The sequence below is a fragment of the Hyphomonas beringensis genome (assembly GCF_000682755.1).
Taxonomy (GTDB): domain Bacteria; phylum Pseudomonadota; class Alphaproteobacteria; order Caulobacterales; family Hyphomonadaceae; genus Hyphomonas; species Hyphomonas beringensis.
Genome location: NZ_AWFF01000041.1, coordinates 1 through 42,609, shown reverse-complemented (window position 1 = coordinate 42,609; position 42,609 = coordinate 1). Strand labels below are relative to the sequence as shown.

Annotated in this window: 46 protein-coding genes, 1 tRNA gene and 1 riboswitch; of the genes, 21 read left to right on the top strand and 26 right to left on the bottom strand. The window is 59.3% G+C overall.

Translation table 11 applies throughout. The annotated features are described in order from the left end of the window. Together thiC and HY29_RS10335 are read right to left on the bottom strand one after the other, a co-directional pair. Nucleotides 1-1,703: phosphomethylpyrimidine synthase ThiC (gene thiC, locus HY29_RS10340; protein WP_034796543.1), on the bottom strand; the 1,703-nt coding region annotated here is incomplete at its 3' end. 65 nt (nt 1,704-1,768) lie between these two features. Beyond that, a riboswitch (TPP riboswitch) is annotated at nt 1,769-1,878 on the bottom strand. Between the two features lie 50 nt (nt 1,879-1,928). Continuing rightward, nucleotides 1,929-2,897: a hypothetical protein gene (locus HY29_RS10335; RefSeq protein WP_034796542.1), complete on the bottom strand. Its 969-nt coding sequence runs from the start codon at nt 2,895-2,897 to the stop codon at nt 1,929-1,931. A 153-nt stretch (nt 2,898-3,050) separates the two neighbouring features. Here HY29_RS10335 and budC point away from each other — a divergent pair, with 153 nt between their 5' ends. From budC to HY29_RS10320, 3 genes are all read left to right on the top strand, one after another. Beyond that, complete coding sequence (gene budC, locus HY29_RS10330) at nt 3,051-3,803, top strand: meso-2,3-butanediol dehydrogenase (RefSeq protein ID WP_034796541.1); 753 nt, start codon at nt 3,051-3,053, stop codon at nt 3,801-3,803. 85 nt (nt 3,804-3,888) lie between these two features. Continuing rightward, nucleotides 3,889-4,857: an acyl-CoA thioester hydrolase/BAAT C-terminal domain-containing protein gene (locus tag HY29_RS10325; protein ID WP_034796540.1), complete on the top strand. Its 969-nt coding sequence runs from the start codon at nt 3,889-3,891 to the stop codon at nt 4,855-4,857. A 102-nt stretch (nt 4,858-4,959) separates the two neighbouring features. Then, nucleotides 4,960-5,766 (top strand): hypothetical protein, encoded by an 807-nt coding sequence (locus tag HY29_RS10320; RefSeq protein WP_034796538.1) that lies wholly within the window; start codon nt 4,960-4,962, stop codon nt 5,764-5,766. An 18-nt stretch (nt 5,767-5,784) separates the two neighbouring features. Here the strand turns inward: HY29_RS10320 and HY29_RS10315 are convergent, their stop codons facing one another. The 5 genes from HY29_RS10315 to HY29_RS10295 form a co-directional block, all read right to left on the bottom strand. Then, nucleotides 5,785-6,543, bottom strand: a complete 759-nt coding sequence (locus HY29_RS10315) for an SDR family oxidoreductase (RefSeq protein WP_034796536.1) — start codon at nt 6,541-6,543, stop codon at nt 5,785-5,787. Nucleotides 6,544-6,621: 78 nt separating this feature from the next. Next, nucleotides 6,622-7,413 (bottom strand): hypothetical protein, encoded by a 792-nt coding sequence (locus HY29_RS10310; protein ID WP_051601408.1) that lies wholly within the window; start codon nt 7,411-7,413, stop codon nt 6,622-6,624. A 14-nt stretch (nt 7,414-7,427) separates the two neighbouring features. Next, nucleotides 7,428-7,790 carry an MmcQ/YjbR family DNA-binding protein gene (locus tag HY29_RS10305; protein ID WP_034796534.1) on the bottom strand — a complete coding sequence of 121 codons (363 nt, stop codon included), beginning with the start codon at nt 7,788-7,790 and terminating at the stop codon, nt 7,428-7,430. Next, entirely contained in the window at nt 7,787-8,143 is a 357-nt protein-coding gene (locus tag HY29_RS10300) for an ArsC/Spx/MgsR family protein (RefSeq protein ID WP_034796532.1), read from the bottom strand. The genes HY29_RS10305 and HY29_RS10300 overlap by 4 nt, the downstream gene beginning before the upstream one ends. 149 nt (nt 8,144-8,292) lie before the next feature. Next, entirely contained in the window at nt 8,293-9,051 is a 759-nt protein-coding gene (locus HY29_RS10295) for a phosphodiester glycosidase family protein (protein WP_034796530.1), read from the bottom strand. Nucleotides 9,052-9,257: 206 nt separating this feature from the next. Between HY29_RS10295 and HY29_RS19590 the strand changes: the two genes are divergently transcribed. Beyond that, nucleotides 9,258-9,401, top strand: coding sequence for a hypothetical protein (locus tag HY29_RS19590; protein ID WP_206741952.1), 144 nt, complete (start codon nt 9,258-9,260; stop codon nt 9,399-9,401). Beyond that, complete coding sequence (locus tag HY29_RS10290; RefSeq protein WP_206741951.1) at nt 9,398-9,829, top strand: PadR family transcriptional regulator; 432 nt, start codon at nt 9,398-9,400, stop codon at nt 9,827-9,829. The genes HY29_RS19590 and HY29_RS10290 overlap by 4 nt, the downstream gene beginning before the upstream one ends. A 59-nt stretch (nt 9,830-9,888) precedes the next feature. On the opposite strand, the gene rlmN is transcribed toward HY29_RS10290, so the two are convergent. Continuing rightward, the gene (rlmN, locus tag HY29_RS10285) at nt 9,889-11,049 is read right to left on the bottom strand and encodes a dual-specificity RNA methyltransferase RlmN (protein WP_034796526.1); all 1,161 of its coding nucleotides are present in this window, start codon (nt 11,047-11,049) and stop codon (nt 9,889-9,891) included. A gap of 174 nt (nt 11,050-11,223) precedes the next feature. Between rlmN and HY29_RS10280 the strand changes: the two genes are divergently transcribed. Next, a complete protein-coding gene (locus HY29_RS10280) occupies nt 11,224-11,874 on the top strand; it encodes a YiaD family glycine zipper/OmpA-like lipoprotein (protein ID WP_034796524.1) in 651 nt (216 codons plus the stop codon). A 157-nt stretch (nt 11,875-12,031) separates the two neighbouring features. Here the strand turns inward: HY29_RS10280 and HY29_RS10275 are convergent, their stop codons facing one another. Beyond that, the gene (locus HY29_RS10275; RefSeq protein WP_051601406.1) at nt 12,032-12,553 is read right to left on the bottom strand and encodes an invasion associated locus B family protein; all 522 of its coding nucleotides are present in this window, start codon (nt 12,551-12,553) and stop codon (nt 12,032-12,034) included. A gap of 166 nt (nt 12,554-12,719) precedes the next feature. On the opposite strand from HY29_RS10275, the gene HY29_RS10270 reads away from it, so the two are divergent. Both HY29_RS10270 and HY29_RS18500 read left to right on the top strand, forming a co-directional pair. Next, nucleotides 12,720-13,310, top strand: a complete 591-nt coding sequence (locus HY29_RS10270; protein WP_241765184.1) for a sigma-70 family RNA polymerase sigma factor — start codon at nt 12,720-12,722, stop codon at nt 13,308-13,310. 24 nt (nt 13,311-13,334) lie between these two features. After that, nucleotides 13,335-14,000 (top strand): cupin domain-containing protein, encoded by a 666-nt coding sequence (locus HY29_RS18500; RefSeq protein WP_051601405.1) that lies wholly within the window; start codon nt 13,335-13,337, stop codon nt 13,998-14,000. Between the two features lie 10 nt (nt 14,001-14,010). On the opposite strand, the gene HY29_RS10260 is transcribed toward HY29_RS18500, so the two are convergent. From HY29_RS10260 to HY29_RS10250, 3 genes are read right to left on the bottom strand one after another with little or no spacing between them, the layout of a single operon-like run. Further along, nucleotides 14,011-14,535, bottom strand: coding sequence for an RNA methyltransferase (locus HY29_RS10260; RefSeq protein WP_034796520.1), 525 nt, complete (start codon nt 14,533-14,535; stop codon nt 14,011-14,013). Continuing rightward, entirely contained in the window at nt 14,535-14,858 is a 324-nt protein-coding gene (locus tag HY29_RS10255) for a hypothetical protein (RefSeq protein WP_034796518.1), read from the bottom strand. Before HY29_RS10255 ends, HY29_RS10260 begins: the two co-directional genes overlap by 1 nt. Next, entirely contained in the window at nt 14,855-15,736 is an 882-nt protein-coding gene (locus HY29_RS10250; RefSeq protein WP_034796516.1) for an isoaspartyl peptidase/L-asparaginase family protein, read from the bottom strand. The genes HY29_RS10255 and HY29_RS10250 overlap by 4 nt, the downstream gene beginning before the upstream one ends. Nucleotides 15,737-15,832: 96 nt before the next feature. Between HY29_RS10250 and HY29_RS10245 the strand changes: the two genes are divergently transcribed. Next, on the top strand, nt 15,833-16,825 hold the full coding sequence (locus HY29_RS10245; RefSeq protein WP_034796514.1) for an NADPH:quinone oxidoreductase family protein: 993 nt from the start codon (nt 15,833-15,835) through the stop codon (nt 16,823-16,825). A 72-nt stretch (nt 16,826-16,897) separates the two neighbouring features. After that, nucleotides 16,898-17,860 (top strand): prolyl aminopeptidase, encoded by a 963-nt coding sequence (gene pip, locus HY29_RS10240; protein WP_034796513.1) that lies wholly within the window; start codon nt 16,898-16,900, stop codon nt 17,858-17,860. A gap of 90 nt (nt 17,861-17,950) precedes the next feature. Here pip and dnaK read toward each other — a convergent pair whose 3' ends face one another. Continuing rightward, entirely contained in the window at nt 17,951-19,858 is a 1,908-nt protein-coding gene (gene dnaK / locus HY29_RS10235) for a molecular chaperone DnaK (protein ID WP_034796512.1), read from the bottom strand. Between the two features lie 311 nt (nt 19,859-20,169). Between dnaK and HY29_RS10230 the strand changes: the two genes are divergently transcribed. Next, nucleotides 20,170-20,379, top strand: a complete 210-nt coding sequence (locus HY29_RS10230; RefSeq protein WP_034796511.1) for a DUF2061 domain-containing protein — start codon at nt 20,170-20,172, stop codon at nt 20,377-20,379. A 131-nt stretch (nt 20,380-20,510) separates the two neighbouring features. Further along, the gene (locus HY29_RS10225; protein ID WP_051601404.1) at nt 20,511-21,371 is read left to right on the top strand and encodes an SMP-30/gluconolactonase/LRE family protein; all 861 of its coding nucleotides are present in this window, start codon (nt 20,511-20,513) and stop codon (nt 21,369-21,371) included. A gap of 6 nt (nt 21,372-21,377) precedes the next feature. Here HY29_RS10225 and HY29_RS10220 read toward each other — a convergent pair whose 3' ends face one another. From HY29_RS10220 to HY29_RS10200, 5 genes are read right to left on the bottom strand one after another with little or no spacing between them, the layout of a single operon-like run. After that, a complete protein-coding gene (locus tag HY29_RS10220) occupies nt 21,378-21,983 on the bottom strand; it encodes a nucleotide exchange factor GrpE (RefSeq protein WP_034796510.1) in 606 nt (201 codons plus the stop codon). After that, nucleotides 21,980-23,074 carry a heat-inducible transcriptional repressor HrcA gene (hrcA, locus tag HY29_RS10215; protein ID WP_034796509.1) on the bottom strand — a complete coding sequence of 365 codons (1,095 nt, stop codon included), beginning with the start codon at nt 23,072-23,074 and terminating at the stop codon, nt 21,980-21,982. The genes HY29_RS10220 and hrcA overlap by 4 nt, the downstream gene beginning before the upstream one ends. 42 nt (nt 23,075-23,116) lie before the next feature. Then, on the bottom strand, nt 23,117-23,830 hold the full coding sequence (locus tag HY29_RS18495) for an SdpI family protein (RefSeq protein WP_051601403.1): 714 nt from the start codon (nt 23,828-23,830) through the stop codon (nt 23,117-23,119). After that, nucleotides 23,827-24,123 (bottom strand): autorepressor SdpR family transcription factor, encoded by a 297-nt coding sequence (locus HY29_RS10205; protein ID WP_034796508.1) that lies wholly within the window; start codon nt 24,121-24,123, stop codon nt 23,827-23,829. Before HY29_RS10205 ends, HY29_RS18495 begins: the two co-directional genes overlap by 4 nt. Before the next feature lie 40 nt (nt 24,124-24,163). Continuing rightward, the gene (locus HY29_RS10200) at nt 24,164-25,834 is read right to left on the bottom strand and encodes a formate--tetrahydrofolate ligase (RefSeq protein WP_034796507.1); all 1,671 of its coding nucleotides are present in this window, start codon (nt 25,832-25,834) and stop codon (nt 24,164-24,166) included. A 90-nt stretch (nt 25,835-25,924) separates the two neighbouring features. On the opposite strand from HY29_RS10200, the gene rph reads away from it, so the two are divergent. After that, nucleotides 25,925-26,650, top strand: a complete 726-nt coding sequence (rph, locus tag HY29_RS10195) for a ribonuclease PH (protein WP_206741950.1) — start codon at nt 25,925-25,927, stop codon at nt 26,648-26,650. A 4-nt stretch (nt 26,651-26,654) separates the two neighbouring features. Here rph and HY29_RS10190 read toward each other — a convergent pair whose 3' ends face one another. From HY29_RS10190 to HY29_RS10165, 6 genes are read right to left on the bottom strand one after another with little or no spacing between them, the layout of a single operon-like run. Beyond that, the gene (locus tag HY29_RS10190; protein WP_034796505.1) at nt 26,655-27,095 is read right to left on the bottom strand and encodes a group III truncated hemoglobin; all 441 of its coding nucleotides are present in this window, start codon (nt 27,093-27,095) and stop codon (nt 26,655-26,657) included. Next, entirely contained in the window at nt 27,092-27,898 is an 807-nt protein-coding gene (locus HY29_RS10185) for a DODA-type extradiol aromatic ring-opening family dioxygenase (protein WP_034796503.1), read from the bottom strand. Before HY29_RS10185 ends, HY29_RS10190 begins: the two co-directional genes overlap by 4 nt. A 56-nt stretch (nt 27,899-27,954) precedes the next feature. Then, a complete protein-coding gene (locus tag HY29_RS10180; protein ID WP_034796502.1) occupies nt 27,955-28,449 on the bottom strand; it encodes a CreA family protein in 495 nt (164 codons plus the stop codon). Between the two features lie 42 nt (nt 28,450-28,491). After that, nucleotides 28,492-28,881: a C40 family peptidase gene (locus HY29_RS10175; RefSeq protein ID WP_034796500.1), complete on the bottom strand. Its 390-nt coding sequence runs from the start codon at nt 28,879-28,881 to the stop codon at nt 28,492-28,494. After that, nucleotides 28,882-29,121, bottom strand: coding sequence for a helix-turn-helix domain-containing protein (locus tag HY29_RS10170; protein ID WP_034796498.1), 240 nt, complete (start codon nt 29,119-29,121; stop codon nt 28,882-28,884). A gap of 11 nt (nt 29,122-29,132) precedes the next feature. Beyond that, the gene (locus HY29_RS10165; RefSeq protein ID WP_051601402.1) at nt 29,133-29,654 is read right to left on the bottom strand and encodes a DUF2975 domain-containing protein; all 522 of its coding nucleotides are present in this window, start codon (nt 29,652-29,654) and stop codon (nt 29,133-29,135) included. 125 nt (nt 29,655-29,779) lie between these two features. Here HY29_RS10165 and rdgB point away from each other — a divergent pair, with 125 nt between their 5' ends. Both rdgB and hemW read left to right on the top strand, forming a co-directional pair. Beyond that, the gene (gene rdgB, locus HY29_RS10160) at nt 29,780-30,397 is read left to right on the top strand and encodes an RdgB/HAM1 family non-canonical purine NTP pyrophosphatase (RefSeq protein WP_034796496.1); all 618 of its coding nucleotides are present in this window, start codon (nt 29,780-29,782) and stop codon (nt 30,395-30,397) included. Beyond that, complete coding sequence (gene hemW, locus HY29_RS10155) at nt 30,394-31,566, top strand: radical SAM family heme chaperone HemW (RefSeq protein ID WP_034796494.1); 1,173 nt, start codon at nt 30,394-30,396, stop codon at nt 31,564-31,566. Before rdgB ends, hemW begins: the two co-directional genes overlap by 4 nt. A gap of 11 nt (nt 31,567-31,577) precedes the next feature. Here the strand turns inward: hemW and HY29_RS10150 are convergent, their stop codons facing one another. Further along, nucleotides 31,578-32,168: a thymidine kinase gene (locus tag HY29_RS10150; protein WP_034796492.1), complete on the bottom strand. Its 591-nt coding sequence runs from the start codon at nt 32,166-32,168 to the stop codon at nt 31,578-31,580. Between the two features lie 6 nt (nt 32,169-32,174). Then, nucleotides 32,175-33,917 carry a gamma-glutamyltransferase gene (ggt, locus tag HY29_RS10145; RefSeq protein ID WP_241765182.1) on the bottom strand — a complete coding sequence of 581 codons (1,743 nt, stop codon included), beginning with the start codon at nt 33,915-33,917 and terminating at the stop codon, nt 32,175-32,177. A gap of 148 nt (nt 33,918-34,065) precedes the next feature. Here ggt and HY29_RS10140 point away from each other — a divergent pair, with 148 nt between their 5' ends. The 6 genes from HY29_RS10140 to HY29_RS10115 all read left to right on the top strand — a co-directional run. Continuing rightward, nucleotides 34,066-35,064: a P1 family peptidase gene (locus HY29_RS10140; RefSeq protein ID WP_034796488.1), complete on the top strand. Its 999-nt coding sequence runs from the start codon at nt 34,066-34,068 to the stop codon at nt 35,062-35,064. Next, nucleotides 35,064-35,999, top strand: coding sequence for a S1 family serine peptidase (locus HY29_RS10135; RefSeq protein ID WP_034796487.1), 936 nt, complete (start codon nt 35,064-35,066; stop codon nt 35,997-35,999). Before HY29_RS10140 ends, HY29_RS10135 begins: the two co-directional genes overlap by 1 nt. A gap of 101 nt (nt 36,000-36,100) precedes the next feature. Then, nucleotides 36,101-36,177, top strand: a tRNA-Arg gene (locus HY29_RS10130). A 176-nt stretch (nt 36,178-36,353) separates the two neighbouring features. Further along, nucleotides 36,354-38,030, top strand: coding sequence for a hypothetical protein (locus tag HY29_RS10125; protein WP_034796485.1), 1,677 nt, complete (start codon nt 36,354-36,356; stop codon nt 38,028-38,030). A 384-nt stretch (nt 38,031-38,414) separates the two neighbouring features. Then, nucleotides 38,415-40,991 (top strand): TonB-dependent receptor, encoded by a 2,577-nt coding sequence (locus HY29_RS10120; RefSeq protein WP_034796483.1) that lies wholly within the window; start codon nt 38,415-38,417, stop codon nt 40,989-40,991. Nucleotides 40,992-41,075: 84 nt separating this feature from the next. After that, nucleotides 41,076-42,609: tetratricopeptide repeat-containing sulfotransferase family protein (locus HY29_RS10115; protein ID WP_051601401.1), on the top strand; the 1,534-nt coding region annotated here is incomplete at its 3' end.

Genomic DNA, 42,609 nt, shown 5'->3' with positions numbered 1-42,609 from the left:
TTGGGGCCGCACATGGAGCAGAAATGGGCGACCTTGTGGGCTTCCTTGGGCAGGGTCTGGTCGTGGAAGTCTCGGGCGGTTTCGGGGTCCAGCGCCAAATTGAACTGGTCTTCCCAGCGGAAATCGAAGCGCGCGCGTGAGACCGCATCGTCGCGCACCTGCGCAGCGGGGTGGCCCTTGGCGAGGTCTGCCGCGTGGGCGGCGAGGCGGTAGGTGACGACGCCGACTTTCACATCGTCCCGGTCCGGCAGGCCCAGATGCTCCTTGGGCGTCACATAGCAGAGCATGGCCGTGCCATACCAGCCGATCATCGCCGCGCCGATGCCGGAGGTTATGTGGTCGTATCCCGGCGCGATATCGGTGGTGAGCGGCCCCAGCGTATAGAAGGGGGCCTCGCCGCATTCGCGCAGTTGTTTCTCCATATTCACCTTGATCTTGTGCATCGGCACATGGCCGGGCCCTTCGATCATCACCTGACAGCCCTTGTCCCAGGCGATCTTCGTCAGTTCCCCGAGGGTTTCCAGCTCAGCGAACTGGGCGGCGTCATTGGCGTCTGCAATCGCGCCGGGACGCAGGCCGTCACCCAGGCTGAAGGAGACGTCATAGGCGCGCATGATGTCACAGATTTCCTCAAAGTGCGTGTAGAGGAAGCTCTCTGTGTGGTGGGCCAGCATCCATTTCGCCATGATCGAGCCGCCGCGGCTGACAATGCCGGTCACACGGTCTGCCGTCAGGTGGATATAGGCGAGGCGCACGCCGGCATGGATGGTGAAATAGTCGACGCCCTGTTCGGCCTGTTCGATCAGCGTGTCGCGGAAGACTTCCCAGGTCAGGTCCTCTGCCACGCCATTCACTTTTTCCAGCGCCTGATAGATCGGCACCGTGCCGATCGGAACCGGGCTGTTGCGGATGATCCATTCGCGCGTGTTGTGAATGTTGCGGCCGGTGGACAGGTCCATCACATTGTCGGCGCCCCAGCGGATCGCCCAGACCATCTTGTCGATTTCCTCTTCAACGGAAGAGGTGACGGCCGAATTGCCGATATTGGCATTGATCTTCACAAGGAAGTTCCGGCCGATGATCTGCGGCTCCAGCTCGGCATGGTTGATGTTGGACGGGATGATGGCGCGCCCGGCGGCGATCTCGTCGCGCACGAATTCCGGCGTGATGAATTCAGGGATGTGCGCGCCGAAGCTTTCGCCCTGTGCGATCTGTTCGGCGGCGCCTTCGACGGCCTTCTGGCGGCCGAGGTTTTCGCGCGTGGCGACATAGACCATCTCTTTCGTGATGATGCCGGCCTTTGCGAACTCATATTGCGTCACGGGCTTGCCCGGCAGGCCGCGCAGGGGGCGGTGCTGTACCGGGAATTCGCGGGCGAGATATTTGCCTTCCGCGCCGCCATTGTCTTCCGGCTTCACATCGCGGCCTTCATATTCCTCGACGCCGCCGCGCTCCAGAACCCAGTCGCGGCGTGTGCGGGCGAGGCCCTCTTCCACATTGATCGTGACGGAGGGGTCTGTGTAGGGGCCGGACGTGTCGTAAACCGGCACGGCGGGCTCGTTCGCGGACGGGTGCAGGTCAATCTCGCGGTGCGGGACGGCAAGGTCCGGCAGGGGGTGGGAGTAGACCTTGCGGCTGGCGGGCAGGGGGCCGGTCGTGACCTTCGGGGTTTCGAACTGGCTTTGGTCAGCAGGCTTGTTCATGGCGCATCCTCGCGAGCGTTGAGGTCTGCACCCATGGAGCAAGGAGGGAATCGGGGCCGAATGGGCCCGTGGCATCGTTCCGTCCCTACGCCGGCGCAAACCGGATCAGGTTCAAAGGGTGCTGGAGCGGGTCAGCTCCATCTCAGCGCTTCCAGACGCGCCCCTCGGATGCCTCACCTCTAGCGTGAAACGCGGCGGGTGAAAAGGGAGCGTGCCAGAGAGGCGCTATTCGGCCTCGTCCAGTCTCTTGACGGCCTTGTTCCACTCATCGGCATGGTCGCGCCAGTTACTGTAGATGCGGATCTGGTCGGGCGGCATGTGCATCAGCGCATCAATGTGGGGGCGGGCTTTTTCGGCGAGGGGGCGGGCAATGGCGTCCAATCCGGCTTTGGCGTCTTCCATCTGGCTTTCGTTTACGTTCCCTTTGACCGGGTTGTACCAGTACCAGGCATATACAGCCGAATAGGCGTTCTCGTCATAATGGTGGGTCCACTTGGTCAGGCGTTCGACTTCCTGCCCGTAAAGGCGGGCAAGATAGTAATCGAGTTCCATCCTGTGGGCCGGACAGGCGGCATGGAGGGAATTGAGGCGGTTCTCGATCCAGCCATAGGCCGGGTGTGCGTATTGTCCCCTGATGGTGCGATCCCAGAAGTTTGCCTCTTCCTGCAGGCGGAAGTTCGCATGATCGGCATAGGGGCAGGTCTGGTAGGCCGTGCCTGACATGACCGGGTGAAGCTGGCCTGCCAGCGCCAGCCGCATGATCTGGGGCAGGGCATACTGCAACAGCGATGTGGTTGCGGCGTTGTAGCCGAAATAGTTCTGCTCGCTGCCGTCGGCCTGTTTCAGCACGCTGGGCTTTTGTTTTGTGTTCCAGGCATAATCATTCTGCTGGATGGCCGTCAGTGCCAGTGTGATGTAGCGCTCCAACTCTTCCGGTGTGGTGGCCGTGCCCATGGCTGCGCTCATCAGGGTGGAGGCGATGGCCTGGGCGTCAGGCCGGTCCGGACAGGTCTCGATGGCCCATTCGGCCAGCTCCACGATGGGGCCGGGCTCTTTTTGCGTGCCCTGCCGGATGGCGGTTTCCATGTCGTAGAGGGTCTGTTCCGCGTCTGCGGGGCATGTGGCGGGCAGTGGCGCGGCTGCCGCGGCCAACGGAGCGGACACAAGAAAAAACGAAATCAGCAATCTGCGCATGAGAGAGGCACCTGTCAGGCAATTCGGGGACAAACCTGTCTCGCATATTTGAAACCTCAGGAAATCCCCCCTGGGGGTCATGCAGTTTCTTACGGAACGAGACCCCTTTGGCCGCATTGCATCAGGGTAGATTCAAGACAGAGGAGCGACGCCATGACGGACCGGAAAACAGTGATCGTGACAGGAGCAGGGTCTGGCATAGGGAAGGCGACGGCCAAACGCTTTGCCCGCGATGGATACAATGTTGTCCTCAACGGCCGCACACAGGAAAAGCTGGACGAAGTGGCCAGCGATATTGGCAGCGACCATGTGAAGGTGATTGCAGGCGATGTGTCGAACCCGCAGGATGTCGACGCGCTTGTAACCGGAACGGTCACGACGTTTGGCGCCATCGACGTGCTGGTCAACAATGCCGGGATCGCCCGCACCGGACAGCCGGGAAAGCTGTCGCGGGAAGATTTCCAGTCCATGCAGGACATCAATGTCGGCGGCATCTTCAATACGGTGACGACTGCGCTGCCCTATCTGGAAGATCGTAGCGGCAATATCGTCAATGTTTCCTCTGTGTCCGGACTGGGCGGGGATTGGGGCATGTTCGGGTACAATACGTCAAAGGGCGGAGTCAGCCTGATGACGCAGGGCATGGCGCTGGATTTGGCGAAGAAGGGCGTGCGCGTGAATGCGGTCGCGCCCAGCCTGACGCGCACGGATATGGCGGGTGGCATTTTCGAGAATGACGAGAAGATGGAAGAGTTCATGAAGCGCATCCCCATGCGACGTCCGGGAGAGCCGGAAGATGTTGCGGATGTGATCGCCTTTCTGGCGAGCCGCGATGCGCGCTTTGTGACGGGCGTGATCCTGCCGGTGGATGGTGGCCTGTCAGCCTCCAATGGCCAGCCTCAATAGGCCCTGGGCCGGTCCGCATCTCATGTCTTGGACGCAGGTCTAAAATCAGGGATAGTGCGCCCGAATTCATCACGGAGCCTGAATCATGACACTATTCCGCTGCGCACGGCAGGGCCTTTCCATGCTTGCACTGGCAGGCATCATCACAGCCTGTGCCCATAACAAGCCGGTCGTGCCTGACGAAGAGCCGGTGGTGGAAATTGTGCGGGAGGATATCGAGCTGCGCTCAGATGAGCTGTATGCCGACTATTTTCCTGCCAGGACGGTTGAGCCAGCCCCGGCCATACTCTTGCTGGGCGGTTCAGAGGGCGGCCTTGGCACGGGTGCGCGGCGTGACGCCATGGCCCTGCGCGATGAGGGCTATAACGTCCTGCAGATCTCATACTATCGCGCGCCGGGCCAGAAGGAAAACCTGGAAATGGTCCCGCTGGAGACGTTTGACCGGGCACTGGACTGGCTGAAACAGCGCGAGGAAGTACAGGCCGACAAGATCGGCATTTATGGCACATCCAAAGGCGCGGAAGCCGCGCTGATCGTTGCGTCTCGTCATCCGGAGATCGAGGCAATTGTCGCGGTGGTTCCGTCCAGCGTGTCCTGGCAGGGGGTCAACTGGGCCTTTGACGGGCGCCCGCCTGAATCGTCCTGGTCTCTGGATGGGGCGCCTTATCCGGCGCTGCCCTATGGAGCATGGGATGCTGATCTTGGCCTCTATTCCCTTTATAAAAATGGGCTGGCCGCCAGGGACGAGCACCCGGAGGCGGTCATTGCCGTGGAGAAGGCCGATGCCCCGATGCTGCTGATCTGTGGTTTTGCGGATACGCTGTGGCCGTCCTGCGAGATGTCGCAGCAGATCAAGACGAGAATGCATGAAGCCGGGAAGAAGGGTGTGACCATTCTGATGTATGCCGATGCCGGCCATTTTGCCGGGGGGATGCCGGGAGAGGCGCCAGAGGTAGATGAGGCCTCAGAATATGGCGGCACGACACAGGCAAATTACGAGTCCCAGGTAGATAGCTGGCCGCGTATTCTCGATTTCCTGGACGAGGAATTGTAGGGCACTGCCTTGATTAACAGGTGAAGCAGTTCCGTTAACCTTATGGCGACGGGATTGGGTCATGAAAGGGGCAACCGAAACACCAGGACGGGAGCCCCGCCCATGGCCTTCGACGCCACACTTGCCACGACGGACAAATCTGCAGCCAAGCCGACCAAATGGCGGCGCTTCAAGGTCGACCTCTGGCTGACCGACTTCAACACCGCCGAAATCGGCATTCTCAAGCATACCCAGCATGAGGCCAAATCCGACCAGTTCACCAAGGATATGGAGATCATCGGTCAGATCAAGGATGATGGTGAGCGCACGGGCCTGATCGGCTATCGCAAGGAATTGTGGAAAGACGAGAAGGGCATGAAGCGCCGTCTCGTGATAAAGCTGTTCACTGATTCCATGAACTGGCGCGGCTCGATGGACATGCTGATGGGGCGGTCTTTGCAGCTGAGTGTTGGCGCGAAGGGCGTGCCGGTCTGTGCCTATTCAGTAAATATTGCGCGGCATGACCAACTGGTTCAGCTGGAACGCTCAGCGCAGAAATGGCCACTCTTTCCGGAGAAATTCTCCTTCTTCATTGAGACGTCAAAAGGCCCTCGCTTTTACCGCTTGCGCCGAAAGGTGTTTGCCATCGGGGCGGATTATATTCTGTATGATGACCGTGGCCGGAAGATTGGCGTTCTGGATCACCGCATCATCAATCTCGGCGGATCATGGAAGGTGAAGCTGGCGGCAGACCATTCCTATGCCAAGCTGGAAACCGTGCTGCAGCTGTTCTGCACCATGCTGCGCTTTAATCGTGAGGCAAGGGGCCATGTGGGCCGGCAATTGGAGAAGGTGCTGAGAGGCCGCGCCACACGCGAACTGGATACGCATGAGCGCGATCTCTATATGAATCCCCGCCGCGCCCGTTAGGCTGGCGGGGGCAGGGCTTTAGCCTTCGTAATTGTCGTTCAGCATCTGGAAGACTTCCGCATGCTGGCCGTTCGCCTCTGCCGCGCGCAGCATCTTGGCTCTTTGCACGACCACTTCATCCGGCGTGTCTTCAATGCGGAAGCTCTCCATGGTTTCGGCAATGAAGTCTTCCAGCGGCATGTAGCTGGTGCGTGTTGACTGGCCGGGTGTGAGCGCCGTCCGCACGCCGGGCGGGGCGAGTTCGATGACTTCCACATTCGTATCCTGCAATTGATAGCGCAGCGATTGCGTCCATGCGTGGATTGCGGCCTTGGAGGCGCTATAGGCGGGCGTGTGGGCGAGCGGTACAAAGGCGAGACCAGACGTGACATTAACGAGCCTTGCCACAGGCTGTGCCCGCAGGTGCGGCAACAGGGCCGCTGTCAGGCGCATGGGGCCAAGCACATTGGTTGCCATCGTGTTTTCAGCCACACTCAGGTCCACCGGATCGGCCAGCCAGTCTTCCTTCGCCATCATGCCGGCATTGTTGAACAGCACGTTCAGGGATGGAAAATCCTCAATCAGGGCTGTGGCAAAGCGGGTAATGTCTGCGGCGTCCTGCACATCCAGTGTGCGGGCAAACATGCCTTCGCGTCCGTCAATCGTTTCCTCAAGGCTGGAGGCCGTGCGCCCCGCAACGATGACCGTATTGCCAAGGGCATGGAATTCGCGAGCGAGTTCGCGGCCAATGCCGGAGCCGCCGCCCGTAATGAGAAGTGTGTTTCCGCCGGTCTTCATGGGAGGAGTCCTTGGTTGCTTGCCCATTAGATGGGAGCATGGTCTCCAAAGTAAAGAAGGCGCCAAACAGAATTATCCTCAGGCGGCGGACTTTTTCAATTCAATCCAGAGCTGGTCTGACTGGGCGAGCAGGGTGCCATCCTTGTCGAATAGGGCCGTTGCGGCGCCATGTTTGCGACCATCATGATAGAGGCCCCAGCCGGCCACAATCAGCGGGTCGCCAGCCTTTGGCCGGGCATGGATCTGTCCGGTGATCCGGGCCAGCACCATGGGGTTTTCCTGAAAGCCGACAGCAAATGCGCCAGGGCAGTCGAGCGCGCCCCAGATGATCTCTGGGCGGATGAGCCCGTCTTCATCGGCGAGGTCAGCAGCCGGAGTCCAGGTGTCTGTCACGCCGTCAAAGCCTTCGGTATGGCCCGTAAACAGGCAAAGGCCATCCTCCGTGCGGTCGGGCCCGCAGACGAAACAGGATGGGAAGGCGTGGGAGTCGCGGGAGGGGAAAGCCTCGCGGCCCTGGCTGGCGGTGGCAAAGGAGGGGGCCGGCGGGGGCGGGCCCAGCGGGTCTGCCGGATGGGCCGTCATGACGAGTTGGCCATCTTGCCGGATTTCGAAACTGCCATCTTCCAGCGGGATCACGTCCATTGGGGTTTCCAGTGGCGGCGGCGCGCGCAGGAAAATCTCCGCAGGGCCATCAATCAGGCTGGCCGCGAGACCGGAAGAGACGCCGCCATTGCCGCTTCCGGGCGGTCCGTTGAAGCGGGCGGAAATCGTCAGGTGGCGCTGTGTGTTCTGCATATGGCTCTCCAGTTGCAGACGCTTGCGCCATAGCTGGGCAGCCGCGTCAATGCGACTGGAGCGTCTGCCTGCCATGCAGCGTTTCAGAGCTAAGGCAGCAGGCCGAGTTCCCGCTGGGCCTTTTTGCTGAGGCCTGCGCCGACGAGCCGGTAGGATTCGGCGAGATAATCTTTCAGATCCTGGTCTGAGAGCGTCTCATCCGAAAAGCGCTGGATCCACTTCATGCCGCGTGAGGCAAGATAGGGCGCGCCCTGGCAGCCGGGCTGTTCCTTCAGGATGTGAAAGCTGATCGGGCGGACCTTGAACGTGCAGGCGGCGAGCTGTTTGCCATTTGGTGTGCCCATGGCGAAGACCTTGCCGCCAATCTTCCAGACATGCGACTCCCCCCATTGCACGACATGCGTGGTATGGGGGAGGGAGCCACAATAGGCATTGTAGTCCTCCAGCGTCATGCTTGCAGGGCCTGCTGGGTGCCGCTGTCCCAACCGACCAGAATTTCCGATCCTGTATCGATCACCGGGCGCTTGATCAGGGTCGGGTTGGCCATCAGCACGTTTTTTGCGCCTGAGCCCAGCGCCTCTGATTTCTCATCGTCTGACAGGTTGCGCCAGGTCGTGGAGCGTTTGTTGACCAGCTTTTCCGCGCCAACCGCCTTCAGCCATGCCGGCACGAGACGCTGGAGATCGGCCTCCTCGCGAATGTCTACGAAGGCGGTTTCGCGGTCTGCCGCATCCAGTGCGTTCAGAGCTTTCTTGCAGGTATCGCAATTTTTCAGGCCATAGAGGGTGAGCGGTCCAGCAGACATGCGGCGTGTCCTTTTCGTGTTTTGCATCCTAGAGGCTAAATAGCCCCCATCACGATGGCAACAAGGCCGAGAGGAATTGTGACCAGAACGCCCGCTTGCTAGCGGTCTGTTAGAACCGCTGTGAGTCTGCCATGTCTGAGGCGGCAGGATCAGTCCGGCTTTTGAGGCATTGTGACCCCAATGATGGGGCCCATGTCCAGGCCGGTTTCATTGCGCCCCAGATGCGGCGCGTAGAGCTTTGACACATAGCCATCCAGATAGAGCGCATTCGGCGTGCCAAGTTCATCCCGGAACAGGGTGGCGAAGCTGTAGAAGTTTACCGGCACATCGCTGATCGCGAAATACACCGTCTGGCCATCCGCGCTGACGCCGACCCCGTTGCGGCGCTTGCGGCTGGGGCCGTCTTCATTGAAGCGGGGGTGGAGTTCGCCGTCTATCACCAGCATCGGGCCGGACTGGGTGGCAAAGCGTGCCTGCGGCGCGAGACTTTCATAAGCGAGCGTCTCGGTCACATGCGCCGCGCCGTTGGCATCCACCCAGAACACGCCGTTCGGCAGCATGCCGAAATTTCCGGGCCCCTCACGCGTGACCAGCGCGGCGGTCTGCTCGCCATCCTCTATGTAAAGGCCGACCGGGCGGCGGTCCTGATGGTACATGCCGGCGTTCATCGCGAAGACCAGGGTTTCGCCGGACTCTGCGAGGTGGGATGCCAGCGTGTCGAACTGGCCGAAGAGTTCTGCGTCCGGGCCGGTATGCCAGAGGCGAATATTGCTGCCTGTTTCAAAGGCGCAGACGGTATAGGGCTGGTCGAGATGTATGACAGTCGCGCAGGGCTTTTCTGTTTCCGCGCGGGCGCAGGCCGGTAGCAAGCAGAATGCAGTGAATATGGCGGCGAGACAGAAGCGCATGAGACTATATCTACCCGTGTAGAGACTAAGTGGCCAACAGACTCTTTCACCTAATAGGGGGCAGAGTGCGTGAAATTTTCGATATATCTATACTTGCAATTTCGATATATCGAATTTATATGCAGTTTCAGATATATCGAAAGGAGACATCATGATGTATCAGAAACGATATAAGAAAGACTGCGGCGCCAAATGGGGCTGTGGTGATGAACGACACGACGAGTTTCGGGGAGGCGGATGGCGCATGCGTCGAGGACACGGAAAAGGTCATGGAAGAGGCCGCGGGCCCGGTAGAAGAGGCCAGGGTGCACGGCGCCGAGCGCTGGATCACGGGGATTTGCGCCTGTTGATCCTCAAGCTTGTCTCGGATGAGGCCCGCCACGGCTATGACCTGATACGAGAGATTGAGGCCCGCACGGGGGGCGCTTATGTGCCCAGCCCAGGGGTGATTTATCCTGCCTTGGAAGCTCTCTTGGATCAGGGGCTCGTAGAGGTTCAGCCAGATGGCCAGAAAAGGTCGTTTAGCCTGACAGATGATGGTCGTAATGAAATGGTCGCCGAAGCCGAGGCGCTTGATCGCATCGAGGCACGGCTGGCTGAATTGCAGGATAGCGAGCGACCGGAAGACCCCGAAGATGTGCGCGAGGCCATGTTACGCTTGCGCCACTCCGTGATCCAGTCTCTGCGCGCCAATCACGCAGACGTGGATCGCCGAAAAGCGATTACAGACATCCTCTCCGATGCGCAGGACCGCATCAGCAAGCTGGACGATGTGTAGGTTCGTGGCGGCGTGTTTCAGATAGGCCGAAGGGAAGGGGAGACATGTCTCCCCTTCTTTTATTCTGACTGGGCTTCCAGCGCTTCGCGGCGTTTTTCGGCGGCGGATTTCTTGACGCTTTCGGAGCGCAATTGTCCGCAGGCGGCGAGAATGTCACGCCCGCGCGGTGTGCGGATGGGGGATGCATAGCCCGCCCGGTTCAATACTTCGGCGAAGGATTCAATCGTTGCCCAGTCAGAGCATTCATATGGGCTGCCCGGCCACGGATTGAACGGGATCAGATTGATCTTGGACGGCACGCCCTTCAGCAGGCGGACAAGGTCTCGCGCTTCGGCCAGAGAGTCGTTGACGCCCTTCAGCATCACATATTCAAACGTCACGCGCTTGGAATTGCCAAGGTCCGGATAGGCGCGGATCGCATCGAACAGCATTTGCAGATCGTATTTGCGATTGATCGGTACGATCTCGTTGCGCAGATCATCATTCGTTGCGTGCAGGGAAATGGCGAGGGCAGCATTGGTGCGCTGGCCAAGTTCCGGGATCTTGGGTGCAACGCCCGCCGTGGAGACCGTGATGCGGCGGCGGCCGATGGCCATGCCGTCTCCGTCGGAAATCGTGTCGATCGCCTCGGCCACATTATCCAGATTGTAGAGCGGTTCGCCCATGCCCATGAAGACGATATTCGTCAGCTTGCGGTTCTCGGTCGAGGTTGGCCATTCGCCAAGGCCGTCCCGCGCGATCAGAACCTGCGCAACGATTTCCTGTGCCGTCAGATTGCGGACGAGTTTCTGTGTGCCTGTGTGGCAGAAGGTGCAGTTCAGCGTGCAGCCTACCTGGCTGGATACGCACAGCGCGCCCGCCTTGCCGACATCAGGGATGAAGACGCTTTCGCCTTCGATGCCGGGGCCGAAGCGCGTCAGCCATTTCTGGGTGCCGTCCCGCGAAACCTGATGGTCTGTGATTTCCGGGCGGGTGAGGACGAAAGTCTCCTCCAGCCGGGCACGCAACTCCTTGGCGATGTCCGTCATGCCGGAGAAATCCTGCACGCCGAAATGGTGCATCCAGCGGCGCAGCTGCTTGGCGCGCATGCCGGCTTTCTTGGGCTCAAGGCCAAGTGCCTCCATCTCCGCCTTCAGGGCAGGGAGGGACATGCCGGCGAGAGAGCGGGCTTGCGCAGGCGTCGCATCTGCGCGCCGGGAGAGATCAAGTTCGATTTTCATGTTGCAGCGCCTATAACATGTAGAAAGCTTTCAAGGAATTACCGTCTGCAGGCATGGGTTACGACGAGTTAATGTGGCTGCCTTTGTTTCGCCACGGCAGGAACGGAAACAGCGTTTGCGCGTTATTATCGCGCGCCCAATACTGGGCTGTCCTTTGTCAAAGGAGCTGATGACATGAAACGCCTTTCCTATGCGCTGCTAGCGCTTCCCCTTATTGCCCTTCCGGCCTGTGAAACCGGCCCGAGCCAGCGCGTCCTGACAGGCGCAGGTGTCGGCGCGATCCTCGGCGCAGGTGCTGGTACCTTGGCAGGCGGCGATGACACACGTAACGCGGCTATCGGTGCAGCTGTAGGCGCCATTGCAGGTGCCGGCGTTGGCAAATACATGGACGAGCAAGAGCGCCGTCTGCGTCAGCAGACCGCTGGTACAGGCATTGGCGTTGAGCGCCAGGGCGACCAGATCGCGCTGACCATGCCGTCCAACATCACATTCTCCGTCGATAGCGCGACGATCCAGCCGAACTTCTACGGTCCGCTGAACGAAGTGGCCCAGACGCTGGTCGACTACCCGTCTACTGCTGTGGATATTGTTGGTCATGCCAGCTCTGACGGCCCGGATGACTACAATATGCAGCTGTCCCAGCGCCGCGCTGAATCCGTTCGTACCTATCTGGTGAACCAGGGCGTCACGCCTGTGCGTCTGGCGGCTGTTGGTATGGGTGAGACCCAGCCGATTGCGGATAACTCCACCGCAGCAGGCCGCGCAGCCAACCGCCGCGTGGAAATCATCCTGACGCCTGTCACTCAAGACGGCAATAACTACTAGGCTGACCTGAGATTTCCTTGAGAGTCTCAAACGCGAAATAGATACCGGCGGTGACCTCACCGCCGGTATATTTTTGTTCGGTCGTGCCGCACCCGGCAGGGATGCGCCGGGACATGTAGGGGGGAGGTCGTCGGTCCTTGCCGCGTCCTCTCGCGCTTTAGCGGCACATGGCGGCGGCCTTGTCGATCGCCGCTGCAGACCCGCTGAGAGAGAAATGATAGGCGACTTGTGTGTTGCGCGCTGACACGGCCTCTACACGCAGTTCCGATCCCTTGCGCAGGGCAGAGACGATGCGGGAATCGTCTGAATCGTCTGCAAAGGCTTCGCGGCCGACGCCAAACATCGCCCAAGTGGAGCGGCCAACGCTGGCCTTGGGGGCGAGATCCTCGCGCAGGTCATAGCCGACCTTGAGGCTCGGCTGGTTGCGGGCGCGGCCGGATTTCCAGCTTGTGACATAGAACCAGACTTCGCCATGATCTGCCGCGCGCGGGGCCTTGTCTGTCGCGGGGGTGGCGGCGTAGCAGATGGTTTCGCCATTGGCGGTATCGGTGAAGACGGACCAGTCCTTGTAGCGGCCAATCGCCGTCGGGCTGGCAGAGGCCAGAGGGGCAGCAAGGGCCGCTGCCACAGCAAGACCTATCAGCGTTTTGCGGCTCATCTTCGGCATGTGAATGTCCATTACGTTCCCTTAGTCCGGAGCTTTCGCGAATGATAGTTGGAACAGAGTTAAGGCCAAACTACGACGCGCAGTTTATGCACCCATTCACGACAGGTTTATCTGTTCAAGGTTGCCTTCGGGTGCTGGCCACCTGATACTGTATGAGAGGTAATTTAAGGGACCTTTTGTGAACGACACTGCAACAGGTACCATCTCTCCTGCTGTCAGGGAGCATCATGCTGACTGCATGGCGCGGATTGCTGGCAGCAAATGCCGTGACTCGTTCTCCGAGCTGTTCGATTTTTACGCCCCGCGCCTGAAGAGCTACATGCTGCGCCTGGGCGCAAGCGATATTGAGGCAGAAGACCTGGCGCAGGACGTGATGGTAACGGTCTGGCGCAAGGCCGAACAGTATGATCGCAAGCTGGCCTCGGTCTCTACCTGGGTCTTCCGTGTGGCGCGCAACCGCCGGATCGACAGGCTGCGGCGCGTGACCCGTCCGGACCTGGACGCTGAAGAGCCTATGCTGCGTCCGCCAGAGATCGAGAAACCGGAAGACACGATCAACCGCGTGCAGATAGAGCAGACCGTGCGTGCGGAACTGGAAAAGCTGCCGCCGGACCAATTGCAGTTGTTACAGGCCGCTTTTTATGACGGCATGTCGCATTCCGAAATTGCCGAGGCCTACAATTTACCACTCGGAACGGTAAAATCACGCATACGGCGCGCCTTTGACAGGCTGCGCGGCGTGCTAGATGAGGATACCGCCAATGCATAGACTGACCAGACGAGGAGACATCTGATGCCGACATCTGCTGCATCTGCCTTTGGTGAGCTTTATTCTGCCTATGCGGCCGGACGGCTGGACCCGGCCTTCTCGCTGCTGCTGGAAACGCAGAGCATGCTGCGCCCGCAAGTGCGTCAGGCAATGGCCGTGGGGGAAACGATTTCCGGCCTGATGCTGGAGCGCGACCAGCCAGCTGCCATGTCACGCAATGCGGGGGCGCGCGCCCTGGCGCTGATCGATGAGCTGGAAGCAGGCGGTCTGCCGATGCACGCCGCACCGCACCTGCCGCATGAACCGGAACTTTCCGAATTGCCGGAGCCGCTGCGCGAGCCTGCGCTGACGGCGCATGGTGACAAGGGCTGGCAGACTCTCGCCTCCGGTATCAGACGGCTTGGCCTGGATGTTGGCAGCGAACTGGAAGTGGAACTTTACCGTATTCAGCCCGGGGCCAGAGTGCCGAGGCACTCGCATGGCGGGCAGGAGTTCACATTGGTAGTGTCCGGAGGATTTACAGACGAGACCGGCTCTTACGGCCCCGGAGACATGGCGATCAACGGCCCTGAAGATACTCACCAGCCTGTCGGGGATGCAGACGGCATCTGCTATGCACTGGCCGTGAGGGATTCAGGCCTGAGGTTTACGGGTGTGATGGGGCTGGTGCAGAGGCTGCTGTGGCGGTAGTCCGCCTGCGTCAGGTGCGGTCCCGGCCGGGCACATAATCCGTTCTCTTGCCATCGCCGCCCGTTCCGCCAGGCATGATCGGCCGCGTTGCATAGCCGCCCATGGAGAGGTGGCGATCATACATCACCAATGCGCCAGCAAGGCTGACATTGATGCAGAATTTCGTCGGGATCTTCACGACATGATCGCACTTGGCGATGATTTCGGGCGAGAGATCCCCTTTTTCCGGGCCGAGAATATAGGCCGCCTGCGGAGGATGCCGAAAGGTTGGCAACATGACTGCGTCATCGGTCAGTTCGATGCCGACCATCTGGCAGCCGCGCGGAAGCTGCATCTCGTCTGCATTTTCCCACGGATAATAGGGGACCTGTCCAGCGGTCTTCGATGTGTCTGCCTGATAGGCCGCGCGCAGACGGTGATCTGCATTGATGGAGAACACAAAGCTTGCGCCAAAGGCGTTTGCCGTGCGCATCAGCGCGCCAAGATTCATCGGCTTGGAGATCCGCTCCGAGCCGATTGCAAAATATCCACGCATCAGAATGCCTCCAGTCCAAACCTCAATATCACCAGCAGGGCGATGATGATGGGCAGGGAGAGAACAGACACTTTCCGCGCCAGCCGCAGATGCGAAAGCTGCTGGGGGTAGGTCTGGTTCAGATAGGTCGCGACTTCGGTATGCTCTACCAGTCGGCCTGCATCCGCAACGCCCTGCCGATATTTCAGGTCCGTATACTGTCCGCCGAATTTGTCGGCCAGTCCGCGGCGCAGTGCCGTGGAAATCAGCCAGCGCATCTGCAGGGCCAGCAACAGCGCAAAGCAGGTGAGGCCAAGCAGAATGAAGAGCACAATGGCGGTCACAGGAAGGTTCCTACTTCGAAACGTCCCGCGGAGTCTGCCATGGCGCGCTTCAAACCGGAAGAGTTCCAGAGGGCGGTAATTTCGCCTTCTGCGGAGACGGCGATCATGCCGCCTGACCCGCCGAGATGGCTGACATCATTCAGCGCGCCCTGCACGGCAGCCTCAAGATTGGCGCCGCCATAGCGGATACGTGCAGAGACATCTGCCGCGGCATTGGCGCGAATGAAGAACTCGCCCAGGCCCGTACAGGAAACCGCGCAGCGTTCATCCGCCCAAGTGCCTGCGCCGGGCAGGGGAGTGTCGCCGAGGCGTCCCGGCGTCTTGCCGCTGATCCCGGCGGTGGACGTGGCGGCAGACAGGTCGCCATAGATGTCCAGCGCAACGGCGCCGACCGTGCCGGGCGGATTGGGCTGGTTCAGCATGTCCTGTGTCGTCATTTCGTCGATCGGCTCATAATAGCTGGCCGGGTCTTCGATGATGTCGAGGCCGCTGTCTTTCAGCAGATGGCGGGCGCCATCGGCCACCAGCAATACGTTGGGTGTGTGTTCCATAACGCGGCGGGCGCAGCTGATCGGGTTGCGATAGCCGTGCAGCGCGCCGACGGCGCCAGCCGTGCGGTTGCGGCCATCCATGATGGCGGCGTCCAGTTCATACTTGCCCAGCGTGTTGGGGCTTGCGCCCTTGCCAGCCAGATACAGTCCGGATTCTTCCAGGCCGCGCACCATCATCTCGACCACATCCAGCGCCGGTTCACCGCCATGAAGGCGTTCCATACCATTGCGCAGCAGGGTGCCGAGATGGGCCTCCTGCAGGGAATAATCCTGACCGGGGATCGGCCCGGCGCCGCCATGAAGGGCAAGGGCCCATTTCTTCGACATTTCAGCGTTACTCCGCTACGTCAGGCTTGGACATTTCGTGGCCACACCGCTACCGTCTGCGGGCATAAACAACAAGTCGGGAAGGAAGTTGCAGGCATGAAAGCTGTGCTCTCAAAAGAAGTTGGTGGCCCGGAGGCCCTGGTCATCGAAGATGCGCCCATGCCCGAATGTGGCAAGGGTCAGGTTCTGGTGGAAGTGAAGGCGTGCGGCGTCAATTTTCCGGATTCCCTGATCATTCAGGATCTGTATCAGTTCAAACCGCCGCGTCCGTTCTCACCGGGCGGTGAGATCGCCGGATTCGTTAAGGAAGTTGGCGAAGGCGTCAGCCATGTAAAGCCGGGCGACCGGGTGCTGGCCTCCATCGGCAATGGCGGTATGGCGGAATATGCCGTCGCGGCCCAGCATTCCGTCATGCCCATTCCGGATGACATGCCGTTCGAAGAGGCGGCTGCCTTCATGATGACCTATGGCACCAGCTATTACGCGCTGAAGGATCGGGCCGATCCGAAGCCGGGCGAAAAGCTGCTCGTGCTGGGCGCGGCTGGCGGTGTCGGCATTGCCGCCGTTGAGCTGGGCAAGGCGATGGGTCTGGAAGTGATCGCGGCCTGTTCCACACAGGAAAAGGTGGATTTCTGCCTCTCCAAAGGCGCTGACAAGGGCCTTGTCTATGCGCGCGAACTGGACCGCGATGGCCAGAAAGCCTTTTCCAATGACATCAAAGAAGTCTCCGGTGGCGGCGTGGACATCATCTATGATGCCGTTGGCGGCGCCTATGCCGAGCCTGCCGTACGCGCGATGAACTGGGAAGGGCGCTTCCTTGTGATCGGCTTCCCGGCCGGTATTCCGAAACTGCCGCTGAACCTGACCCTGCTGAAAAGCTGTGATGTGCGCGGCGTGTTCTGGGGCGCGGCTGTGGCGCGGGATCCTGAAGCGCACAAGCAGAATGTTGCGGACCTGTTCAAGCTGTACAGCGAAGGCAAGGTACGCCCACACGTGTCCAACACGTATCCGCTGGAAAAGTCGGCTGATGCCATCCGTGAGCTCATGGATCGCAAGGCCCAGGGCAAGGTCGTCGTCGTTATCGACTAAGCCATCCTGCAATCGGGCTTTCCGGGGGCTGGCTGTCTGCAGTAGACAGGGCCAGCACCCCGGAGAGACCCCATGACTGAACTGCGCACGCTTTACCCTGAAATCGAACCTTTCGAGACAGGCTTCCTCGACACGGGGGACGGCCACCGTATCTATTGGGAACGCGTTGGCACAAAGGGCGCGAAGCCTGCGGTTTTCCTGCATGGCGGCCCAGGCGGCGGATGTTCGGCCAGTCACAGGCGGGTGTTCGATCCCGCGCTTTACGATGTCATCCTGTTTGACCAGCGGGGCTGCGGCCGCTCAACGCCCTTTGCCAGCCTGGACAATAATACGACCTGGCATCTCGTTGCCGACATAGAGCGCCTGCGCGAGATGATGGGCGTGGAGCAATGGCTGGTCTTCGGCGGCTCCTGGGGGTCCACGCTGTCGCTCGCCTATGCCGAGACGCACCCGGACCGCGTCAGCGAACTGGTGTTGCGCGGTATCTTCCTGCTGACCAAGCCGGAGATGAGCTGGTTTTACCAGTTTGGCGTCTCTGAGATGTTTCCCGAGAAATATGAGGCCTTCATTGCGCCGATCCCTGAAGATGAACGCGGGGATTTGCTGAGGGCTTACCACAAGCGCCTGACAGGGGATGACCATGAGGAACAATTGCACTGCGCGAAAACGTGGAGTGTGTGGGAAGGGGAGACCATCACCCTGCTGCCGGAACCCTCAACGTCGGACCAGTTCCATGAGGCCGAGTTCGCGCTCGCTTTCGCGCGGATCGAGACCCATTATTTCATCAATGGTGGCTGGTTTGATGAAGGGCAGTTGCTGCGCGATGCCCACAAGCTGAAGGATATTCCCGGCACCATTGTGCAGGGCCGCTACGACATGCCATGCCCGATGCGTCAGGCCTGGGCGCTGCACAAGGCCTGGCCGAAATCGGAGTTCCACCAGATCGAAGGCGCTGGCCATGCTTATTCCGAGCCGGGCATTCTCGACCAGTTGATCCGCGCAACAGACAAATATGCGGGAAAGCCTGACGCCTGAACTGGCCCGGAACATCGTCGCACACGGCAGAAACAAAAAACCCGCCGGAGCGATCCGGCGGGTTTGTTTTTCAGGTGGCGATAGAGCCGATTACTTCTTGTCGCCGTCGACTTCCTCGAAGTCGGCATCGACGACATCGTCGCCATCAGCTGCAGCGTCAGAGGCCGCATCGGCATGTGCCGTTTCTTCCTGCTGGCTGGCATAGATGGCTTCGCCGAGTTTCATGGCGGCAGACATCAGGGCCTGATGCTTGGCCTGGATATCGGCCAGGTTGTCGCCTTCGCGGGCTTCCTTCAGCTCGGCAATGGCTTTTTCGATTTCGCCTTTGACGTCTTCGGAGACCTTGTCACCATGCTCTTCCAGCTGCTTCTCGGTCTGGTGGACCAGAGCTTCGGCATGGTTCTTGGCTTCGACCATTTCGCGGCGGGCCTTGTCGGCGCCAGCATTGGCTTCGGCGTCTGCCATCATGTTCTTGATGTCGTCTTCCGAGAGGCCGCCATCCGCCTGGATGGTGATGACCTGTTCCTTGCCGGTGGCCTTGTCTTTGGCGGACACGGACACGATGCCGTTGGCGTCGATGTCAAAGGTCACTTCGATCTGCGGCACGCCGCGCGGGGCCGGCGGAATGCCTTCGAGGTTGAACTGGCCGAGCATCTTGTTGTCGGCAGCCATTTCGCGCTCGCCCTGGAAGACCTTGATCGTCACGGCCGGCTGATTGTCGTCAGCGGTCGAGAAGACCTGGGACTTCTTGGTCGGGATCGTCGTGTTGCGGTCGATCAGGCGGGTGAACACGCCGCCCAGAGTCTCGATGCCGAGGGACAGCGGGGTCACGTCCAGAAGGACAACATCTTTCACGTCACCTTGCAGAACGCCGCCCTGAATGGCTGCACCGATGGCAACCACTTCGTCCGGGTTCACACCTTTGTGCGGTTCGCGGCCGAAGAATTTCTTCACGGCTTCCTGCACAGCCGGCATGCGGGTCATGCCGCCAACCAGAACGACTTCATCAATGTCGGATGCAGACTTGCCTGCATCGGCCAGGGCTTTCTTACACGGGTCGATTGTGCGCTTGACGAGGTCTTCGACAAGGCTTTCGAACTTGGCGCGGGTCAGCTTGATGTTGAGGTGTTTCGGGCCCGTTGCGTCAGCTGTGATGAAGGGCAGGTTCACTTCGTACTGGGAAGCGGACGACAGCTCTTTCTTGGCCTTCTCGGCTTCTTCCTTGAGACGCTGGAGAGCCAGCTTGTCTGTCTTCAGGTCGATGCCCTGATCCTTTTTGAATTCCTCTGCGAGGAAGTCGACAATGCGAAGGTCAAAGTCTTCACCGCCGAGGAATGTGTCGCCATTCGTGGACAGCACTTCGAACACACCGTCGCCGATCTCCAGCAGGGAGACGTCGAACGTACCGCCACCAAGGTCATAAACCGCGATGGTCTTGGACTCGTCGCCCTTGTCGAGGCCATAGGCCAGAGCGGCGGCCGTCGGCTCGTTGATGATGCGGAGCACTTCAAGGCCGGCAATCTTGCCAGCGTCTTTCGTGGCCTGACGCTGGGCGTCGTTGAAGTAGGCCGGAACGGTGATGACGGCTTGCGTCACTTCATTGCCAAGATAGGCCTCAGCCGTTTCCTTCATCTTGGTGAGGATGAAGGCAGAAACTTCCTGCGGCGCGTAATCCTTGTCGCGGCCTTTGACCCAGGCGTCGCCTGCCGGGCCTTTGACGATTTCGAACGGGGAGATTTCCTTGTCCTTCTGCGCGGTCGGGTCGTCGAACTGACGGCCGATCAGGCGCTTGATGGCATAGAAGGTGAAATCCGGGTTCGTGACAGCCTGGCGGCGGGCCGGCATGCCGATCAGGCGCTCGCCGCCTTCAGTAAAGGCAACAACGGACGGGGTCGTGCGCTGGCCTTCTGCGTTTTCAATTACCTTGGCCTGCCCGCCTTCCATGACGGCGACACAGGAGTTCGTTGTGCCAAGGTCAATACCAATAATCTTACTCATGTTGCGTCTCTCTTTATCTTCAAGCCGCCACGGGCTGTTTTTTCTGTTGCGGTCTGCTCAGCAGCCCCGGACAGCCAGTGGCTCTTTCCAAGGTTCAAAATGAGGCGGCGAATTGGGAGTTTCATTCCGTTCGCCGGTTCGTCTAGCGATATGGGAAGGCTTTGGCTGGTCTCAAGGGGGGAATATTACGTAGCTGCGTAGGATACGCATTACGTTTGCGATAGGCAGCTTCTATGGCGCGACCTGTAACTATCTATTTGAGATTCATTCTCAAAGTTGCCACATGTAGAGGTCTGAAAGGATTTCCCGACATGCCCCGCCACATTCTCAAGACAATGACCTACAGCCTGATGCACTTGTCCGTTGCCATCACGGTTGCTTTCGCCCTGACCCGCAACTGGCATGCCGCGCTTGCCATCGGGCTGATTGAGCCTGCGGTGCAGACAATTGCCTATACATTCCATGAGCGTGTCTGGGAGCGCTCGCCCAAGGCAGGGACGACACCGCCCGCGGCAGCCTGACAGTTTTTCGGCAGGTGCCCGCATTTTCGCGATATGGCCGGTCTATCGGTGGACGTACCCTGCTATGCACTGCCATAGTGTTGTGATGTGGGGCCATGCCGGGTCCTGAGACATATTCATGGGAGCCATTCATGCTGCGCACATCCATTCCGGTGCTGATGACATTACTGGCGGCGGGCTGCGCTGCGCAAACGCCTGCCGAGGAACAGGCCGATGCAGGGCTTCCTGTTATTGAGCAGACTTACATCTCGCAGGGATTTGAAAATCCGGAAGGGGCCGCCGCTGCCCCGGATGGCGGCTATTTCATCTCCAGCGTTAACGGGCCGGGCACCGAGACAGACGGCAATGGCTATGTCTCCCTGATTTCACCGGAAGGGGAGATGGTGGAGCGCTTTTGGGGCGCCAAGCTGGACGCACCCAAGGGCATGGCTGTACTGGGCGATACGCTTTACGTCGCAGACATAGACAAGATTGCGATGCTGGATCTGGAGACAGGCGATCCTGTCGGATCTATCCCGATTGAGGGGGCGGTCTTCCTGAATGACATGACGGCTTGGGGGGATGCTGTTTACGTCTCTGACTCTGGCACCGCGACGATTTACAAGATTTCAGACGGCACACCGGACGTCTGGCTTCAGGATGAAGCCCTTCTGGGCGGCGTGAACGGTCTTCTGGCAGATGGCGACCGCATGCTGATCGCTACGATGGGAACAGGCACCCTGTTCAGTGCGGCGCCGGATGGTACACTGACCGAGATCGCGACGGGTATGGAGAATGCTGACGGCATCGGGTTGGTGCCGGGTGGCGGGTATCTTGTCTCATCCTGGCCGGGTCAGATCCACTATGTCGCCGAGGACGGGGCTGTGAGCACGCTGTATGATGTCGAGGCGGAAGAGGGCCCGACACAGAATGATCTGACGGTCATTGGCGATACCGTGATCGTGCCTAACATGCGGCAGAACACGGTAACGCTATGGAAGGTAAGCCCTTAAGGCCGATCAGTTTGCGACGCCGGCGCTGACGGCGACCATGGCGGCGCGCAGGGTGCGGTCGCCAATCTTCCAGCCGGGCTGGAAGCAGGAGGCAATAGTGCCGTTTGGCTGGTCTGACGGGATGTTCGCCACAGCCTGATGCTGGTTCGGGTCAAACGAATCGCCTGGCTCGGCTGCAATCGCGGTTACGCCATGACGCGCGAGCGCTGTGTGCAGCTCCTTCTGCGTCATCTCGATGCCTTCGAACAGGTTGCGGCCAGGCTCTGACAGGGCGTTGCGATCTTCTTCTGACAGGGCAGACAGGGCGCGGCCCAGATTGTCGGAGACGCTCAGCAGGTCACCGGCAAACTTTTCGATGGCATAGATGCGGGCATCGGTGACCTGGCGCTCAGCGCGCTTGCGGGTATTTTCGAGGTCGGCCAGCGTGCGCAGCAATTGCTCGCGCATTTCTTCCTTTTCGATCTCCAGCTTCTGCATGGCCTCTTCCGGGGACAGCTCTGCCTGATCCTTCGGGGCAGATTTCAGGATATCATCCGCAGCCGCCTTCAGATCTGCCGGCGAGGCATTGGGATCAATGTCAGCGGTTTCGCTGTTCTTGGACTCGTCGCTCATCCTTTTGCATCCTTTTTGCGGCGGGCAGTGAGGATTTCCCCCACCACTTTCGCCGTATAATCCACCATGGGTATCACGCGGGCATAGTTCAGCCGGGTGGGGCCAATTACGCCAAGCGCGCCGATAACCTGTTTTCCGCCTCCCATATAGGGAGCCACAATCACACTTGAACCCGATAGCGGGAAAAGCTGGTTTTCCGACCCGATAAACAGTCGCACGCCATCGGCTTCGCGGGTTGTATCGAGGATATCGAGAAGACTTTGCTGGCGTTCAAGTTCGTTGAACAGCTGGCGGACGCGGTCCAGGTCTTCTGCGGCCTGGGCATCTTCCAGCAGATTGGCACGGCCCCGCACGATCAGCGACCTGCCGCGGCCGGGGGATTCGCCTCCCCACTGGGCCAGTCCCTGCTCAACCAGAGAAGAGGCGGCCTGGTCCAGCGCGGCGCGGTGGGTGCGAAGCTCTTCGCGGATCGCATTTGTGACTTCCGATAGAGTGCGGCCACGCACGCGGGTTGAGAGGTAGTTGCCAGCTTCCATCAGGGTCGTGATGGGCAGGCCTTCGGGAATGTCGATGATGCGGTTCTCAACATCACCATCTTCGGTGACGAGCACGCAGATTGCTTCCTTGCCGCCAAGGGGCACAAATTCGGCATGGCGCACAATGGCATCGCGTGTGGGGGATGAGACCAGACCCGCGCCGCCCGTCAGGCCGGAGAGAATACCGGATGCTTCGCCCATGACGGCCTCTATGTCCGTCCCGGCGGATTTCAGGCGGTCATCGATTTCCTGACGATCGGCGCGCGTGGGTTCGCCAATTTCCAGAAAGCCGTCCACGAATAGGCGCAGCCCGGTATGGGTCGGCGCGCGACCGGCTGAGATGTGCGGGGATTCCAGCAGGCCAAGATCCGTCAGATCTGCCATCACATTGCGGATGGAGGCCGGGGAGAGGGCAATGCCGCTTTTGGAGAGGGTGCGCGAGCCAACCGGTTCCCCGGTTGCCAGATAGCCTTCAACGATTTCCCGAAAGATATCACGTGAGCGCTGGTCAAGGCGCTGCATCAGGGATGTCGTGTCGAGGGGTTTGTGGATCATGTCCTCTTGATTAGGCGCGGCGGGGGCCGGGTTCAATGGGTGTTAGACAATGTAGCCCGAGCCCTCGTCGCGATCTGTCGCGGTACGCCAGACAAACCAGGAATAGATGACGCTGATCAGGGCCGCGCCAATTACCAGTATCGACAATTGCAGGGCCAGCCAGATGCCATGGAAGACGAAGGCGCCGATCATACCCAGTATGCCCGCCACCATGAACAGGCGCCCGGCCAGGCGGTGGGTTTTCTCCCATGTCATGTCAGAGGACAATGTCCATGGCGTGCGGATACCCATCATGAAGGTGGAGCGTGTTTTGGGCAGATAGTTACCGATCAGAATAAACAGGGCGCCGCAGGCGGCGATGATCCAGCGGATCATGTCTGGAGAGTCTGAGGCTGGTGTTCCGGCCTGGGTCATCATGAAGGCAATGCCGCCATGAATGCCAGTCAGCACGATCATCGCGCCAATCCACGAGATCAGATAGGCCTTGCGGCTGGAGTTCAAATTCGCCTGACGGGGATCAACGCTGGCGGCGATCGCCATGCATGCTGCCACGAAGGCCGAAATAGCGGGCATCATCCACAGCATGAAAGTTGCCTTTTCGCGGTCAGCGAAGCTGTCAGGCTTGCCGTCCGGGCCCCAGTGGACCGGTATCTGGGCGTTGTCCGGTAAGTTGGCTGATGCCACCAGGCTGATACAGCAGGCGATCAGTATGGCCCCGGCGGACCAGGCAAGACCTGTTTTGACAAAGGGTTTCATTCTGCAGCCTCCTTGAGATCATCATCGCCATTGTCCTTGCCCATCAGGCTGAGCAGGGCCGAGGCGGTGTCTTCAAGCACGCTGGTATTCACGCGGTAGAGGATCTGGTTGCCCTGACGCTCGGCTGTGACCAGCTCCGCGTCTTTCAGGACAGCCAAATGCCGGCTCATTGTGGGCCAGCTTGAGTCAAATTCTGCCGCCAGATCCCCCGCCAGGTGCGGACCCTTGCGTAGAAGCGCAAGGATTTGCCGACGTGCAGGATGGGCCAGAGCTTTGAAGACACTGTTTTGCATAAATGCTAATTAGCTTTTTTGCTAAACAGAGTCAATCGTCTCAGGAAAGCCCTTCAATCTGGCCCGTGGAATTGAGGTAGATGCTCTCAGCCGATGGGCGGCGCGGAAGGCCCGGCATGGTGACGATCTCCCCGCAGATACCGACAATAAAGCCCGCGCCAGCCGACAGGCGGACATCGCGTAATTGCAGGACATGGCCGTCCGGGGCGCCGAACAGCTTGGCATCGCTGGAGAAGCTGTACTGCGTCTTGGCCATACAGACCGGAAAATCGCCATACCCTTCCAGCTCCCAGCGCTTCAATTGGTCCCGCACGGATTTTGGCGCGTCGACCCGGCTCGCCCGGTACACGCGCTTGGCAATTGTCTCGATCTTTTCGAACAGGGGCATATCGGACGGATAGAGCGGGCGAAACTCCGTTGGCGTCGTTTCGATCAATTGGGTCACCTTACGCGCCAGGTCTTCGGCGCCGTGGCCGCCCTCTGCCCAGTGGGTGCACAGCGCGACAGGCACGCCCATCTTTTCGCAGAAGGCTTCCACCGCGGCGATTTCGCCTGATGTGTCGGACGTAAAGCGATTGATGGCGACAACAACTGGCACACCAAACTCCCGCATGTTCTCGATATGGCGGCCCAGATTGGCGAGACCTTTTTCCAGGGCGTCATAACTGACAGAGCCAACATCATCCTTTGCGATCCCGCCATGCATCTTCAGGGCGCGGACGGTCGCGACAAGAACGGCAGCATTTGGTGTCAGGCCAGCCTGACGACATTTGATGTTGAAGAATTTCTCTGCGCCAAGATCTGCGCCAAAGCCTGCTTCTGTAACGACATAGTCTGCCATCTTCAGTGCTGCGCGTGTTGCAATCACAGAGCTGCAGCCATGAGCGATATTGGCGAACGGGCCGCCATGCACCAGCGCCGGATTGCCTTCCAGCGTCTGCACAAGGTTTGGCAACATGGCGTCTTTCAGCAGCGCCATCATGGCACCGACTGCGTTCATGTCCTTTGCCGTCACCGGGCTGCGGCCCCGGCGGTAGCCGATCACCATACGCTCCAGACGGTCCTGCATATCCTGCATGTCGCGAGCGAGGCAGAGGATGGCCATGATTTCCGACGCGACCGTAATGTCGAACCCGGTCTCTATGGGCGTGCCATTCTTCGTGCCGCCCAGCCCGGTCACGATGTTGCGCAGATTGCGGTCATTCATGTCCAGCACGCGCCGCCAGCTGATCCGTGTCGGGTCAATGCCGCTGTCGCCGCCCCAATGAATGTGATTGTCGATCATGGCCGACAACAGATTGTGGGCAGAGGTGATGGCGTGGAAGTCACCTGTGAAGTGAAGATTGATATCTTCCATCGGGACAATTTGGGACTGGCCGCCGCCGGTCGCGCCCCCCTTCATGCCAAAGCAGGGGCCAAGGGATGGCTCGCGCAGGCTGAGCAGGGTCTTGTTGCCGATCCGGTTCATCGCATCTGCCAGGCCGATACTCGTCGTAGTCTTGCCTTCGCCTGCCGGCGTTGGGTTGATGGCCGTGACGAGGATCAGCTTGCCATCCGCCTTGGCACGCAGGCTGGTCAAATGATGGGCGGCGATTTTCGCCTTGTCGTGACCATAGGGGATCACATCCTGCGGTGCGATCTGCAAAGTCTCGGCAACGTCCATGATCGGGCGCTTCTTCGCGCTTCTGGCGATCTCGATATCGGTCGGCATGTAATCCCCGGTTTTTGTTCTTCCCTGACCCCGGTGTAGACAGACGCGCCAAAACCCGCAATCAGGCAGGGCAGAAGAGAGGACAACCTTATGAGTACGCTTATCCGTCCATCCGGGCGCCCGTTTGACCAGCTACGCGAGATTACGCTGGAAACCAATGTCACCCGTTATGCGGAAGGGTCATGCCTTGCGAAGTTCGGAAATACGCATGTGCTGTGCACGGCCAGCTGGGAGAAGGGTGTTCCGCCATGGCTGAAGGGCCAGGGCAAGGGCTGGGTGACCGGTGAGTACGGTATGCTTCCGCGTGCGACCCATACACGGGGACGCCGGGAAGCCGCCGCTGGCAAGCAGTCTGGCCGTACGCAGGAAATCCAGCGCCTGATCGGTCGCTCCCTTCGCTCGGTCTGTGACCTGCAGGCGCTTGGCGAGAACCAGATCACGATCGACTGTGATGTGCTGCAGGCCGATGGCGGCACGCGCACAGCCTCTATTACGGGTGGCTATGTGGCGCTTGCCATGGCTTGCCGGTATCTGAAGGCAGAGGGCGTTATCTCCGCAAACCCGATCCAGAAGCAGGCGGCGGCCATTTCCGTCGGCATCTATCAGGACCATCCGGTACTGGACGTCGATTATCCGGAAGATTCCCGCGGCGAAGCTGACATGAATGTCGTGATGAGCTCTGATGGCGGGTTCATCGAAGTGCAGGGCACGGGTGAAGAGCGCCCGATCACGCGCTCGGAACTGGATGAAATGCTGCGTCTGGCTGAAAAAGGCTGCACTGAGCTGTTCGAGGCTCAACGCAAGGCGCTCGGCTAGGCCTTCAGCTGGTTGGCAGGTTCTGAAGCTCGAACATGCCGAACTGGAAGTTCTGGGCAATGCGGTCGGCACGCTCCATGAAGTAGTCGACCGTTTCCGGATTCTCCGAAATGTCCTCCAGCGTCAGCCGGAACAGGGCGAGCCAGATATTGAAGTGGGCGGGTGTGACACCCGTCAGCTTCATATGCGCGGGGAAGGGTTTGCCGGAATAGCGGCCTGTACTCATCGCGACCGATGACCAGAAATCTTTCATCTTGGCGAGGTGGGGGTCCCAATCATCCTTGATCTTTGCCGCGAAGATCGGGCCCAGCATGGGGTGGGCCCGGACACGCGCATAGAAGCTGTCGACCAGATTTGAGACAAAGGCCTCATCTATTCCGAGCCGCGCGGCATGTTCCTGGATTTCACGGCGGCGGTCTTCAGCGGATCGAACTCTATAGGTCATGCGGCCTGCACATGAGCGCCGAAGGCGAAGGCGTCCATACGCAAAACCCCATAAGTGGTGCTTTTGTGCAGTAATTGGCGCGGACCTTCACATCCGGCGCCGAGTGCAACAAATAGCGGCAGGATGTGCTCCGGGGTCGGGTGATTGGTCAGGCCATGCGGCCCCATTTCCAGTGCGTTCAGCACGGCAGTATCGTCTCCGGCCAGAGTTTTTTCATCCACCCAATCTGCAAATGTGCTGACCCAGTCCGGTACCGGGCTCTCCAGTTCGAACGGTGTGGTGAACAAGGCGCGCAGATTATGTGTCAGCGCCCCTGAGCCGATGATGAGCACACCTTCATCCCGGTAAGAGGCGAGCGCCTTGCCGAGCCGGTAATGCCATTCCGGGGTCTGGTTCATGCTGATGGAAAGCTGCAGAACGGGAATATCTGCCTTTGGGTAGATCAGTTGCAAGGGCACCCAGGCGCCATGATCCAGGCCACGTGTCGGGTGGACATGCGCCTCAAACCCCGTGCGGATCAGGGTCTGCCGTATGGCCTCGGCAAGAGCAGGGGAGCCGGCCACCTCGTATTGTTGGGCGTGGAGTTCCTCAGGGAAGCCATGAAAGTCATGAAGGGTCTCAGGGTAGGCCGCGCCAGTCAGGACCGGCACGGGGGCGTTAAAGTGCGCAGAGACAATCAGAATAGCTTTTGGCCGTGGCAATTCATGGCCAAGGCCCAGCAGGAAATCTCGCGCAGGCGCATCGTCCTGGCCCAGAGTGGGGGAGCCGTGGGAAATGAAGAGGGAAGGCAGGTTGTGTGTCATGAGGCCTAGATGCGTAGTGGCGCAGAGCCACACAATTCACATCTACGGCATATGACCTATTCGCGAGCCGCAGGCTTCCGGTTCTGCCAGATGACATCCTGCCCATAGAGCGGCACAGTGGACAGGCTCATCTTGGCTGAGCCATCTACAATCTTGCGGCTGTAGGAGACATACATCAGGCTGTCAGTGTCAGCATCATAGATGCGGCGCACGGCCAGCTGTTTGAAGATGAGGCTCTGGTTCTGGTCGAAGACTTCTTCACCTGATTTGTCGAGATCAATGCGTCCTATACGGATTGGACCCGATTGAAGGCAGGAGATTGAGGAATTGGAGGGGTTCTCGAACCAGTTGCCCTTGCCGATCCGGTCCCAAACGCCACGATCGAAATAGGAAAGGTGGCACACAACACCCTCGATCTTCGGATCCTGCAACTGCTTGATCTTGATCTCATTGCCCAGCCAGTCATTCTTGAACTCGCCAACTTCCTTGCCATTGCCACAGGCAGTCAGGGGGATGAGGGCGAGCAGCAGGCAGGCAGTGATGTGTTTCATGCTGATAAGTACGCGAGGCTGCGGGCCTCGTTCCCAAACGCGCTAATAATAGCGGCGTTTATTGCTGGAGAGCATATCGCCAATGGCGCGCACGGTTGCAGCGCCGATTTGCATCGGGGTTGGCTTGCGGCGATGGGCGTGACGTACAAGGTGTCCGCAATTGGAGCCAAAGAGATCATAATCATGGCCGATGCGTCGGCGTGCGCGGTGTTCCACCAGATGCGCATCCAGACCGCTGTAGCGGCCGTGTCGCCGGATGGATTGCCCGGCTGAGAACTCTTCCAGGCTCTGCTCGATAACACCATCATGCTTGCGAGAGTTCGAGATGACCGTCCCGCGCGTGGTTACGACGCCATAATGGGACAGGACGACACCGAAGCGGATCGAGACCACATCGCCAGCTTCATAAATGGTGCGCCGATGTCGTATCATCTACTCGGCCGCCACCTGTTCATGGTCCGCCGTGTCCTCCTCATCGAAGATCAGCAGGTCTCCGGGTTGGCATTCCAGCTCCCGGCACAGGGCTTCCAGTGTCGAGAAGCGGACGGCCTTGGCCTTGCCGGTTTTCAGGATGGACAGATTGGCCAGTGTCACACCGACACGCTCCGACAGCTCTGTCAGGGACATGCGGCGATCCAGAAGCACTCGGTCGAGGGTCACGCGAATTGACATATCCTGTGCTCCTATATGGTCATTTTTTCTTCGTCGCGCAGGCGGGTGCCTTCGCGGAAGACTTGCGACAGGATGAATAGGGCGGCAACGGACGCCCAGGCGATGAGGTCAAAAGAAAGTTCAATACGTGTTCCTTTCACCATAAGCCCGATGATCACGGCAATCGCGTAGCGCATGAGCTGGGTCACGGCGATGGCGATTGCGATACGGGTCAGGCGTACAGCGTTGTCCGGTACGAACGGATCACCGGCGGCAAGAGTTGCAAGAATTTTCCTGAGCTCCATGCAGACAAAGACAACGGCTGCCACCACAACAATCGCGCCGACCAGGCCCGCGCTCAGCTCGGGCACAGTGATCGCATGATTATCGACTGTAACGGAGCCAATACTGATCGGGTTGCCGGAAAGAATTGAGATCAATTCCACGCTTCCTGCAAGAATGACGATTGCGCCGATCAGCGCAGTCATCCACATGACAATCGTGACGAGCACGGTCATGATAGCAGCCATGGAATTCCCTGCATTTGTACTCATACGTTGTCTCTTCACCGTTGGGCGCTGATGTTTTGGGACCATCTGACTTTATCGCTAAAGACATAAGGCTTACCGAATAACGATATAGGCTTTTATGTCAAAAGCAAGAATGGAGCCATTGCAGTATGGGTGTAAATAATACGATTCGACGCTTGGAGCCCGGGCGATTGGTCGCCGCGACCCACAATAAGGGTAAGGTCTCAGAGCTTAAGGATCTATTCGAGCCCATGGGGTTTGAGGTTGTTTCGGCCATTGATCTGGATTTGCCGGAGCCTGAAGAGACTGAATCCACCTTTGCAGGCAATGCCATTCTCAAGGCCAAATCTGCAGCAGATGCTACAGGTGCGCCTGCCTTGTCAGACGATTCAGGTCTGGCTGTCACGGCCCTTGGTGGGGCGCCTGGCATATACTCTGCCCGCTGGGCCGGTGAGCCCCGGGATTTCGGAGCTGCGATGGCCAAGGTCCAGCGTGAACTGGAGGACATTGGCGCGACCGACCGCACTGCAAAATTCGTCTGCGCGCTGGCTGTCGTCTGGCCGGATGGTCACGCAGAAGTATTCGAAGGTGAGGTTCATGGTGAACTGGTCTGGCCACCCCGCGGCGACAAGGGCTTTGGATATGACCCTGTTTTCGTTGCAGACGGCGAACAGATCACGTTTGGAGAGATGGATCCTGAGCGCAAACATGCGATGAGCCACCGTGCCAATGCCGTTAAGAAACTGAAGGCTGCCTTGTTATCATGACTGAGACGCCCGCCCCTTTCGGTCCGGAATATGGATTTGGGGCCTACATCCATTGGCCGTACTGTACGAAGATCTGCCCGTATTGCGACTTCAACGTTTATGCGGCGAAGGATCGGGACCCGTCGCTGCTGCTGCAGGCGATCTGTGATGATCTGAAAATCCACCGGCCGCGCATGCCTCAGCATGGCGCGTTGGATACAATCTTTCTCGGGGGAGGGACGCCCTCTCTGCTCAAGCCCTTGCAGGTCGCAGAAATCCTGCAAGCTGCGGATGAGGCGTTTGGCATCAAGGACGGGGCAGAAATTACGCTCGAAGCCAATCCCAATGATGTGCTGCGTGCGGATTTGCGCGGGCTGAAGGCGGCCGGCGTGAATCGGCTTTCCGTCGGCGTACAGTCCTTGCGGCCTGCGGCTCTGGCGTTCCTCGGCCGGGACCATGATGAGCAGGCTGCCATGGCCGCGATCGTGCGGGCTATGAAAGTCTTCCCAAACACATCAATAGACCTGATCTATGCAAGGCCCGGCCAATCCGTTCAGGAATGGCAGCTGGAGCTGGAAGACGTGCTGAAGTTCGGCGTGCCGCATATCTCCCTGTACGAACTGACGATCGAAGAGCGGACAGCTTTCGGGAAGGCCGTCGAGCGTGGTCAGATCGTGCCGATGGAGGATGATGACCAGGCCGATTTGTATGAGCTGACCCAGACCATCCTCGGGGCGGCAGGCTTGCCGGCCTATGAAGTTTCCAATCATGCCATGGCGCCAGAATATCAGTCTCGCCACAATCAGATTTACTGGCATGGTGGGGACTGGATCGGTGCAGGCCCCGGTGCGCATGGCCGCGTCAGCGTCAATGGGCAGCGCTATGCCTCTGAAGCTGAAAAGCGCCCTGACGCCTACATCGCCAATGTACAGGCGCTGGCATCTGGCTGGTCCGCGGCGCAAAAGCTTTATCCGCTGGACATTGCGCGGGAACTACTGGCCATGGGTCTGCGTCCATCGGGCGGGATTGATCGGCGGCGGATTGAGAGCCTGTCGGGACGGCCGCTCCCGCAAAACAAGATTGATGTCTTTGTTGATGAAGGCTGGCTGAAGGAAGATGGGCCGCGTATTGCCTTGACCGCAGCGGGGCGCCTGCTGGCGGATGCGATCACGGCAGAGCTGGCCGCCTGATCTCGTCGCGTTCAAGCCGGTGGGGGAAACCGCCCCATACGTTCTTCCCAATGGCGTCTGCAAAGCGACACATAGGTCGCCTTGGCGATGCTGATTTGCTGACCCTCTGTCAGGACTTGTCCCTCCGGCCCAAGGCGCACCACCATCGTGGCTTTGCGCCCACATTCGCAAATCGTCCTGGCCTCCCGCAGGGAGTCTGCAATGGCGAGCAGGGCAGCAGAGCCTTCGAATAATTCTCCTTGAAAGTCCGTGCGGAGACCATAGGCCAGAACGGGGACATTCAGATGATCTGCAACGCGGGCCAGTTGCCAGGCTTGCTCTTTGGTCAGGAATTGGGCCTCGTCCACGAAAATGGCGTCGAGCCTGCCCTTGGCCTGTTGTTCCTGAATCAGACCGAAAAGGTCTGTCTCTTTTGAATAGAGGGTCGCATCTGCATGAATGCCGATGCGGGAAGAAATGTGTCCGTCTGCCTCATCCTTGTAGAGGGATGAGGTGAGCAGGAGAACTTCCATCCCCCGCTCACGATAATTGTAGGCTGCCTGAAGAAGAAGCGTCGACTTCCCGGCGTTCATGGCAGCATAGGAAAAGTACAGCTTGGCCATGTTTTCCTAGTCCAGGGATTTGGCAATGCCTTCCCGGCGCGGGTCTGCGCCACCTTCAAGACCGTCTTCGCGCACCACGATGACATGCAGGCCGGAATTCTCGCCTTCGCGCTCTTCGACCGTATAGCCCATTTCACGAAGGGCGTCGGCCGCTTCAGGCCCGCCATCAATATCCACTTCAACGCCGACAGTGTCGCCGCGAGCGATGATGTTCGGCAGGTCGATGGCTTCCTGAGCCGTCTTGCCCCAATCAATAACGCCGACAAGCGTTTTGGCGACATAGGCGATGATGGAATTACCGCCCGGAGAGCCGGTGACCATGAACAGGTCATCATTATCATCGAACACGAGCGTCGGGGACATGGAACTACGCGGGCGCTTGTTGGCGGCAGGTGCGTTGGCCACCGGTTTGCCGCCCTTTGTGGGCTCGCGGGAGAAGTCCGTCAGCTGATTGTTGAGCAGGTAGCCATTGACCATAAGGGACGTGCCAAAGGCCGCTTCGACCGTGGCCGTCATGGAAACGGCATTGCCTTCCATGTCGATGATGGAGATGTGCGTCGTTCCCGGCTTGTGCTCGGTTGCGTCTTCACCCCAGAGCGGGCGCAGCGGGTCACGGCCCAGCACAACACCCGGATCACCCGGCTCGGCATGGCCATCCGGCGCGAAGGCTTCGGTTGCGCGCACTTTCAGATAAGCCGGGTTGATCAGATCGCTGGAGGGCACTGCCACAAAGTCAGCATCCGCAACATAATGGTCGCGGTCGGCATAGGTCAGGCGCTGGGCATCGACAAATGCTTTCAGGAAGTCATCTTCCGTGGCCGTATCGGATGTCGGCTTCAGATAATGGTAGAGGCCCATGATCATGTTCTGGGCCACACCGCCGGAAGAGGGGGGCGGGGCAGAGCAGATGCGATAGCCTTCCGGAATGGTGCCACACAGGGCCGGACGTACCTTCACCTCATAATTCGCAAGATCTTCCAGAGTCATGTCGCCAGCGTTCGGGCCGCTGTTCACGGCGGCGACAATCGCCTCGGCGTTCTCGCCTTCATAGAAAGCGGACGGGCCTTGCGTCGCGATGGCGCGCAGCATGTCGGCATAGTCCTGGTTCGTGCGGATATAACCGACCGGAAGCGGCTCGCCATTCGGATAGAAATAAGCGGACGGAACCGGAAGGTCATCAATCCGCACGACGGCTTTCAGACGGTCACTGGCCAGAAGTTCCGCCAGGCGCGGGGACACTTTAAAACCGTCCTCGGCCAGCCTGATGGCAGGCTGAAAGTCCTTTTCCCAGTCCAGCGCGCCAGCGGCATCATGCGCTTTCTTGTAGAGGGCAATCTGGCCCGGAACGCCAACAGCCTTGCCGGACTGCCAGGCTTCCATGAAGCCCATGACCTTGCCATCCTTGACGAAATGCTCGGGCGTCGTGGAAGCCGGAGCCGTCTCGCGGCCGTCGAAAACAGTGATTTCGTCCTTGTCGTGGTCATAATAGACCATGAAGGCGCCGCCGCCGATACCGGAGCTTTGTGGCTCAACCAGGCCAAGAACAGTGTGAACCGCGATTGCGGCGTCGATCGCATTGCCGCCTTGCCGCATCACTTCGAGGCCGGCTTCGACCGCGCGCGGGTCGGCGGCTGCCACCATGGCGCCCTTGGTCCAGGCTTCTGGTGCCGCGGCGTCAGTCTCTGCGGCTTGCGCTTCAGCTTGATGCGCTGTGTCTGCAGCCCGTTGGGCTTCTTCTGAGGCGCTCACGCCGCTCTCCTGAGCGGGAGAACAGGCAGCTAGCCACAGAACGGAAAGAAAAAGCGGTAAACGTGTCATGGGGATCCCCGTGTCTTGGCGTGAGTCGCGGCTGACCTTATGAAACTGTAGAGGCAAGGGAAAGACAGAGGCGCAATTAATGACAGCACCCGGCAAACGGAATCTCATCACGGATGTTCCCGGCATTCGTGTGGGGCAGGCGGAAGACAGCGCAGTTCGCTCCGGCGTCTCCGTCATTGTGCCGGACAGGCCTGCCATTGCAGCAGTCTGCGTCGCAGGCGGCGGGCCCGGTACTCGCGAGACGGATTTGCTGACGGGCGGGCGTCTTGTACAAGGTGTTGATGCCATCTGCCTGTCCGGAGGCAGCGCCTTCGGGCTCGCGGCGGCGGACGGTGTCGCGTCTGGTCTCAAGGCAGAGGGACGGGGCTTTGCGCTCGTTCCCAGCGAAGGCGTCCCGCCGACGCCAATCGTTCCGGCGGCCATTCTGTATGATCTGGCCAATGGTGGCGACAAGGATTGGGGGGAGGTTTCCCCCTATGCCAGGCTGGGCCTCGCGGCATATCGGGATGCCGGGGAAGCCTTTGTTCTCGGCCGGGCAGGGGCCGGATATGGCGCCCGGGCAGGGGCTTATGCGGGTGGCACAGGGTCTGCCAGCATTGTGACGAAGGACGGTATCACAGTCGGGGCGCTGGCCGGAGTGAATTGCTTTGGGTCCACCTTCATGCCGGGGACTGAGGCATATTGGGCGTGGCCTTATGAAATTGACCGTGAGTTCGGTGGTATACGACCCCCTGAAGGCTTTACCGTGGACCCGGATGACTGGGGCGCAGCAAAGGCGAATCCGGCTCTGGGGCAGAACACCACGATCGCCTGCATCGCCACAGATGCTGCGCTCACACAGGAAGAGGCGCGCAGGGTGGCGCAGATGGCGCTGTCCGGCTTTTCGCGGGCGATCCGGCCGGTGTTTGCGCCATTTGATGGCGACGCCGTGTTTGTTCTGTCGACCGGCCGCGTCGATATCGCCGAAAGTCGCCCTTTCATGGTATCTCGACTAGGAGAGTTGGCCGCCTCTACGCTTGCGCGGGCTATTGCGCGGGGCGTTCATGAGGCCAATCACGGGGGATATGGGGAGGTATAATGCCTGGGTGGAAAAGTCTTGTCGGGGCAGGCCTGCTGGGGATGGCGGCCGCCTGTGTTGTCGCCGGGCATGATGCAGACCCGGAAGATTGGCCTGGCATGGCTTCCTTGCAGGCGGTGCAGGGACGTTCAGTCTATCATGAATGTGGCGCGACCATGATCTCACCCGAATGGGCCCTGACCGCGGGCCATTGTGTCGAGGGTATCGAGATCGAGTCCGATGGGCGGGCTGCGCAATACTTTCCTGATGCAACCGGCGAGAAGATGCAGCGGTTCGGCCCCGTGATACTGGTCGTGGGCCGTGGTGATCTGATGGAGATTCCCCGCTCTGCCGTCTTCCCCATACAGGACATTATCGTTCACCCTGACTATGTGCCGGGGGCGCCAGAGCAGGGCAATGATCTGGCCTTGCTGCGTATCGAAGGAAAATGGACCGGGCCGGTGGCCAAGCTGGATGGCCTGAGCGGGATCGTGGCGGATCTTTCCGAGGCGGCATCTCCGCAAACCTTTGTTGCAGGCTATGGCAAGATGGGGGAAGGCGCGCGCAACCAGTCCGGCGTCAGCCGCGGAGGTCGCCATGTCAGCGCGCCCAGCCTGATCCTGCAGGAAGGCATGGTGCCCCCGGTGGATATAGCGCTCTGCAAGCAGCAGGTGACCGATCTGATCGCAACCTATGGCATGAGCGATTTATTGGCGGGGGTCTCCGTGGACCCGGTTACGCAAATCTGTGCGGGGGTAGGGGATGTCGATTCCTGTCAGGGGGACAGCGGTGGGCCGCTGATGCTGAGGACAGAAGGTGATACGCCCGTGCAAATTGGTGTGGTCAGCTGGGGCCTTGGCTGCGCGCGGCCGGAGAGTCCTGGCGTTTACATGCGCGTGTCGGCCTATGCGGACTGGATCAGCGCTGTTGCGTATGGGGCTGAAGACCCGATTTGAGGCCCATTCCAGCCCTCGCTGCGAAAGGTGTGAATCTTGCGCTCAAACAGGCTTGCATCCGCTGAACCATGCCTGTATGTGTCCGCCTTCCTTATGGCCGGGCACCGGTAGCTCAGTTGGATAGAGCACTAGACTACGAATCTAGGGGTCGGGGGTTCGAATCCTCCCCGGTGCGCCATTTTCTTCTTGCAGTTATTGCGATGTCGAAGCCTGGCCTTTTCCGGCAGCTCAAGTCTTCACCGAATTGGGGCGTGCTGGACTAAAGCCCCGCAACTTTCCTTGCCAACTCTGCCGATTGCTCTCAAAAGTAGATGTGAAGAGGTCGGTCCGGCCTTTTTGGTGAGGGGGATTTTCATGCAGTCTATGCTCGGCCGGATTTGCGGCATTGTGGTCTTTTGTGCGGTTGTGGTGGCTCCGCCGGCACTGGCTAAGTATCTGGTGCGCGACGCTGATGGCGGGCCGCCTGTTGAACTCACCGTCATCATCGAGAACGTGAAATACAACGAAGCCCGCAAGCGTATCGCCAGAAGCGGGTTGCCGAAGCCGAAAAAGGGAGAGGTGAGCCGGTCATTCTACTATTCCGGGTCTGAGAAGCGCGTGAAGTTCGAGCGGCTCCAAACGGCAACAGGAGAAGTTCTGATTGAGGGGATCTATGCGAGTGTCAATCCGCTTTCCACGGTCGCGGCTCTTGTAAAGCGGGATGACGGCGTGTGGGGCATTGTGGACATTCCCACCGGCACATTCCGCCCCCTGCCTGATGCGAGTTGGTACTATACGTCGTTCAACGGCGCGGCGCCCGCGGTGCTGCTGATCGGATCCAGTCAGCCGGACGGGACATTCCGATACTGTTTCACCGGGGCGGATGGTGAATGCGAGAAATGGGTCGACCGGGTGGCGGGGGACATTTCGGCTGAGCTGGAAGACGGCCCATCAGGCTTCATCTTTGAGACGCGGATTGTGATGAACAGGCTGACGCCCGAAGGGCAGAAATATTCGTCCAGCTTTGACTGGAACGGGAACGCCCTGCTTGAGAAGGCCCCGCCCGTGATCCCCGTGCATTCCGCGAACCCGAAGAATTTGAAGCAGCGCGTGCTTCATTCAGTTCTCTACAATCTCGGGCCGTTCGATCATCCGCTCGGCGATTTCAGCACCAACCTCTACTGGCCCATGGACAAAAACGGCGCGCCGATTGAGGCAACTGAAAACGTCAAGGGCCTGTTTCCCCTGTCTCTCGCCGATAAAAAGGGCGAGACGTTCGAAACCGCGGGACAGGCCGGTGGAGGTGCCGGGGGCTACGTGATTGTCTACGAGCAGGACGGTACGCGAACATTCGAAATTGCGCCGAACAACAAGTATGCCGCTTCGGTGATGTATCACAACGATTCCAATTACCGGTGGAGCGATCTCTATTACAAGAACATGAAGAATAACGACTACTTCGACACGTATCGGTTCGCCGTAAAACGCGACGGCCGCGACGAGTCCAAGGCGTGGTATCCGGTGGAGTACGACGGCCGTCAGGAGACGCTACACAAATACCTTGAAGAGGCATGGAATTCCGACGAAGGCTACGCCGACCCAGTCGTCGCAATCGACACACGATATGCCAAGAATACCGCAGCGGCCAAAGCGGCCCAGGACGCGGCAGATGCGAGGTATAAACAGCGCAAGGACGCGCTTGCAGCCTTGAAATCGCGCGGTGGAACTATGTCGGTCGGCGGAGACTTGTGCGGCGCCGCCTACAACTTCACCGTCGGACGCACGGATGAGGACTCGCGCCTGTTTTTTCAGGCCTATTACGGTTATGCTGGCGAAGTTTGTCGTTATCTGCCGACCTCGCTCTATTCGGCCATGATGCAGTCGAAGGTCGTTCAGGAGGAACAGGCACCACCACCGCCCGAGCCGGAGAATGACTTCGCGAGTGCGATGAAGGCCTGGAATGACCAGTTGGATCAGGACCGCTCATCCAGACAAGGCAAATCCCTGCGCTGCTATGTCAATCAGGGCAAGAGAACCTGCTATTACGATTGATGGGATGCCGGCCGGGGCGGGGCTTGGTTTTGCGTGTTCAGGGGGGCGCTGAGCGCTGGGTTGGCTTTAACTGTTTTGCCTGAAGAAAGGCGGTTCGTCTTCGGTATATTGTCGGCGATAGCGCGCTTTTGCGCGCATTTTACCGAGCCAGAATAATCTTTGCAGTCAAAATAATTATCTTGGCGATATGGGCACCATAGGTGGATTAGTGCGAGATATTTACAACACTTTTAGATAGATTCCGGTTTTGCGGGGTGTCTGCGGCGGACTAAACCTTTCTGTAATCGAAATAAATGTATAGCCCGACACCTATCGAGCAGCCATGATTCTGGTGCGCCTGTCGGCTGGCGCCGAATGGCTGGAGCCGCCCCAAAGGGAAGACAAATGAATAAACTAATGTGCAGTGTATCGCTTATTGCGGTTGCTGGGCTCATTGCGCCGCCTATGCTGGCGCAAGAGGCTCAGCCAGCGCCGGCCAAGGCCAAGCGCCTGAAAACCGTGACCATCACCGCAACCAAGAGAAGTGAAAGCGCGCAGGATGTCCCTGTCACCGTGACAGCTCTGGACTCGCAAGAGCTTGAACAGCTTGGCGTGAAAAACTTCACCGATTATCTGGTTCAGATGCCGGGCGTCACAGCAGGGGGATCCGGCCCGGGCCAGAACACGATCTATATTCGCGGCCTGGCATCCACGACGCCAAACCTGACCGTGGCCGGCGTGGCGGGGCTGTCACCCAATGTCAGCTTCTATCTGGATGAACAGCCGCTGGCCCAACCCGGACGGAATCTGGATGTCTACGCTGCAGATATCGAGCGCGTCGAGGTGCTGTCCGGACCGCAGGGTACGCTGTTCGGGGCGAGTTCCCAGGCAGGCACCGTGCGCATGATCACGAACAAGCCGTCCTTTGATGGCTTTGGCGCAAACTTCAAGGCTTCGACCGCCTTCACCGATGGCGGTGAAATGAGCAATAGCGTCGAAGCGATGATCAATGTGCCGGTCAATGACAAGCTGGCTCTGCGCGGTGTTATCTATAACGACACTCAGGGCGGCTATATCGACAATGTTGGCGGCACGCTGACGGTTGAAGATTCTGCGCGGTTCCGTCCAGAGGGCGCTGTGCGCGCAAATGGCGTGCCAGTGAATGCCCAACGCGCCGGTTTCCAGGCCGGAGCAGACCTGTCCAACGTGAACTTTGTTGCGGCAAACAATAGCAATATTGTCGAAAATGACATCAACGATACGACCTATCAGGGCTTCCGCCTGAGCGGCATGTATCGCATCAATGAGGACTGGGATCTTCTGGTCTCTCACTCTCAGCAGAAAATTGATGCCGAGGGTGTTTTTGCGGCGGATCCGGAACTGGACGATTATGATATCGTCCGCTTCACGCCTGAGAACATTGAAGACAAGTTCCACAACACGGCCTGGACGCTGGAAGGCCGCATTGGCGCGCTGGAAGCTGTCTATACCGGGGCGTATACGGACCGCACGACAGATCAGGTTGTCGATTATTCCGATTACCTGTTCGTTGGCCAATACCTGCCTTACTATATCTGCGACGGCTCTGTGACCTATCCGGCCTCGGGCGTTGATCCTGCAGGCACCTGCTACGCACCGAATCTTTCTGTGAACTCTCATAGCGAGACCAAGGTTCAGACACACGAGTTGCGCTTCAATACGCCTGAAGAATATCGCTGGCGCGCCACGTTCGGCGGATTCTTCAGCGACCTTGAACTCGCTGAACGTAATGACTTCGTGTATCCGGGTTCAACCATGGTTCAGGGCTTTGGCACGCAGACTGGCTTTGCTCCGAACTACCCTCTGACCAACACGGATGTGACGGGAGAAGTCGGCAGCGCTTATCCAGGCTACTACAGCCAGCCAGGTCCTTTCCCGGCAGGCGTCATCTTCCGGAATGACATCAAGCGGACGGATAAGCAGGTCGGCATCTTTGGCGAAACCAGCTTCGATATCACCGACCAGTTCTCTCTGACACTCGGTGCGCGATACTATGATGTTGAGGTCGATCTGGAAGGCAGCGCGAACTCGTCCTTCTATAATCTTGGTACAGACACAGATGCGCAACGGGCTGGTACCAATATCTCCTTCATCTACGGCCCGAATGGTCCTGCAGGGGCGCCGGACAAGGCCGCCACGGATGGCGTGATCTTGAAGGCAACCGGCGAATGGACGCCAACAGATGACCTCCTCTTCTATGCAACCTATTCTGAAGGCTTCCGTCCCGGGCTGCTAAATCGCCCAGGCGGCCGCCAAGGCCCAGGTAACTATGTCGTGCCTTATGATGTTGATACGGATGAAGTGAAGAACTACGAGCTCGGCTGGAAGACCGAACTGTTCGACAATTCCCTGCGGTTCAACGGCTCTGCCTTCTTCGTGGAAATCGACGGTCTGCAAACGACCATTTTCGACCCATCGATTGTGAACCTGTTTTTCTCAGACAATGCTGCCAATGCAGAAATCAAAGGTATTGAAGGTGACTTTACCTGGGCACCGGAAGCTGTTGATGGTCTGACAGTTGCGGGCGCCTTCTCGCTGCTCGACACAGAGATCACGGAAGTTCTCGTTCCGACTGATGATGTGGTTAAGGGCGAAGAGCTTGCCTTCGCGCCTGCCTATCAGGGCAATGTGCGCGTGCGGTATGAATGGGATCTTGAACAGGAAATCGCAGGCCAGCGTCTGACGGCTCATGTCATGCCGCAGGTTGTGTTCTCCGACAGCTCCTACACGGATGTCATCGAGATCAACAAAATGGAGATTGATGGCTATGTCACGGTCGGTGGTACGCTGGGCGTTACGGCCGATAATTGGGGCGCCGAACTCTACGTCAAGAATCTGACGAATGAATACGCCGAACTTGGTGGGAACTTCGTTTTCGATCGCGAACGGGTCACCCCCATGCGCCCGCGGACGATTGGTATCCGGGTGTCCTACAGCTACTAAGGCAGACACTTACTTGATCCATCAGCAGCGCCCTGACACGTTCGGGGCGCTGCTTTTTCATTTCTGGGAGACTATGATCGCGCGATGACCATGAACGCTGAACCGGAAACAGCCCTTCGAGAGGCTCAAAAGGCCATGCAGTCCGGGGATTTTGCCAGGGCCAGACAGATCACGGCAGATGTCCTGACCAGTCAGCCGCATCACCGGGATGCGCTTTACATGGCGGCGGTCTGCGCGAGGTATGAGAATCGGCATGAGGATGCCTTTGCGAGGCTTGCGGATTTGAAAGCGGCCTCCCCGGACTACGGCCGGGCCTATCAGGAAGAGGGGCACCTTAAACGTAAACTCGGCGACGCAGCCGGCGCGCTGACAGCGTTCGAGCGCGCAACACGCTACAATCCTTCCCTGATCGCCAGTTGGACGGCGCAGGCAGAGCTGCACGGTCATACGGATGCTGCGGCGAATGCCCGGGCTCAGGCCACACGCTTGCAGGCCTTGCCGCGTGAGCTTCTGGCGGTGACAAATCATATTCATGAGGGCCGTGTCTTCCGGGCTGAAGAAATAGCGCGCGCATTCCTGCGCAAGAATCCGACCCATGTGGAGGGCATGCGCCTGCTGGCCGATATCGGCACGCGGCTCGGCGTGCAGGAAGACGCAGAATTCCTGCTGGAAAGCGCCGTGGAGCTGGACCCGGACAATCTCCAACTGCGGCTCGACTATATTCAGGTGCTGCGCAAACGGCAGAAATTCTCAGATGCCCTGGAGCAGGCAAAAATCCTGATGGCACGGGATCCGGACAATCCCGTCTTCCAGTCACACTATGCCATTGAAAGCATGCAGGCAGGGGATTATGAAACCGCGCTCGACTATTTTGATCGTATCCTGAAAGCCTTGCCGGAAGACCCGGCGACGCTCGTTTCCCGCGGTCATGCCCTCAAAACATATGGCCGCACGGAAGATGCCATTGCCTCCTATCGCGCGGCGACCGAGGTTGCCCCTGGGCAGGGGGATGCCTGGTATGGCCTTGCCAATCTGAAGACCTACACTTTCAGCGAAGAGGAATTGACGCGCATGGAAGCGCAGGCAGCCTCACCTGATATTGACCACATGTCCCGCATTCATATCGCTTTTGCCTTGGGCAAGGCACATGAAGACCGCAAGAACCATGAAAAGGCCTTTGAAGCTTACGCGCTGGGCAATGCGCTAAAGCATCAGACCGTGCGCTACACGACTGAGCAGATGCAGGCAGAGTTCAGCGCGCAGAAATCCATCTGCACACCTGATCTTTTTGCCACCCAAGGCGACAAGGGCTGCGCGGCGCCGGATCCGATTTTCATTCTCGGGCTGCCCCGGGCAGGATCTACCCTGATCGAGCAGATCCTCGCATCCCATCCCCAGGTCGATGGCACACTGGAATTGCCGAACATCTTGTCACTGGCGCATCGGCTGCGTGGCCGGAAACAGCTGACGGATCGCGAACGCTATCCCCGCGTCCTGCACGAACTGTCTGCGGAAGATCTGAAAGCGCTGGGTGAGGAATATATTGAGACGACCCGAATTCACCGGCAGGGCGCGCCCTTCTTTACGGACAAGATGCCGAACAATTTCCGGCATATCG

Bases quoted from the DNA above. Each gene is read 5' to 3' on its own strand.
- HY29_RS10335 (WP_034796542.1), bottom strand. From the start codon at position 2,897: ATGCGCAGATTGCTGATTTCGTTTTTTCTTGTGTCCGCTCCGTTGGCC.
- budC (WP_034796541.1), top strand. From the start codon at position 3,051: ATGACGGACCGGAAAACAGTGATCGTGACAGGAGCAGGGTCTGGCATA.
- HY29_RS10325 (WP_034796540.1), top strand. From the start codon at position 3,889: ATGACACTATTCCGCTGCGCACGGCAGGGCCTTTCCATGCTTGCACTG.
- HY29_RS10320 (WP_034796538.1), top strand. From the start codon at position 4,960: ATGGCCTTCGACGCCACACTTGCCACGACGGACAAATCTGCAGCCAAG.
- HY29_RS10315 (WP_034796536.1), bottom strand. From the start codon at position 6,543: ATGAAGACCGGCGGAAACACACTTCTCATTACGGGCGGCGGCTCCGGC.
- HY29_RS10310 (WP_051601408.1), bottom strand. From the start codon at position 7,413: ATGGCAGGCAGACGCTCCAGTCGCATTGACGCGGCTGCCCAGCTATGG.
- HY29_RS10305 (WP_034796534.1), bottom strand. From the start codon at position 7,790: ATGACGCTGGAGGACTACAATGCCTATTGTGGCTCCCTCCCCCATACC.
- HY29_RS10300 (WP_034796532.1), bottom strand. From the start codon at position 8,143: ATGTCTGCTGGACCGCTCACCCTCTATGGCCTGAAAAATTGCGATACC.
- HY29_RS10295 (WP_034796530.1), bottom strand. From the start codon at position 9,051: ATGCGCTTCTGTCTCGCCGCCATATTCACTGCATTCTGCTTGCTACCG.
- HY29_RS19590 (WP_206741952.1), top strand. From the start codon at position 9,258: ATGAACGACACGACGAGTTTCGGGGAGGCGGATGGCGCATGCGTCGAG.
- rlmN (WP_034796526.1), bottom strand. From the start codon at position 11,049: ATGAAAATCGAACTTGATCTCTCCCGGCGCGCAGATGCGACGCCTGCG.
- HY29_RS10280 (WP_034796524.1), top strand. From the start codon at position 11,224: ATGAAACGCCTTTCCTATGCGCTGCTAGCGCTTCCCCTTATTGCCCTT.
- HY29_RS10275 (WP_051601406.1), bottom strand. From the start codon at position 12,553: ATGGACATTCACATGCCGAAGATGAGCCGCAAAACGCTGATAGGTCTT.
- HY29_RS18500 (WP_051601405.1), top strand. From the start codon at position 13,335: ATGCCGACATCTGCTGCATCTGCCTTTGGTGAGCTTTATTCTGCCTAT.
- HY29_RS10260 (WP_034796520.1), bottom strand. From the start codon at position 14,535: ATGCGTGGATATTTTGCAATCGGCTCGGAGCGGATCTCCAAGCCGATG.
- HY29_RS10250 (WP_034796516.1), bottom strand. From the start codon at position 15,736: ATGTCGAAGAAATGGGCCCTTGCCCTTCATGGCGGCGCCGGGCCGATC.
- HY29_RS10245 (WP_034796514.1), top strand. From the start codon at position 15,833: ATGAAAGCTGTGCTCTCAAAAGAAGTTGGTGGCCCGGAGGCCCTGGTC.
- pip (WP_034796513.1), top strand. From the start codon at position 16,898: ATGACTGAACTGCGCACGCTTTACCCTGAAATCGAACCTTTCGAGACA.
- dnaK (WP_034796512.1), bottom strand. From the start codon at position 19,858: ATGAGTAAGATTATTGGTATTGACCTTGGCACAACGAACTCCTGTGTC.
- HY29_RS10230 (WP_034796511.1), top strand. From the start codon at position 20,170: ATGCCCCGCCACATTCTCAAGACAATGACCTACAGCCTGATGCACTTG.
- HY29_RS10225 (WP_051601404.1), top strand. From the start codon at position 20,511: ATGCTGCGCACATCCATTCCGGTGCTGATGACATTACTGGCGGCGGGC.
- HY29_RS10220 (WP_034796510.1), bottom strand. From the start codon at position 21,983: ATGAGCGACGAGTCCAAGAACAGCGAAACCGCTGACATTGATCCCAAT.
- hrcA (WP_034796509.1), bottom strand. From the start codon at position 23,074: ATGATCCACAAACCCCTCGACACGACATCCCTGATGCAGCGCCTTGAC.
- HY29_RS18495 (WP_051601403.1), bottom strand. From the start codon at position 23,830: ATGAAACCCTTTGTCAAAACAGGTCTTGCCTGGTCCGCCGGGGCCATA.
- HY29_RS10205 (WP_034796508.1), bottom strand. From the start codon at position 24,123: ATGCAAAACAGTGTCTTCAAAGCTCTGGCCCATCCTGCACGTCGGCAA.
- HY29_RS10200 (WP_034796507.1), bottom strand. From the start codon at position 25,834: ATGCCGACCGATATCGAGATCGCCAGAAGCGCGAAGAAGCGCCCGATC.
- rph (WP_206741950.1), top strand. From the start codon at position 25,925: ATGAGTACGCTTATCCGTCCATCCGGGCGCCCGTTTGACCAGCTACGC.
- HY29_RS10190 (WP_034796505.1), bottom strand. From the start codon at position 27,095: ATGACCTATAGAGTTCGATCCGCTGAAGACCGCCGCCGTGAAATCCAG.
- HY29_RS10185 (WP_034796503.1), bottom strand. From the start codon at position 27,898: ATGACACACAACCTGCCTTCCCTCTTCATTTCCCACGGCTCCCCCACT.
- HY29_RS10180 (WP_034796502.1), bottom strand. From the start codon at position 28,449: ATGAAACACATCACTGCCTGCCTGCTGCTCGCCCTCATCCCCCTGACT.
- HY29_RS10175 (WP_034796500.1), bottom strand. From the start codon at position 28,881: ATGATACGACATCGGCGCACCATTTATGAAGCTGGCGATGTGGTCTCG.
- HY29_RS10170 (WP_034796498.1), bottom strand. From the start codon at position 29,121: ATGTCAATTCGCGTGACCCTCGACCGAGTGCTTCTGGATCGCCGCATG.
- HY29_RS10165 (WP_051601402.1), bottom strand. From the start codon at position 29,654: ATGAGTACAAATGCAGGGAATTCCATGGCTGCTATCATGACCGTGCTC.
- rdgB (WP_034796496.1), top strand. From the start codon at position 29,780: ATGGGTGTAAATAATACGATTCGACGCTTGGAGCCCGGGCGATTGGTC.
- hemW (WP_034796494.1), top strand. From the start codon at position 30,394: ATGACTGAGACGCCCGCCCCTTTCGGTCCGGAATATGGATTTGGGGCC.
- HY29_RS10150 (WP_034796492.1), bottom strand. From the start codon at position 32,168: ATGGCCAAGCTGTACTTTTCCTATGCTGCCATGAACGCCGGGAAGTCG.
- HY29_RS10140 (WP_034796488.1), top strand. From the start codon at position 34,066: ATGACAGCACCCGGCAAACGGAATCTCATCACGGATGTTCCCGGCATT.
- HY29_RS10135 (WP_034796487.1), top strand. From the start codon at position 35,064: ATGCCTGGGTGGAAAAGTCTTGTCGGGGCAGGCCTGCTGGGGATGGCG.
- HY29_RS10125 (WP_034796485.1), top strand. From the start codon at position 36,354: ATGCAGTCTATGCTCGGCCGGATTTGCGGCATTGTGGTCTTTTGTGCG.
- HY29_RS10120 (WP_034796483.1), top strand. From the start codon at position 38,415: ATGAATAAACTAATGTGCAGTGTATCGCTTATTGCGGTTGCTGGGCTC.